Raw genomic sequence first — 57671 nt, forward strand, 5'->3', positions numbered from 1 at the left:
TGCCGACGAACATGACGCCGATGAGGATCAGCTTTGGATACAAGAAAAACCCGGCTGCTACGTGGTTCAAGCTCGGGTTCCGCTTGAAGATTTCGAAGCCGAAATTGGTCGTTCATTGACCAGCCACGAAGATGTGGACGAAGAAGAGATCGACACTTTGGGCGGTTTGGTCTTCATGCTATCCGGGCGCGTCCCGGCGCGTGGTGAGGTGGTATGCCACCCCGAAGGGCCTGAATTCGAAGTTCTTGACGCAGACCCACGCCGCATAAAGCGGTTGCGCGTCATGTTGCCGGATATCGCTGCATGAATCCTGCCCAGGGGTGGCCCTATTGGTTGCGGTTGCTGCTAGCGGCATCCTTGGGAATCGTGGCTGCTTGTGGGCTTGCCCCGTTGGGTTATTGGCCAGCGGCATTGGTGGCGCTGATCCTGCTTACTCCATTGTACTTGAACTCTGAAACATCCCGCCGCGCGGCTTTGCTGGGATGGGTGTTCGCCACCGGGTATTTTGCCCATGCGCTAAACTGGATCATCGAACCATTCATGGTTGACGCAGAACGCCATGCCTGGATGGCACCCTTTGCACTGATCTTCTTGTCAGGCGGGTTGGCATTGTTCTGGGCGCTGGCCTTTGGAGTTGCAAAACGCATCGGTGGATCGCCGATCGTGCAGGGTATGCTACTGGCTTTGACGCTCTCTCTGGCCGAGTTTGCGCGGGGTTACATACTAACAGGGTTTCCTTGGGCGGGTATTGCCCAGATCTGGGTGGATACGCCTTTTTCTCAGCTCCTGTCGCTGGTAGGACCTTATGGCTTGGGCGCGCTGACGCTGATTGCGACTTTGCCACTCGGTGCAGCCATCGCCAGTGATCGGACTCCACGCGGTCTGGGGATGCCAATCTTTGTGCCTGCGGGGTGCGCTGTATTGGCTCTGGCTTACGCCGCGAACCGGCCGTCGGTTGAATACACCGGCCGTATCGTGCGGCTGATACAGCCTAATGCTCCACAGCACCAAAAGTGGGACCCGGAATATGCACCCCTGTTTTTTGCCCGCCAACTTGAATTCACGTTAGCCGAGCCCAGGCCAGATCTGATTGTCTGGCCAGAAACTTCGGTTCCGGCGTGGCTTGGCAGTGCGCAGCCCTATCTTTCAGCAATTGGTGAAGCGGCGCAGGGTACGCCTGTTTTTCTAGGTATTCAGCGTGCTGCCGGACGGCAGATCTATAACTCGATGATCTATTTGAATGGAGATGGTCAACAGGCAGGGCTCTATGACAAACACCACCTGGCCCCATTCGGAGAATATGTGCCCTTTGGTGAATTGATGGCGCGGTTTGGAATTCACGGAATGGCGGCAACCATGGGAAGTGGTTTCAGCGCTGGGCCGGGCGCTGCCCTGATGGATGCAGGAGGGCTTGGGAAAGCTCTGCCGCTGATCTGTTATGAGGCCGTATTCACACAAGATGTTCTGTCCGCGCCGGGCCGGGCAGATTTTCTGTTGCAGATCACTAACGATGCGTGGTTCGGGACTCGCTCCGGTCCGTATCAGCATCTTGCACAGGCACAGATGCGCGCTATCGAGCAGGGTCTGCCGATGTTGCGCTCGGCCAATACCGGTGTTTCTGCGATGATTGACCCTTTGGGGCGAATTACTGACGCGTTGGCGCTTGGGCAGGCCGGGTTTATCGACGCCGAATTGCCGCAGCCCCAAGCCGCGACGATATATTCCCGGATCGGGGACAAACCGGTGTTTTTCCTTCTATTAGCAGCTTGGGCGTTGCTCTGGCGTCATACCAGTAGGTTCAACGGTCAAATACCGATTGACCCTACCTGACTGCGCGCGTATTCGGTCAATTGCCCTTCACAACGGCTTCCTGACGTGATGGGAAAATCTTATTGGAGCACATTTATGTCCCGACAGAATTACACTTTTACTTCGGAGTCCGTATCCGAAGGACACCCTGATAAAGTCTGCGATCGTATTTCCGATGCGGTGCTAGACGCCTTCCTGCGTGAAGAGCCCGAAGCCCGCGTTGCGTGCGAAACTTTTGCCACAACGGACCGTGTGGTCATCGGTGGCGAAGTGGGGCTGTCGGATCAGGACAAGCTCCACGATTACATGGCGCATATCGATGATATTGCGCGCGCCTGCATCAAAGATATCGGATACGAGCAGGACAAGTTTCACCACGAAACCGTCGAGGTAACCAACCTGCTGCACGAACAGTCGGCTCATATTGCGCAGGGTGTCGACGCCGCTGACAATAAGGACGAGGGCGCGGGCGATCAGGGTATCATGTTCGGGTACGCCACGACCGAGACACCCGCACTGATGCCAGCTCCGATCCAGTATTCGCATGCAATCCTTCGCCGACTGGCCGAAGTTCGTAAGAACGGAACCGAGCCCGCACTGGGTCCGGACGCGAAATCGCAGCTGTCGGTCATCTACCGGGATGGCAATCCAGTTGGTGTCAGCTCAATCGTGCTGTCCACTCAGCATCTGGATGAGGCGCTGACCTCGGATGATATCCGCCAGATTGTCGAACCCTATATTCGCAAAACCCTGCCCGATGGCTGGCTGACCGCCGAGACCGAGTGGCATGTGAATCCCACTGGCAAGTTCGTGATCGGCGGCCCCGATGGCGATGCGGGTCTGACCGGGCGCAAGATCATCGTGGACACCTATGGCGGTGCTGCTCCGCACGGGGGCGGTGCGTTCTCTGGCAAGGACCCGACCAAGGTGGACCGCTCGGCTGCGTATGCCGCACGCTACCTTGCCAAGAACGTGGTAGCGGCAGGAATGGCGGAACGCTGCACCATTCAGTTGAGCTATGCGATTGGCGTCTCCAAACCCCTGTCGATCTATGCCGACACACATGGGACAGGCCAGATCGCTGACGCGGTTATCGAGAATGCTGTCGGTCAAGTCATGGACCTGACACCGCGCGGCATTCGCGAGCATCTGCAACTGAACAAGCCGATCTATCAGCGTACTGCAGCCTATGGCCATTTCGGACGCGAACCCGATGCAGATGGCGGATTCAGCTGGGAGCGTACCGATTTGGCCGACGCTCTTAGGCAGGCTGTCTGAGCGACATTCACCTATTCAATAAATACGCCGGAGGTGTGGGGGCCAGCCCCCAACCTCCACCCTTGCCTCAGGCACGAGTCAGCAGTATGGGCACGGGCATGAGCAACCAGACCCCACTGCGCCCCCGCAGGAACTTTTATGGCCGCTTCAAAGGCAAGACCTTGAAGCCCAGCCAAAAGACTTATCTGTCAGAAGATCTGGCCGCCCTGTCTCCAGGTGCGGTAGATTGGGAAACCAACCCAGAACGCACCGCTTTGGACCTAGAGGGCCTGTTCGGTGGCAAGCCTGTCTGGCTCGAAGTCGGATTTGGCGGTGGCGAGCATTTGGTGCATCAGGCGCAAAACAATCCCGGTATTGGCATTATCGGAGCAGAGCCTTACATCAATGGTGTCGCAATGTTGTTGGGCAAAATTCGTCAGGCTGGTGCCGAAAACCTCGCCGTGCACCCCGGCGATGTGCGGGATCTGTTTGATGTGCTGCCCGAGGCCAGCATCTCGCGCGCGTTCCTGCTCTATCCTGATCCGTGGCCGAAAACACGTCATCATCGGCGCAGGTTCGTGACCCCTGAGCATCTGGAACCTCTCGCGCGTGCCTTGAAGCCGGGTTCGATTTTTCGCGTTGCCACCGATATCCCCGACTATGTGCGCCAGACTCTTGAAGAGGTACCGCGTGCCGGTTTTGAGTGGCTCGCCGAGCGCCCCGCCGACTGGCGCGAGCCTTGGGATGACTGGATTTCCACCCGCTACGAACAAAAAGCCCTACGCGAGGGGCGTACCCCGCATTATCTGACCTTCCGACGCAAAGACTGATTGCCGCTGGACCAACCGGCCCCAATTCGCTAATCGGCCTGAGGACCGATAGCGAAAACAGGAGCCCCCATGTCCGGACACGGCACGCCCATCCCGATGACGTCGCATCCATGCGGCCCGCTGACCGGCACGGCAGAGGTGCCTGGCGACAAATCAATCTCGCACCGGTCCCTGATCCTGGGGGCGATGGCTGTTGGCGAAACCAGGATTTCGGGCCTGCTTGAGGGCGAGGATGTGCTGGACACGGCCAAGGCCATGCGGGCCTTCGGGGCCGAAGTTACGGATCACGGAGGCGGCGAATGGTCGGTGCACGGCGTAGGCGTAGGCGGCTTTGCGGAACCCGATCAGGTGATCGATTGCGGGAACTCGGGCACCGGTGTGCGCCTGATTATGGGAGCGATGGCAACCTCTCCGATAACGGCGACCTTTACCGGGGATGCCAGCCTGAACAAACGTCCGATGGCCCGGGTCACCGATCCTCTGGCGCTGTTTGGTACGCAATCTGTCGGTCGTAATGGTGGACGCCTGCCGATGACCATCGTCGGCGCTGCGGACCCCATCCCGGTTCGTTACGAGGTGCCTGTGCCATCGGCTCAGGTGAAATCCGCTGTTCTGCTGGCAGGGCTGAATGCCCCCGGCAAGACCGTGGTAATCGAGAAAGAGGCAACCCGTGATCATTCCGAACGGATGCTGGCCGGGTTCGGCGCAGAAATCACCGTCGAGGATACCGACGAGGGTCGAGTGATTACCCTGACCGGGCGTCCAGAATTGAAGCCGCAGGTCATTGCGGTGCCGCGTGACCCATCTAGCGCAGCCTTCCCGGTATGTGCCGCACTGATTACCCCCGGATCGGATGTTTTGGTGCCAGGCATCGGATTAAACCCCACGCGTGCAGGTTTGTTTACAACGCTACGCGAGATGGGTGCGGATCTGACCTATGAGAACGAGCGCGAAGAGGGTGGTGAGCCCGTTGCAGATCTGCGGGCAAAATACTCGCCGAATATGAAGGGAATTTCCGTCCCACCAGAACGCGCTGCCTCGATGATTGACGAATACCCTGTGCTGTCCGTTGTTGCCGCCAATGCAACCGGCACAATGATGATGGGCGGCGTCAAAGAGTTACGCGTCAAGGAAAGTGACCGGATCGATGCAATGGCGCGTGGCCTGCGCGCAAATGGCGTGACGGTAGACGAGGGTGACGATTGGTGGTCAGTCGAGGGCCTAGGCATTGGTGGTGTTCCCGGCGGCGGCATTTGTGAGAGTTTCCTCGATCACCGCATTGCCATGTCCTTCATGGTGATGGGTATGGGCGCGAAAAAGGCGGTTTCGGTAGATGATGGTGGTCCGATTGCAACTTCGTTCCCGATCTTTGAGCCGTTGATGACGGGTTTGGGTGCCAAGCTGCTTCGCGACAACCGGCCCGTCTGATGCTCGAGCAGCGGTATACGGTTGCGATCGACGGCCCTGCTGCGGCAGGTAAGGGCACGATCTCGAAGGCGGTAGCCGCGCATTTCGGGTTTGCCCATCTGGATACTGGATTGCTTTACCGAGCGGTTGGACGACGCATGCTGCAAGGGGAAGAGCCTGTTACGGCGGCGCAATCTCTAACCGCAGAAGAGTTGGGTCAGGGTGACCTTCGTACGGCCGAGATCGCAAAGGCGGCCTCAAAAGTGGCTGTTATACCCGAGGTTCGCAGCGCACTGGTTGATTTCCAACGTGCCTTTGCGCGACGTGTCGGAGGCGCAGTTCTTGACGGGCGTGATATTGGAACCGTTATTTGTCGGGACGCCGAGGTCAAACTGTTCGTCACGGCCAGTGCCGAAGTGCGCGCGGAACGGCGATATCTGGAGCTTGCAGCCAAAGGCGATGATGTCTCGCGCGAACAGGTGCTGGCAGACGTCAAAGAACGCGATGCCCGTGACGCTGAACGCAGCACTGCACCGATGAAGCCCGCAGTTGATGCTGTGCTGCTGGATACCTCGGACCTGAGTGTCGATGCTGCACTGGCCCGTGCGATCGAAGTCATCGAAATGACCCTGCCTAAAGCATAATCGCCTTCAGGCAGGGCCAATTCCTTACAGCTCGCCTACAGCGATGCTTTTGATGTTGGCCCACTGATCATCAGCGGTTTTTGCTGTCCCCGTGACGTCTTTCAGGAAAGATGCACGGGTGTCTGCGTTCAGGAACAAGAACAGCTTTCCGTCGGCAACCAGATATTGATCCGGGTCGCCGTCAAATTTCTTTCCGACCGAAACACCGAATGAGCAATATCCGCCGTGTTGAGGCAAGTATGCTGCTGGGTTGGCCTCAAACGCTTCAAGGTTTGCAGCACTGGTGAAATAGTAGGACGCGCCGTCATAGGTCGCTGTATGGGTTGCAAAACCCTCGACCGGATTGCCGTCATTCACCAAGGCCACCAGATCTACACCATGTACCGCCAATGGAGCGCCAGCAGCAGAGATACCCTTTGAGACGTTTATTTCATCCGCAGCAAATGCAGGGGCAGTAAGGGCAAGTGTCATCGCAAGGGCCGTAAGGGCAAGAGATTTCATTTGGTTATTCCTTTCCATTTGGTTCCTGGCCGCAACAGTCGTCGGCCGATGGGGTGAAAATAGGAAAGGCTTTTCGGACGTGTAATCGCCGATAGAACGCAAAGTATTGCAGATCGTCCTAACCGATGCATGATGTGTGATAAGTGTTCACAGAGCTTTGTTTGGTTCGTCAGAGCTGAACGTCATATTGTCGTTTCTATATCTATAGGAGGCGCCACATGATCCGAATAGTTCTGTTTCTGGTGTTAACAGCCACAGGCATGGCTGCTCAGGAAGCTGAAACCCCGTCTCCGATCAATGAACCCCCGATGACCTACGAACGTCTGGGTAAAATCCTGTTTGCACTGGATCCCGAGGCGCAACCACACGGGCCTGGTTTTGAGCTGATGATCTCAGAGACGCGTGTATTTGTTGTGACGGATACCAATGCGGATCGTATGCGCGTGATGGTTCCGATCCGATCTGCAGACAGTCTGAGTCAGGCCGACATGCAACGGATGATGCAGGCCAATTTCGATACGGCATTGGATGCGCGATATGCGATCGCGAACGGTAGGGTTTGGGCGGTGTTCTTGCACCCGCTTTTGTCGCTGGAAAGGGATCAATTGATTTCGGGTATCGCGCAAACTGTGAACATCGCACAAACATATGGCACCCTCTATTCCAGCGGAGGAGCACAGTTTGGCGGCGGCGACAGCGGTGAGTTGCAGCAAGAGCTGTTCAAGGAACTGTTAAAAAAGGGCGAGGAAATCTAATTTCCGACTGTACGGCCCAAAGAACGTCTTGCTAAAAGGTTTATGTTATATGATATCGTAACACAGGCTTGAAAGATGGAGTTTCTGTGTGTCTGCGCGTTACGATGTAAAACGAGGTGTGATCCCTGCCAACGCCGGTAGGGCGATCAAAGGCAATTCAGGCCGTAATTTGCGGACTCAGCTCAAACGTCGTAGGCGGCGGGGCTCGCCGATGCAGGCCTATGACGCATTACCGCAAGGCCTTAGGCAGTGGCTGGCGTCTGCCTGTTTGCCATGGAGTCCGGCCTCGGCTCTCAAAATCTGGGACCAAGCTGGGGGTTCGGCAAATCCCATGGCCGCTATTCTGCGGCTTGACGCCATTGAGCGATCCATGTTGCAGCAAGATGCGTTGATCTGGGGCACGCCGGGCAAGCAATCAAGCGCTGATCCCGCCGCATAAGCCAGCGTTTGTTGGCTTTGCACTTGCGCAAGCATTGGAATCCGCCTATACGCGCGCTGTCGATACAAGGGCGGTCAACGTCCGGATGACGTTTCTGAGCAGGGCCGGGTAACCTCGGCCCTTTGTGTTTGTTTGCTCAGGGGCGCACCGGATCACGCCTGAAGACATCATGAAACAAGACCGGCGGAGACAACCGCTCGGCCAGCAAAAACGTACTGTAAAGGAAAACAACGCCACATGGCTAACGCATCCATGGAGGAATTCGAAGCCCTCCTGAATGAAAGCTTCGAAATGGACACACCCGAAGAGGGTTCTGTTGTCAAAGGCAAGGTTCTGGCGATCGAAGCCGGCCAAGCCATCATCGACGTAGGCTACAAAATGGAAGGCCGCGTTGATCTGAAAGAATTCGCAAATCCCGGCGAAGCCCCTGAAATCGCTGTTGGTGACGAGGTCGAAGTTTACCTGCGCGCCGCAGAAAACGCCCGCGGCGAAGCCGTCATCTCGCGCGAGATGGCCCGCCGTGAAGAGGCATGGGATCGTCTGGAAAAAGCATATGCCGACGACCAGCGCGTCGAAGGTGCAATCTTTGGTCGCGTCAAAGGTGGCTTCACCGTCGATCTGGGTGGCGCAGTCGCGTTCCTGCCCGGCTCGCAGGTTGACGTTCGCCCCGTGCGCGACGCTGGCCCGCTGATGGGTCTGAAGCAACCGTTCCAGATCCTGAAAATGGACCGTCGCCGTGGCAACATCGTTGTTTCGCGTCGCGCAATCCTGGAAGAATCGCGTGCCGAACAGCGTGCCGAAGTTATCGGCAACCTGTCCGAAGGTCAGACCGTCGAGGGTGTTGTCAAAAACATCACCGAATACGGTGCATTTGTTGACCTGGGCGGCGTTGACGGCCTGCTGCACGTCACCGACATGGCATGGCGTCGTGTGAACCACCCGTCCGAGATCCTGACGATCGGCGAAACCATCAAGGTTCAGGTCATCAAGATCAACAAAGAGACCCACCGCATCAGCCTGGGCATGAAGCAGCTGCAGGAAGATCCGTGGGATCTGGTTGCTGCCAAGTACCCGCTGGGCTCGGTCCATCAGGGTCGCGTCACCAACATCACCGACTACGGCGCGTTCGTCGAACTGGAAGCTGGTGTCGAAGGTCTGGTGCACGTGTCCGAGATGTCCTGGACCAAGAAAAACGTCCACCCCGGCAAGATCGTTTCGACCAGCCAGGAAGTCGACGTCATGGTTCTGGAAATCGACGGCGCCAAGCGTCGCGTGTCTCTGGGCCTGAAACAGACTCAGCGCAATCCATGGGAAGTGTTTGCAGAAACACACCCCGAGGGCACCGAGGTTGAGGGCGAAGTCAAGAACATCACCGAATTCGGTCTGTTCATTGGCCTCGAAGGCGACATCGACGGCATGGTTCACCTGTCGGACCTGTCCTGGGACGAGCGTGGCGAGGATGCGATCCAGAACTACCGCAAGGGCGACATGGTTTCGGCCGTTGTCTCGGAAGTTGACGTCGAAAAAGAGCGTATCTCGCTGTCGATCAAAGCCCTGGGCGGTGACAAGTTCGCCGAAGCCGTGGGCGGCGTGAAGCGTGGCTCGATCGTAACCGTCGAAGTGACCGCGATTGAAGATGGCGGCATCGAGGTGGAATACGAAGGCATGAAATCCTTCATCCGCCGTTCAGACCTGAGCCGTGACCGCGCCGAACAGCGCCCCGAGCGTTTCTCGGTCGGTGACAAGGTCGACGTCCGCGTCACCAACGTCGACAGCAAGACCCGCCGTCTGGGCCTGTCGATTAAGGCACGCGAAATCGCCGAAGAGAAAGAAGCCGTGGAACAGTACGGTTCTTCCGACTCTGGCGCATCGCTGGGCGATATCCTGGGTGCAGCGCTGAAGTCCGGCGACTGATTCAGGGCGAAAGCCTAACCAAGAATTTCGGCCCCGTGCGCATGCGCGGGGCCGTTTTTGTTGCGAATCAATATGTTCCAATTATCCGGGTTTTTTCCCGTCATGTTCGCTCAATAGGTGTAGAAAACGAGCTTGTGCGCTAATATTCGCGTTAGAATGTGGCAAAATAAGTCCAATCGATGCAGAGTATGCGTTCCCCCAAACCGGGTTTTTTCCTATACTGTCAAATCAGTAGGCCAGACATACCGGACGCCTGGGAGGGTATTACGCATGATCCGTTCAGAACTGATTCAAAAAATCGCCGACGAAAACCCGCATCTTTATCAGCGCGACGTCGAACGGATTGTAAATACGGTTTTTGAAGAAGTGACCGATGCAATGTCGCGCGGTGATCGCGTTGAGCTGCGTGGATTTGGCGCTTTCTCCGTGAAAAAACGCGATGCACGTGTCGGACGGAATCCCCGTACTGGAGAAACCGTACAGGTTGAAGAAAAATGTGTTCCGTTTTTCAAGACCGGCAAGTTGCTAAGGGATCGGTTGAACGGTAAAGCGTAAGTCATGATGCGCTACATTCGTTATGCTTTTCTTGCTGCCTTAGGGATCATATTGGTTTCAATCTCTCTGGCCAATCGTGAGCTGGTTGAATTGAAGCTGATGCCGGATGCACTGGCAGAGTTGCTTGGGTTCAACTTTTCAACCTCGCTCCCTTTGTTCTTGGTTGTCCTTGGTGGCGTTGTGGCCGGTCTGGTCATCGGCTTCCTTTGGGAGTGGCTGCGTGAGCACAAGCACCGTAAAGACGCCACTGTGAAGAAAAGCGAAGTGCGTAAGCTTGAGCGCGAGGTCAAGAAGCTCAAGAAAAAGCAAAATGAAGGACAAGACGACGTTCTTGCCCTGCTGGATGAGGCAAGCTGAGGCCGACTATGTCCGGTGAAATCAGTGTCAAAATATGCGGTCTTACCGCACCTGATCATGTGCGTGCGGCAGTTGAAGCAGGTGCACGGTATCTTGGCTTCAATTTCTTTCCTAAATCGCCGCGTTATGTATCCGCTGAGCAAGCAGCAGAGTTGGTGCAATCTGTACCTGTTGGGGTTGCTAAGGTGGCTTTGGTTGTGAATGCGTCGAACGAGGTTTTGGATCAGATTACCGAAACCGCACCGTTCGATATGCTGCAGTTACACGGTGGTGAAAACGTCGAACGGGTTTCGGAAATCAAATCGCGCTATGGGTTGCCGGTTATGAAGGTCATTGGAGTGGCCGATGCGGAAGACCTCGCTGCGATTGATGCGTTTAGCGACGTCGCCGACCAGATTTTGATCGATGCCAAACCACCAAAAAATGCGGTTCTACCGGGTGGCAATGGCTTGGCGTTCGATTGGCGGCTTTTGGCCGGGCGGAAGTATTGGCGCAAGCCGTGGATGTTGGCGGGTGGTCTAACTCCCGACAACGTGGCGGAGGCCATTCGTACCACGGGAGCCCGGCAAGTGGACGTCGCTTCGGGTGTTGAAAGTGCCCCGGGTATCAAGGATGAGGCCTTGATCAGCGCATTCATCGCCGCCACACGGTGATCTGAACAATTGTCTGCTGCGTATCTCCGGAAAAGGGGAGGAGACAATGCTTGCGGCAATTGGCGGTGTTTCGTTAAGACGATGGTACTACGGGCCGGAACTATTCTGGCGGGCGCGTCAGGCGTTGCTTCAGGCGCGCGGCGATCCATTGTGCCTGGAAGCACAGGTCTTTTTACATCAGGGCATGTTTTTTTCACTCAGTGTTTGGGAAGACATAGAGGCTATGCTGACATTTGCCCAATCGGGCCCGCATCGATGTGTGGTGGATGCGGCTTCGCGCTTGGCCAAAACCTATGAATTCCACCATTTTCCCTGCATTGCTGTCCCTAGCAGGGATCAGGCTTTGAAGGTCTGGGCGCAATGCGTCCAGGATCAGCAATGATGCGTTTTGCCATGGCAAATCCTGCCGCTACCACCTATGAAAGTCGCGTACGACGAGTGGAGACACCCATGGCCAACGATCTTTTTAATTCCTTCATGTCCGGCCCGGATGAGCAGGGCCGTTTCGGCATCTTCGGTGGACGGTTCGTCAGCGAAACGCTGATGCCGCTGATCCTGTCGCTGGAAGAGGAATATAACAAAGCCAAGGATGACCCTACTTTCTGGGCCGAGATGGATGATCTGTGGGCCAACTATGTGGGCCGCCCCTCGCCGCTGTATTACGCGGAACGCCTGACCGAGCATCTGGGCGGGGCCAAAATCTATCTGAAGCGCGATGAACTGAACCACACTGGTGCGCATAAGATTAATAACGTGCTGGGCCAGATCATTCTTGCGCGCCGCATGGGTAAGACCCGGATCATCGCGGAAACCGGGGCAGGGCAGCACGGCGTAGCCACCGCTACCGTCTGTGCCAAGTTCGGCCTGAAATGCATCGTCTATATGGGCGCGCATGACGTACAGCGTCAGGCCCCGAATGTATTCCGTATGCGCCTGCTTGGGGCTGAGGTGATTCCGGTGACAAGCGGTCGGGGTACGCTGAAAGACGCGATGAACGACGCGCTGCGCGACTGGGTGACCAATGTGCGCGACACCTTCTATTGCATCGGCACAGTGGCCGGTCCGCACCCGTACCCGGCGATGGTACGCGATTTCCAGTCGATCATCGGTAAGGAAGCCAAAGAGCAGATGCACAAGGCCGAAGGTCGTCTACCCGACACCATCATCGCAGCCATTGGCGGTGGATCGAATGCGATGGGCCTGTTCTATCCGTTCCTTGATGACAAAGAGGTCAACATCATCGGCGTCGAAGCAGGCGGCAAGGGCGTGAATGAAAAGATGGAACATTGTGCCTCGTTGACCGGCGGTCGCCCCGGCGTGCTGCACGGTAATCGCACTTATCTGTTGCAGGATGACGATGGGCAGATTCTGGAAGGCTATTCCATCTCGGCGGGTCTGGATTATCCGGGGATCGGGCCTGAGCATTCCTGGCTGAACGATATCGGCCGTGCCAACTATGTCTCAATCACCGACAAAGAGGCGCTGGAGGCATTTCAGCTGTGCTGTGCGACCGAGGGCATCATCCCGGCGCTCGAGCCCAGTCATGCGCTGGCGCATGTGATGAAGATCGCACCAGATTTGCCCAAAGATCACCTGATCTGCATGAACATGTGCGGACGCGGCGACAAGGATGTGCAGACGGTTGCGAACTACCTGAACTTCGACATGTCCGACACCGAAGGCCGTACAGCAGACTGATCACCCAAAACAGGCTTTGCGCCTTTGAGGAACTGTGCCAGTTTGCTAATCATGAGCGGCGCGTCCTCAAAGGCTGAACTTAATCGGCTTGACCAAAAATACGATCAGGCAGCCCCCGGCTGGTCGGATAAGATGCGGCTGCTAGGGTATTTTGATGCCTACCTAGGATTTCTGTCGTCAGATCCGCTTGCAGACTTGGGGCGTAATGCGCTGGATATCGGGTGTGGGACGGGTGCTTTCGCCGAAGCACGCACAGTCATCCGGCCCGAAGGTAACATCGCGCTGCTCGAGCCTTCTGCCCGGATGCTGCACTTGGCGCATTCAGCTTTGCAGCGCCGCGGATTCGATGCGACGCTCATTCAATCCCGATTGGACGATTTTCAACCAGAGGCCCGATTTGACTGCCTACTGGCCGCGCACGTTCTGGAACATTGCGTCGACCCTACTGAGGCTCTGCGCCAAATGCGCGATCTTGCCGAACCCGGTGCGACGCTCTGGCTGGTCGTGAGCAAACCACATTGGTGCAATGCCATCATCTGGTTTCAGTGGCGGCACCGGACCTACAGGCCAGAGACGGTGGTGGAAATGTTGTCCCGCTCAGGATGGGATCTGCAAGCTGAACACAGCTTTCCGACCGGGCCTCCATCGCGCACGTCACGTGGATATCGGGCTACCGCGATCTAGGTCTCGTCTTCTGAACGCTGCGCCCGTAGGATATGCAGGGGAACTATATCCAACGCTCTCTGATGGGTGGCTTCAAGGTGGACCAGGGGTGCACAGCCCTCGTCATAGGCTTGCAAGAAACGCGACGCACACAGGCACCAGCTATCGCCGGGTTTGAGACCTGGGAAATCGAATTCAGGTCGAGGCGTGCTCAGGTCATTGCCGACATATTTCGAGTACGCCAAAAACTCAGCGGTCATTACTGCGCAAACCGTGTGGCTGCCCTGGTCTTCCGGGCAGGTGTTGCACACGCCGTCGCGAAAGAACCCGGTCAGAGGATCGCGAGAACAAGGGGCGAGTACGCCTCCCAGAACATTGATGCTGTCTAGCTTTTGCATGGCTGCATCTTACAGGCTTTGCGCAATTTTGCGGAACATTTCGACATTCAGCTCGTTGACGCCGGGATCGCGGAACTTTCGGTCAGCGCCAGTTGTCACGATCAAGACCCCGCGTGGCTGGTCGAAATAGATATACTGGCCATAGATGCCGCGCGCCATGAATTCACCCTCATGCGCCCCAACAGGTATCCACCACTGATAGCCATAACCGATCTCGCCAGGGTCTGTCGGGGCGCTAGGCCAAGTAGATGTGTCGATCCAATCCGCAGGTACAATCTGCCGGCCATCGCGTTCGCCACCCTGCAAAATCAACTGCCCGAACCGTGCAAAATCGCGCGTTGTGAAGTTGAGACCGCCCAAAACAAATGCAACGCCTGCGCCATCGGTGATGTAGTAGCCGTCCCGCTCCAACCCCAGCGGCTCGATCACTTTCTCGGTCAGCAGCTCTGCGACGCTGCGCCCTGTCGCGCCCCGGATAACCATTCCGATTACATGGGTGTCTATGGACACATATTGCCAAGTTTCGCCCGGCGCGACGAAGCTGTCTTGCAATGAGGCTGCAAAATCATCCAACTCACCCCCCAAGGCAACGACGCGCCCCATTCGGTTTATGTCAGAATTGTAGTCCAGATAGTCTTCGTCGAAGGTCACACCGCTGGCCATGTTCAGCACATTGCGGATCGTCGCAGTCTCATATGCGCTTTCCTTGAGATCCGGGGCGTATTGTACAACCGGGTCATCCAGCGATGAAATAGCACCCTCGGCCATCAGAATACCAAACAGGGCCGACAAATAGCTTTTTGCAACTGACCACGAAATCCTCCGGTCATCGGGTCCGGTGCCCAGATAATATTCCTCAAACCGGATCGCTCCGTCTTGCATCACAAGCAAAGAAGTTACCGCGCGATCTTCGATCCACTGGTCAGTTCCATCGGGCAGATCGAGACCGGGGCCATAAGGCAGTTCCCAGGTCGGGCCGTCACCGCGCGGCAAATCGTTGGTCAGAAACGCCTCGTCCATGTGCGAAAAATTATACACGATCTTTTCTTCTGAAAACAAAGAGTTCACGGCCATCAGGCGTTGAATCTCTTCGCGTTTCCAAAAGCCGACCACCAACGCCGCTAACGCCAGAGCAAACACAAGACGTAGCAGCCACTTAAAAGCAGATCTCATCCGTAGTCTCCTATTACACCTGACAGTGGACCCCGGTCAGTTCCATTACGCAATTACTACGTTGCGGAAGCATTACCTGAATTTGTCCAACAGCTTCTGCATGGCTGAACGCTCATCTGGAACAGATGCGGCCTCGACGCTCGTTTTAGGGGGGCTTTCAGGTTTGCCAAACTGCTTCGACGATCTTGGCGGAGCGGTTCGCAAAGCAACAGCATTCATGAACTTGCCGCTTTCGTCATCGGCAAGATAATCCGCACCATCCGAAACCCCGCGCAGGACGCTATCCAGCCAGTCTGCATCGGCTTTGGCAAAATCACTCAGAACATAGGGTGAGACCATTTCTTTACGGCCCGGATGCCCAATGCCCAGCCGCACGCGATCATAGGCCGGGCTGATATGTTCGTGGATCGACCGCAACCCGTTATGTCCCGCATGTCCGCCGCCAGCTTTCACACGTACCTTGCCCGGGGCCAAATCAAGCTCATCATGGAAGACGGTCACATCGGCCGAATCGAGTTTGTAGAACCGCATTGCCTCGCCCACGGACTGGCCCGAACGGTTCATAAATGTCTGAGGTTTGACCAGCAGCACTTTCTGCCCACCCAAGCGACCTTCGGCGATCTCAGCCTGAAACTTAGATTTCCACGGGCCAAAGCCATGGTCTTCGGCGATCCGCTCCAATGCCATAAACCCGATATTGTGCCGGTTACGGGCGTATTTCTGCCCGGGATTTCCTAAGCCGACAAACATTTTCATCGCATCGTCCTTAACAGCGTAATCTCAGCGGTTGATGCCACATCTTACCGTCTCGTTTCCAGCCCAACATCTGCATAAAAAAACGGGGCTACAAACGAGCCCCGTTACACTATTCGGATATGATCCGAACTTATTCTTCAGCTTCGTCCTGGCCGATGACTTCAACTTCATCAGCTGCAACTTCGCCCTCTTCACCCTCTTCATCGTCGCTTGTCGACAGACCGGTGGGTGCCGAAACGTTGGCGATCACGAAGTCACGATCGATGGTTGGTTTGGTGCCAGCAGGCAGATCAACCGAAGAAATGGTAACAACGTCGTTGATTTCCATGCCTGTCAGATCAACGGTGATCTTCTCAGGAATGTCACCCGCGGTGCACAACAGTTCAACTTCCGGACGCACAACGGTCAGAACGCCACCCTTCTTGATGCCGGGGGCCGCTTCTTCGTTGACGAATTCAACAGGTATGAACAGCGCGATCTTTGTGGTCCGACGCAGGCGCATCAGGTCCAGGTGGGTCGGCAGGTCTTTGACCACGTCACGCTGAACGTCGCGGCAGATGACGCGAACGTCTTCGTGGCCTTCAACCTTCAGGTTCCACAGGGTCGACTTGAACCGGCCTGCTTTCAGTCGCTTGAACAGGACGTTGAACGGGATTTGGATCGGCAGCGGGTCTTTGTCGCCACCAAACACGATGCCCGGAACCATGCCGTCGCGGCGTGCTTGACGAGCGGCGCCCTTGCCTGTCCCCGTCCGTTCCAGAGCTACGAGATCAGGAATCTCTCCAGCCATGATAATTCTCCAATGTTAGGGCGGGCATCCTCCAAGGCTGTATGCCCGCGTGAAGCCGCGTCCTTAGCTTGATTCAATTGGTTTGGAAAGGGCTTTTTGTGGCCTGAGGAATTTTGCGAGGCTCTGCCTCGCGCTCCGGGATATATAGGGCCAGATGAAGATGGGATCCACTTCTTCATCTGGCTGCAATTATCTCGGGGGAGACGCCCAAAGGGCGGCGGGGGCAGTGTCCCTCTTTTTTAGTTATTCGAGGATCAGGCCTGCCAGCGGCCGCCGAAGTCTTCCGGGACCAGAAGATTGTGGCGCCCCAGATCAGCCACGTTGCGCTCACCGCAAAGTGCCATCGTTGTATCGAGCTCTTTCTGGATTACCTCCAAAGCCGTCGTCACGCCTTTCTGACCCATCGCACCCAGCCCATAAACAAAGGCGCGGCCTATGAAGGTTCCTTTGGCCCCAAGCGCCAGAGCCTTTAGCACGTCTTGCCCCGAACGAATGCCGCTATCCAGATGCACTTCGACATCATTGCCAACGGCATCCATGATCTCGGGTAGAACCCGGATTGAACTGAGCGCGCCGTCCAGCTGTCGCCCGCCGTGATTTGATACGACGATGGCGTCCGCACCCAGCTTGGCGGCCATCTTTGCGTCTTCGGCGTCCAATATACCCTTGAGGATTACTTTGCCGCCCCACTGTTCCATCAGCTTCTCAACCTTGCCCCAGTCGAGGCTGGGATCGAACTGTTCAGCAGTCCATGTTCCCAGTGAGCGGGTATCGGTGATGCTGTCGACATGACCGACGATGTTACCGAATTCCCGGCGCTTGGCGCCCAGCATTTCGATACCCCAGGCCCATTTTGTCATCAGGTTGGCAATGGTTTTGGGGGTCAGCTTTGGAGGGGCGGAGAGGCCATTCTTCAAGTCCTTGTGTCGCTGACCGAGGATTTGCAGGTCGAGCGTGATCACCAAGGCTGAGCATTTCGCATCCTTCGCGCGCTGGATTAGTCGCCCGACGTAGTCTTGATCCTTCATTGTATAGAGTTGGAACCAGAACGGAGCGGTCGTGTTTTCAGCAACATCTTCGATCGAGTTGATTGACATCGTCGAAAGGGTGAAGGGCACGCCAAAGGCCTCGGCAGCTTTGGCCGCTTTGATCTCACCATCTGCGTGTTGCATGCCTGTGAGACCTACCGGAGCCAGTGCCACCGGCATCGACACATCCTGTCCGATCATCTGCGACGCGGTCGAGCGCCCGGTCATATCTACGGCCACCCGCTGACGCAGGCGGATGTCTTCGAAATCCGAGGTGTTCTCGCGGAATGTTTGTTCCGTCCAACTGCCGCTTTCCGCGTAGTCAAAAAACATGCGTGGAACCCGGCGTTCATAGATCCGTTTGAGATCTTCGATATTGGTAATTGTCGGCATGGATCTGGCTTCCGCAGGATTGGTTAAGTTTCTTTACCAATTTTTCCATCGCCCTGCAATGGCGATCAACTGCGGTTGGTTGCCGCGTGGTTAAAAACGAAAAATACCGCAGCAAGTTGAACGCCTGCTGCAGTGAACACCGATTTGAAATATCATAAGTTATCAGGCGGTGTGCGCGCCGTCAGCAAGTGATTTGACGAAGTCCAACACCTCGGACACTGGTTTTCCAGACCCGATTTGGCTGACTATTGCGGACCCGACAACGGCACCATCTGACACGCTGGCAATGTTGCGTGACTTCTCTGGCGTATTGATCCCGAACCCGACAATGACCGGTAAATCGGTTGCGGCTTTGATCCGTGCAACCTCGGGTCCGACATCGGTCGCCTGCGCCTCAGCAGCGCCGGTGATGCCGGTAATCGACACGTAATAAACAAAGCCAGACGTGTTCTGCAGCACGCGAGGTAGGCGGTTATCGTCGGTTGTCGGTGTTGCCAGCCTGATAAAGTTCAACCCGGCAGCCTGTGCTGGCAGGCAAAGCTCTTCGTCTTCTTCAGGTGGCAGGTCGACGACGATCAGCCCGTCAATTCCGGCAGACTTTGCATCCGTCAGAAAGGTCTCAACTCCTCGACTGTAGATCGGGTTGTAGTATCCCATCAGCACAATCGGCGTGGTATCATCGGTTTCGCGGAAAGCGCGTGCCAGATCAAGCGTGCGCTGCAACGTCATCCCGCCATCCAACGCCCGTTGACCAGCGGCCTGGATGGTGGGGCCATCCGCCATCGGGTCGGTAAAGGGCAGGCCCAGTTCGATCACATCGACGCCCGCGCCGGGCAAACCCTTTACGACCTCCAGCGACGTTTCATAGTCGGGATCCCCGGCCATGACATAAGCTACAAATGCCTTTTTACCCTGTTCTTTCAGAGCGGCGAATTTGGCGTCGATACGGGTCATCGGAAGTCCTTGCACTCGGGTTTGGACCTGATGTGCAGAAACTTTCGCTGAAAATCAATCCCGCTTGGTGGACTAGAGATCAGAACGAGTAATGATACCGCAGCAGTAGTGAGTTCACACCGGGGTTATCGCCCTGCGTACTAGCATTGGATTTGTGCGTGATGGCAACCGACAGTTTGTTCCCACTTTCAAGCGTATAACCAAGACCCAACAGGCTGCGAATCTGAAAACTGCCTCCCAAATCATTCTGATCGCTTCCTTCGCTATAGTAGCCGGGCATGACGCTGCCTTCGATAAACCATCGGTCGGCAAAGCTATATACTCCGATCAATCCGGCACCAATATGCGTGTCGCCGTCTGTATCAACCGAGAGAGCCCCACCCCATGTTGCGCTGAACCGAGTTGCCTCGTGAAACGGGCGATGCTGATACTCAAGCGAAAAAATGGCCTGATCGTCTCCGTCGCTGTGGGAGTAATCTGCGTAGCCAGCGCCGAAAATGATGGATTGTGCCTGCGCAGAAGTCGCCGCCGCCAGCGCGAAGGCCAGAATAACAAGGGGTTTCATCGTACCTACTATGTCCGTCGTTCGTTGGTATTAGTTTTATTGGGGACTGTATGTGCATGAATTCAATGAGGGCAAGAACACAATGTCATGCCAATTTCGTGATGTGGCAGATCAGACTCGGAGGTGGGAGGGAGTGCTACGCCTTGCGCATTGCGCTAGACCTGCCTAGAAGCGGCGCTCGAATGGTATCAGGAGGCCGTCATGGGCTTTAAAATGGGAATCGTGGGTTTGCCGAATGTGGGCAAGTCGACCCTCTTCAATGCGCTGACAAAAACTGCGGCAGCCCAGGCGGCGAATTTCCCATTCTGTACCATCGAACCCAACGTGGGTGATGTTGCTGTTCCTGATGATCGCCTGGACAAATTGGCGGCGATCGCCAGTTCTAAACAGATCATTCCAACGCGCATGACCTTTGTAGATATCGCCGGTCTGGTAAAAGGCGCATCAAAGGGCGAAGGACTTGGCAACCAATTCCTGGCGAATATCCGTGAGACCGATGCGATTGCTCATGTTCTGCGCTGTTTTGAGGATGGTGATGTGACCCATGTGGATGGTCGTGTCGATCCCGTGGCGGATGCGGACACGATCGAAACCGAGCTTATGCTGGCCGATCTGGAAAGCATCGAAAAGCGCCGTGCCAATCTGGTGCGCAAGCTGAAGGGTAACGACAAAGAGGCACAGCAGCAGGATCGCCTTCTGGCCGAGGCACAGGTGATGCTGGAAAACGGCAAGCCCGCGCGATTGGTCGAAGTCTCGGACGAAGACGCCAAGGCCTGGAAGATGTTGCAGCTTCTGACGACTAAGCCGGTGCTCTACGTCTGCAACGTGTCCGAGGAAGAAGCCGCCGAGGGTAATGAGTATTCCGCCAAGGTTGCCGAGATGGCCGCTGCGCAGGGCAATGCCCATGTCATCATCAGCGCTAAGATCGAAGAAGAGATCAGCCTGCTGGAAGACGAGGAAGCGCAGATGTTCCTTGAGGAAATGGGGCTGGAAGAACCCGGCCTCGACCGCCTGATCCGCGCTGGTTACGATCTGCTCAAGCTGGAAACCTATTTCACCGTAGGCCCGAAAGAGGCCCGCGCCTGGACCATCCGCACCGGCACCGCCGCACCACAGGCGGCTGGCGTGATCCACGGCGATTTCGAAAAAGGCTTCATCCGCGCCGAGACCATCGCCTATGATGACTATATCGCCGCCAATGGGGAACAGGGCGCGAAAGAAGCGGGCAAGATGCGAGCCGAGGGTAAAGGTTACATCGTCAAGGACGGCGATGTGATGCACTTCTTATTCAACACTTAAAGGCGGTTTTGGAGTGGTATCACCAAGAGGAAGGAATCTTAGTCAGATCTTTCGCCGATGCCCCTCAAACACTCATATCGTTGTCGCCACAATTGCGAATTAGCGAAGCAATAGATAGGCTCCGACCATAAGCATGGCCACTGCGCCAATTCGCTGAAAATCAATCGACCGAACGTCGGCTTCGAATAGACCAAAATGATCGATGACCATGCCAACTGCAAGCTGGCCGAGGACGACGAGAGTTATCGCTGATGTGGCGCCCAGCTTCGGTATGGTTTGACTGAGGGTCAGATAGAGTATTAGGCCCAATACGCCGCTTCCCAACATGTACCAAGGCAGATGCCGCCATTCACTAATGTTTTCGCCGCCGCGAAATATCAACAGTGCTAGCGAAGCGATTGCTCCTCCCAAGTGAACGATGAGGCTGCCCGCGGCACCACCGATACGGCCCCCCATTGAGCCGGCTATTTGCGCTTGAAGACCGACGGCAATGCCGCCGACGAGCCCGATGAAAATGACGAGTAAAGTTTCAAACATGAAGACCTCATTCAAATGCCTTTGAGCGAGGCTATTGAGCTTTGCTGAGTGGGGCGAGTCCGATTAATAGTTCCTGTGCGAGCGCCGTAAATTCTGTTCTCTATTGAGCAAACCGCATATGTGTGGGGTTCAACTTGCCGTCCAGGAAAGTGTCAAATGATCGAAATCCGCGACCTGCAACTGCTGAGCGCATTGGCGCGGCATCGTCATTTTGCAAAAGCGGCTGAGGAGTGTGGCATTTCCCAGCCTGCGTTCTCAATGCGCATCCGTAATCTCGAGGATCGATTGGGTGTCTCTATTGTCCGGCGCGCCAATCGGTTTCAGGGCCTGACCGAAGAGGGCGAGATGATCGTTCAGCGGGCGCGACGCATTCTCGATGACACCAAGGCTTTGGAACAGCAGGTGTTGGCTGCCAAGGGTGAGATCACCGGCACGCTTATTCTGGGCGTGATCCCTACGGCGATTGCCTTCACCGGGCGTCTGACCAAGCGGTTGCGCGACGCCCACCCGCGTATCGTGACCCGGATCGAGACCATGTCCGCGACCGCGATCCAACACCGGTTGGACGAAGGCAGTCTGGACGCGGGTATTACCTATGGCGACAGCATCGGCACCGACTTGCGGCAGGTGCAGCCGTTGTACGAAGAAACCTACGTCCTGTTGGTTCCTTCGCATATGACCGATGAGACAGGCCCGATCCCATGGGCGCGCGTGGCCGAGTTCCCGCTCAGCCTGTTGGAGCCTCAGATGCAAAACCGGCGAATTCTGGACCGGATATTTGCCGAACAGGGCTTGCACCCGGATATTGTGGCCGAGACCAGTGGGTTCACTGCCTCGATGGTTATGGCGCGCGAGGGGCTGGCTGCCACTGTGATCCCGCGCGTGCTGGTGCGGGCGCTGGGGGATTTGAAAGATACCAAAGTGTTGCCTTTGGTCGACCCGGTGGTCAGCAAGCCGATTTGTTTGGCGACCCTGACTCGCGACCCTGAATTGCCCACGGTCGGCGCACTACGTGATGTGGTGGCGTCTTTACGGTGATAATCTGTCGTTATCGTACGATTGAGATATGCGATTTGACGATATGCTAGTCTGATGAGACACGGAGCCTTAATCGGAGGGCATCATGGCACCATTAGATACCAAGCCATCAGGCGCACCCAAGGGCGTCTGGAAGTCAGGTAAAGGCAAAGGGCGGCACACACCTAAAGGCCGTCAATTCACGGATGAGGCGCAGGCTGAAATCGCGCGTCTGCTGGGCGACCACCCGCGCCGTCGTGACCTGCTGATCGAATTTCTGCATTTGATTCAGGACGAACACGGCCATATCAGCGCCGACCACATTGCCGCCTTGGCGGTTGAGATGCGGATCGGGCAGGCTGAGATTTATGAGACGGCCACCTTCTATGCGCATTTCGACGTGGTGAAGGAAGGCGAGACGCCTCCGCCCGCGCTGACGATCCGGGTATGTGATTCTCTTTCGTGTGAAATGGCCGGTGCCCAGCAACTTCAAAAGGCGCTTGAAGATGGTCTTGACCCGGCAGAGGTCCGCGTTGTTCGCGCACCTTGTATGGGCCGTTGTGACACCGCGCCTGTTCTTGAGATCGGTCACAATCATATCGATCATGCGACCCCTGAAAAAGTACAGGCGGCGATTGCGACCGAAGACACGCATGCGCATCAGCCCGACTACGAAGCCTTTGCCGCTTATGAAGCTAATGGCGGCTACGCCAAGCTGAATGAGCTCCGCGACGGCGGTGACTGGGAGAAGGTGCAGCAAGAGGTTCTGTCCTCGGGCCTGCGTGGTTTGGGTGGCGCTGGCTTCCCATCCGGCAAGAAATGGGGCTTTGTTCGCATGAACGAAGGTCCGCGCTATCTGGCTGTAAACGGGGATGAGGGCGAGCCCGGCACGTTCAAAGACCGCTACTACTTGGAGCGTACACCGCATGTCTTCCTCGAAGGTATGCTGATCGCCGCATGGGCAGTCGAGGCCGAGACGTGCTTTATCTACATGCGTGACGAATACCCGGCGGTTCTGGAAATCCTACGCCGTGAGATTGCCGCGCTGGAACAGGCCGGGATTGTTGAGCCCGGCTATATCGATCTGCGCCGCGGCGCCGGAGCTTATATATGCGGTGAAGAATCCGCGATGATTGAGTCGATCGAAGGTAAAAAGGGCCTGCCGCGTCACCGTCCTCCGTTCGTGGCGCAGGTTGGGGTCTTTAACCGCCCGACCTTGGTGCACAATGTCGAGACCCTCTATTGGGTGACCAAAGTTTGCCGTGAAGGGCCTGAATGCCTTAACAGCACCGAAAAGAATGGTCGCAAGGGTTTGCGTAGCTATTCGGTCTCGGGGCGGGTCGCGAAGCCGGGTGTTTACCTTCTGCCTGCTGGCTCGACCATTTTGGATGTGATCGAAGCTGCTGGTGGTATGGCCGAAGGGCAGACCTTCAAGGCTTATCAGCCAGGTGGTCCATCCTCGGGCCTGTTGCCCGCGTCGATGGATGATATCCCATTGGACTTCGACACGCTGCAACCGCACGGCACATTTATTGGCTCTGCCGCTGTGGTGGTTCTGTCCGATCAGGACACCGCCCGCGATGCGGCGCTGAACATGCTGCGGTTCTTCGAGGATGAGAGCTGTGGCCAGTGTACGCCCTGCCGGGCGGGTTGCGAAAAGGCGGTCAAACTGATGCAGGCCGACAAGTGGGATCAGGACTTGCTCGAGGATCTGTGTCAGGTGATGGGCGATGCCTCGATCTGCGGTCTGGGGCAGGCGGCCCCGAACCCGATCCGCCTTGTCATGAAACACTTCGCCGACGAAATCTGAGGGGAGACAGAGCCATGCTTGATGCAAGCCCGAACAAAACCGTCACCTTCAACCTGAACGGCGAAGATGTCACCGTACCCGAAGGCTGGACCATCTGGGAAGCCGCCAAGGGACAGGGATTTACTATTCCGCACCTGTGCCACAAACCGCAACCCGGTTACAAACCCGACGGCAACTGCCGCGCCTGTATGGTCGAGGTGGAAGGTGAGCGCACGCTGGTTGCCTCCTGCATCCGCCCGGCGGCGGACGGTATGGTCGTGAAAACCGACAGTGATCGGGCCGAGAAATCGCGCGCCATGGTCATGGAGCTGTTGGTCGCGGATCAGCCTGAGGAAGCACACGACACCTCCAGCCACTTCTGGGATATGGCCAAGCTGAACCATGTCAGCGACAGCCGTTTCCCGGCGAAAGAGGCCGAGAAAATCCCGCTGTTGGATGACAGCCACGTTGCGATGCGCGTCAATCTGGACGCTTGCATCAACTGCAACCTCTGCGTCCGGGCCTGCCGCGACGTGCAGGTCAACGACGTGATTGGTATGGCCGGACGTGGCCACACAGCGCAGGTGGTGTTCGACCAGAACGACCCGATGGGTGCTTCGACCTGTGTGGCTTGTGGTGAATGCGTGCAGGCCTGCCCGACCGGTGCCTTGATGCCAGCAACCGTACTGGATGACCAGCAGCGAGGCGACAGCAAGGACTACGACTCAGAAACGGAAAGCGTCTGCCCGTTCTGCGGCGTGGGCTGTAAGGTTTCGCTCAAGGTCAAAGACGGCAAGGTCAAGTATGTCGAAGGTATCAACGGTCCAGCAAACGAAGGCCGTCTGTGCGTCAAAGGCCGCTTCGGATTCGACTACATCCACCATCCGCATCGCCTGACCAAGCCGCTGATCCGTCGTGAAGATGCGCCTGAGAAGGGCCTGAATGTCGATCCCGGCAACCTATCAACTCATTTCCGCGAAGCGACTTGGGAAGAGGCGATGGATCTGGCCGCCACCAAGTTGAAAGCCCTGCGCGAGGAAGACCCGCGCAGCGTTGCGGGCTTTGGTTCGGCCAAGTGCACCAATGAAGAGGCGTATCTGTTCCAGAAGTTCATCCGTCAGGGTTTCCGCCACAACAATGTCGACCACTGCACCCGCCTGTGCCATGCGTCGTCGGTTGCGGCCCTGATCGAAAACGTCGGCTCCGGCGCCGTTACTGCGACCTTCAACGAGATCGAAAACGCGGATGTGGCGATCATCATCGGGGCCAACCCGATCGAGAATCACCCCGTAGCCGCGACTTACTTCAAGCAGTTCACCAAACGCGGTGGCAAGTTGATCGTGATGGACCCGCGCGGCGTCGGCATGCGCAAGTTTGCAGATGAGATGCTGCAATTCCGTCCGGGAGCGGATGTCTCGATGCTCAACGCGATCATGAATGTGATTGTGGAAGAGGAGCTCTATGACAGCCAGTACATCCACCGCTGGACCGAGAACTGGGAAGCCGAGAAAGAGCATCTGCGCCAGTTCACGCCCGAAGCGATGTCGCCGATCTGTGGTATTGAACCGGATCAACTGCGCCGAGTGGCGCGCACCTTTGCACAAGCCAAGGCCGGTCTGATTTTCTGGGGTATGGGTGTCAGCCAGCACATCCACGGAACCGATAATTCGCGCTGCTTGATCTCGCTGGCCTTGATGACCGGTAACGTTGGCAAGCCGGGCGCGGGTCTTCACCCGTTGCGGGGTCAGAACAATGTTCAGGGCGCCTCAGATGCGGGTCTGATCCCGATGTTCCTGCCGGATTATCAGTCAGTCACCGATGACAGCATCCGGGCTAAGTTCAACAATGTTTGGAACGATGAACGCGACTTCTCGAACGAGAAGGGCCTGACGGTCACCGAGATCATCGATCAGGCTTACGCAGGCAACATCAAGGGCATGTACATTCAGGGTGAAAACCCTGCCATGTCTGACCCGGATGTAGGCCACGCGCGTGAGGCTCTGGCCAATCTGGAGCTGATGATCGTGCAGGATATCTTCCTGACCGAAACGGCGAACTATGCCGACATCATCCTGCCCGCCTCGGCGCTCTATGAGAAGAACGGCACCGTGTCCAACACCAACCGTCAGGTACAACGTGTGCGTCCTGCTGTGACGCCTCCGGGTGAGGCGCGCGAGGATTGGAAAATCACTGTCGAGCTTGCGCAGCGCATAGGTCTGAACTGGGAGTACACGGACGTGTCCCAGGTCTTTGCCGAGATGAAGCTGACCATGGCCTCGCTCGACAATATCACTTGGGAAAGGTTGGAGACCGAGACCATCACCTATCCCTCGCTCAGCGAAACCGATCCGGGACAGGCCATCGTGTTCGGTGACGGGTTCCCGCGCGCAGATGGTCGGGCCCGGTTCACCCCGGCCAGCGTCATTCCGCCGGATGAGGCGCCGGATGACGAGTACCCGATGATCGCCACCACGGGCCGGCAGCTGGAACACTGGCACACCGGGTCGATGACCCGCCGGGCCACTGTTTTGGACGCCGTAGAACCTGAAGCGAACTGCTCGATGAACCCGCGTACGTTGAAACTGATGGGGATTGAGCCGGGCGAGATGATCCGTCTGACTACTCGCCGCGGTTCGATTGAAATCATGGTGCGAGCCGACCGAGCGATTGCCGAGGATATGGTGTTTATACCATTCGCCTATGTCGAGGCGGCGGCGAATATCCTGACCAACTCGGCCATCGACCCATACGGCAAGATCCCCGAGTTTAAATTCTCGGCCATTCGTGTCGAAAAGATCGAAGACGCCATCGCGGCGGAATAAACTTCACGTACTATTAGAAAGGGCGGCTCATTTGAGGTCGCCCTTTTTTGTGATCAGTAATCCCGTTCGAAGAATATACCCAACCCCGTCTCACCCCGGCCATCCACCGTACCACGCACTGTAAAGCTGTCGGTGACGTCCAGGTTCAAATTCACTTCGGTATCGCCTTCGGTATTGACGGTGAAGTCGGTATAGAGGTTGTCGCTTAGATATGCGCCTGCCCCTAGGCTGCCACCGCCGCCTTCCGTTGCGCCAAGGTCTACAGTGTCAAGCCCCGTAGCCTCGCGCACGCCCTTGGTTGCATCCCCACCCGCGCCGCTGAGCTGGGCCAGTGAAGCCGCCATCTGCGCGATCACAAAAGGCGACAACTCCGAAAAACGGTTGCCGAACAGCAGCATGGCCAGTGCTTCTTCGGTCGGGCGTTCGGGGTCTGAGAACACGTCCACTTCGGGCGAATCCAGAGGACCTGCGATCTCAATGGTGGCTGTACCGTCCGAGGTGCTGGTCGAAGATTCAAACTCGATATAGGGGGTCAGGTCGCCTTGCAGTGTCACCAGACCCTTGGTCAGCGCAAGACGACGGCCCAGAATGTCGATGTTACCCCGGATCAATTCGATCTGACCCGATGGGACGACGGATGTGGTGGTTCCGCCAATCTGAATGCGCCCTCCCAATTCGGCGTTGACACCTCGGCCTCGAACAAACACGGCTTTGGGGGCAAGCAGGCCGATGTCCAATGACATGCGCGAGTTGCTTTTGGCTTTGTCTTCGGTTTCGACCAGATTGGCACGTTCCCGCGTCACAAAACCGGCACGGCTTTCGTTAATATGGTCGATTGTTGGGATTGGTGCTGCGCCAACTGCGCCTGCCGCTGCGGCAAGGTTTATGTTGGTTTCGCCAAAGTTTATCTGACCGGCCAGAGCACTGTTTCCAGCCAATGCCCCGGTCAGGGCAATCTGGCCGTTCAATGTGGTCTCATACAAAAGCCTGTCTGTCAGAACGAGATTATTGAGCTTCGTGGTGATCTGAGTGTTGAAGGGCGAGGTCAGATTGATCGGGCCATTGACGGTGAAGCCTCCTCCTGCCCGCAGGCCACCCTGCAGTGCAACAGTTGCACGGCTTTGCGCGATGTTGATCGTTCCGCCGATATCGGTGATCGTTTGCCCCACATCTGGCAGCGCCATTGATGCGCCGGATGTTGAAATCGTTCCGCTGAGCGCATCCAGTGCAGGCGCCCCTTTCAGGGCTAGATCGAACCGAGCTTTACCCGCCAGGCTATTGGGTGAAATAAACGCATTGGCGATACCTATGTTGATACCGCCTTGCATCTTCAAGTCTGCCTCGCCGCTACTTTCATCAAAGGTACCCGCGACCGTAGTGTTGATCTCGGCGGGGCCGTCGGCTTTGGCGTCGATAATCCACTTGCCTGCATCACGGCGAGCATTTCCATTGGCAGACAGGGTTCCAGGGAAATCGGGGATCAGACGTTCGAGCCGATTGATCTTGGCTTCAAAATCAAAGTCGGCTGAACCATTGGTGTCAACGGTTCCCGACAAGTCGGCATAAGAGCTCTCAGGTCCTTGCAAGCGGGCGTTGCCCTCAAGGCCAGACCCGGTCGGGGCGACATTGCCATCAAGTTTTAGCGGGCCGGACAGAGTAGGCGAGACCCGACCCACATTGTCCAGCATGGCCGAGAAATTCAGGCCTCCTGCTTCACGGTCCAATCGTCCCGATGCATCTGCAGTCAGCGCTGTTCCGTTCAGATTGAACGTGCGGATGTTAAGACCTTGATCGTCGTTTGCGGCATCCACGTTTAGCGTTGTTCTGCCCTGAACAAGCGCATCAATCACGTTTATACCTGTTCCAAGATCATCCGCGCTGAGGTTGCCAATGATCTCAAAAGTCTTGCTACCTTGCGCGGCTCTGCCTGTGACATCAGCATTGATTGATCCCGTCAGGTCGCGCCCGACGAGGCCTGAGAACACTGACAAATCCGGTGCCGCTACCTTGGCACTGCCGTCTACGGCAATGTCGCCGATAGGATCATTAATCGTAGCACCGACCTCGGCGGTCAACGCGGCGCTTTTGATTGTAGCATTTCGGACGACGACCTGATCGCCGGAATGTGCGCCGTCCAGATTGATCGATACCCGGCCTCTCAACAGCGGATCGAACTCAATCATCCCTGTTTCGATATTTGTACCGATTACGCTGGCCTGGCCGTCAAACTCCAGTGTTTGTACGGTGCCGTTGCCATCCAGCCGGGCCTGCACCGCACCGGAGAGATCACGCTTAGCGAGGCCAGAGAATACCTTCAGATCGGGGGCGTTGACGTTGGCCTGCCCATCGATCGTCATGTTGCCATTAAGGGTCGTGACCGTACCGCTGGCCTGAGCAGTCAGTGCATCACCACTGATCGAAAGCTCCCGTATGGACACGCCATGGGTTCCGCGTTTGGCATCTAACACAATGTCGGTTTCACCGGTGATCATTGGGTCGATATCGTCGCGGCCAGTAACCAAATCGCGCCCGTTTACTGTTAGCTTGCCATCAAAGCTGCGTTCCAGCGGTGAGCCTTTGCCTTCGACTTTGATCGAAGCTTCGCCACCTAGCTGCAGCTGTGCGAGGTTCGAAAACCTCGATAGGTCGGTGGCCTGCAGCAGTGCCGCGCCATCAACCTGCAACCCTGTCTCAAGCCCGCTGATCACGGCATCGGTTTCAAGGGTATAGTCGCTGCCAACCAGTTCGAAACCGGTCAGTTGTAAGGACTGGTCACTGCCATAATCGAACCGTCCATCCAGCGTGATCTGATCCCCAACGGCAGCTTTCAGCGCTGGATCAGTCAAATCGATGCCATTAAGCACAGCCTGGACGTCTCCATCCATCGATAAGCCGCTGGACTGATCCAAGGTGCCCTGCCCAGTAATTCTGGCGTGATCAATATTCAGATTGGGGGTCTCAACGTTGTCAGTTGTCAGGCTCAGATCCCAATAGTTACCGTTTTTGGAGTTGTACAAGGCCGAAATCTGCGCCGCGCCAATGGACGTGTCGCCGCCACTGACGGGCAGAACAACTTTGTCGCCTTCTGGTGGCGTGATGCGGCCTTGAAGGGCAACCAGTTGCAAAGCACCGCCCGAGGCAAGGCTCACCTCGCTTTTCAGTTCCAATGCTTCTGAGGTGATCTCAATGTCCGAGATGTCCAGCGCGCCATCGGAATGGGTGCGCCCGTCCACGAAAAGCCTCGTGTCTGTGCCAAAAAACGTGTCCATCTCTTGGGCCAGGAACGGAGTCAGGTCGCCGCCGACATCGGCAGTAAATGCAATCCCATCGGATGCAGTGCCATTCTCTTCGGCTGTCCGCAGTCGAACTTGGCCAGATACGCGAAGCTGTTGATCGCTGCTCAGCCCGATATCGGCGTTGAAATCTGATACCGGCCCCGAACCTTTTGCGGTAAGTTTTAGCGGCGGGGCATCGGGGATGGACAGGGCCGTTGCGATCAACCCGCCCGAGGCTTCGGCGACGGTGAGGTCCAGGTCGATCTGGCTGTTATCGTTCTGGAATCCGGCTTTGAGATCAATCGTATCACCCGCTCGATCCAGCCGGTCGATATCCAGCGTTGTATCCAGCGTTCCGTCCGCCAGCGAGAGGTTACCATTCACGGCAAGATCAGCCGCAACGCCGATCAATGGCTCACCCAAAGACAAGTCATCGACCCGAAGCTCGCCAATTTCAATGGAAACCGGAAGCTCGGGCAGTTGAAAGGGTTGGGTCTCAGCTGAAGGCGGCGGTGTGTCCTTAGTCGTCGTGCCCGGGGCACGGGCGATGTTAATCTCTTGCGCCGACAATGTATTGACTGAGAATCGACCCCGCAGCAACGCCAGCCGGTTCCAATCCAGCTCAGCATTTTTGATGGTCAGCCAGACACCTTCGTCATCGGCGACGGTAATTTCCTGAATCGTCGCTCGTGAACTCAGCGCGCCTTCCAGACCAATCACCCGCACATTTTGATCGCCACCTGACAGGGTGTCCTGCAGGAACTGCTCGATCATGCTGCCGCCTTCGTCCTGCGCGGTCGCTGCGAAGGGTACGATGATCACTGCTGAACTCAGCAACAGAGGATATATAAAGCGACGCATCAGAAGGCCTGCCCGATCCCGATGTAGAACTGCAGCCCATCGCCCGTGTCACCCTGAACTGGGACGGCGAGGTCAAAGCGCAACGGCCCGAAACCGCCCAGATCATAGCGAATACCTAGCCCGGCGCCAGAATGCTCTTCCGCGCCGCTGCCGATGAACGAGGACGTGTCGACGACGCCATAGTCATAGAAGCCGACCAACGAGATTGTGTCGGTGACTTTGCCACGAACTTCAGCTGACAGTCCCAGAAAGGACTTACCGCCGGCAACACCGTCCCCGACTGGGATGCCGAGGCTTTCATAGGGCTGACCGCGTACCGTTCCCGCGCCGCCCGAGAAGAACAGGAAATCCGGCGTCACACCGTCTGGCGGCGGGCCAAGGACTGATCCAAGTTGAACGCGCCCGGCGAGCACCAACCGGCCGCCTGTGCCTATGTCGTTATAGTAACGCCCGTCAAAAAACATCCTCAGGCCAGTGTCAGAACCAGAGAACCCGACAAAGGGCATTACCTGCGAATCCAGATAGTAGCCACGCGTGGCGCTGACCTTGCTATCCCGTTCATCCCATTCAGACCGGAAAGGCAGGATGAAGTACTGGAACTTGCGGCCATCGCCATAGGCGTCATCCGCGTCTGACCATTGGAAACCGGCTGAGGCTTCGGCATAAAGACGGTTCGAAAAAGTGCGGCGGGCACCGTAGGCAAGCGAAGCGATAGTGACGTTATAATTCTCGGTATTTCGCCGTTCCAGCAGCGCGCTCCAGAATGTATTGTCGTCTGGGCCGAGCCGGTCTGGTTGATCCAGACGCAGGCCAATGCGCCCGTCGATATCCTCGGCGCCGCCAATGTTGCGGATCGCAGCCTCGAACCTTAGCCGCTCTGCCCGCCGGAACACATTTCGATGGGTCCACGTGGCAGTTAAATCCAGCCCATCGCGCGAGGCGATCTCGGCCCCGAATGTCAGCCGACGGGGGGGGAGGTCTTCGAATGTGGCATCGAAATCCAAAGTGCCGTCCGGGTTGGGCTCATCATGTTCCTTAATAGAAACCGTGCTGAATGTGCCGGTGCGCCGCAGTCGGGTTCCAACCTTTTGTACCTGTTCTGGGGAATAAACTTCACCCGAGGGGAAGCCTGCAATTTTTTCGATCGACCGATGGCGAACGTTAGTGTCGCCTTGGATGTTCATTTTGCCGAACCGAAGCCTTGGTCCCGGTGCCAGATCAATTGTGGCATCCAGTCGTGCCTGCGCATGTCGCGCGATTACTCTTTGGTCCGACACCCCTGCCTTTGCGTGGCCCGTATCGCGCCAACCTTGGACCCCTGCGGATGCCGCTTGTTGGATTGCTCCGGTGGTGGCCGTTTTGCCTGTGGCAAATTCCTCGGGTAGCACGGTTTCTGGTGCCAATGGTTGAACGACAGCAGTGCCAAATTTGAACTTCGGCCCTGAAGTCACCAATATCGTTGCACGTTTGAACTGGGTAGGAACATTCAAAGAGTTGATATTTGCAGCTTCCTGCCCGTCCAACTTTATGCTGACGACGGGGCTGAAATACCCTTCGTCATACATGATTTGAACGATGGTGCGGTAGTCGGACAGAGCAGCCGACAGGATTTCCAACGACGTATCCAGTCCACGCGATTCTGAGGTGAAAACCGATGAGGTCTCTTCCAGCCGGTCAATCAGATCTTTAGATGCGCCGGGAGCGGAGAGGGTGGTTTCCAGCGCCGATGCAAGATTGGGAGACAATGCCAAAAGAGCGCAAAAAAGCCAGCTTCTCAGAACGCTGCGCGGTCTGCTCCCTATCATTGTCTGGCTCCAACTGCCCCAAGTCGAAATCACTATGGCCGCGAAACAATAGAAATGCGGCTTGTTGAATTCATTTAGAGCATTTGGCGACGCAAAGGGGAAGAACTAAACCAAACTCAGTTGCTATTATTGGCTCGACCGTGTCCCAATTTTTCACAGATCGGCATTTCGGAACCACCTAATGATCGCGTCGCGATCTTCGGGCTCCATGAAAGTGACGTTTGCAGGGGGCATTGCGTGGGTGACGCCTGATTGCAGATATATCTGCTGCGCGTTCTGCGCGATGTCGGCCTCGGTTTCGAGCAACACACCTTTGGGTGCCCACAGGATGCCTTCCCAGACAGGCTCACGCGCGTGGCACATGGAACAGCGCCCCAAAACAATGTCGTGCGCTTCTTCAAAGCCATCCGCCGCTGCAAATTTCTGTTCATATGGTGTAAGCTGATGCGCTTCGGCCTCTTCCAACGGGTCGTGCATAGAAGCGGTCGACAGCCACATGATGGCCATGAACAGCAGTGCAGTCACCAGCCAGGTCCAGGTTGGATTTCCGGCGCGCGCATGGCGGGTGTTGAAATAGTGGCGAATGGTGACGCCCATCAAAAAGACCAACGCGGCGATGATCCAATTGTACTCGGTGGCAAAGGCCAGCGGGTAGTGGTTCGACAGCATCAGGAACACAACGGGCAAGGTTAGATAGTTGTTGTGGGTAGAACGCAGTTTGGCGATTTTGCCGTACTTGGGATCAGGCGTACGTCCGTTTTTGAGGTCATCCACAACAATGCGCTGGTTCGGCATAATTATGAAGAACACATTCGCCGTCATGATTGTGGCCGTGAAAGCCCCTAGATGCAGCATCATCGCACGGCCGGTGAAGATTTGGTTATAACCCCAGCCCATGGCCACCAGCAGGACAAACAACAGAACCATCAGCAGCGTCGGGCGTTCACCGAGACCAGACTTGCACAGAAAATCATAGACCAGCCAGCCAATGGTCAGCGACGCAGCCGAGATCAGGATGCCCTGCCACAGCGCCAGATCAGCTTTATGCGCATCGATCAGATAAAGCTCGCCGCCAACCCAGTAGACGATCATTAATAGCGCGGCGCCGCTCAGCCAAGTCGCGTAGCTTTCCCATTTGAACCAGGTCAGGTGGTCAGGCATGCGCTCCGGCGCGACAAGATATTTCTGGATGTGATAAAAGCCACCGCCATGGACTTGCCATTCCTCGCCGTCCGCCGGGCCGGGAATATCGCGGTTCAGGCCAAGGTCCAGCGCGATGAAATAGAAGGATGATCCGATCCAGGCGATCGCAGTGATGACGTGCAGCCAGCGCACGCCAAAACCAATCCAATCCCAGAACACGGCGAAGTCGTACATTGATGAGGTCTCCGATAAGTTATCGCCACACTAGGCAAACGGGCTTTTCTTCGGTATTCCCGTATATTGTCAAACTGTATCAAAAAAAACGATAAGATGTCCTATCTCGATAACATTCGAACCTTTGTACGGGTTTATGATCTAGGCAGTATGTCAGCCGCCGGGCGCGATATGCGAATCTCACCTGCGGTGACGTCAGCGCGGATTTCGCAGTTAGAAGATCACCTCGGGGTTCGTCTGTTCCAGCGAACCACACGCAACTTGACTCCAACTGAGCAAGGGCGTGCATTTTACCCCGGTGCAGTCGCAGTTCTGGATGCGGTGGATGAGGCAGAAGCGCAAGTCACACATCTGACCGAAGCGCCGCGCGGGTCGCTGTTCGTCGCAGCGCCCCTGGGTGTCGGACGCCGTCTTCTGGCACCTCATGTGCCTGATTTTCTGTCAGAATACCCTGAGATTGATGTGCGTCTAAGGCTGACAGACCGCTCTGTCGACCTAACCACCGAAGGGTTGGATCTGGCCTTTTTCATCGGTCAGCCCGAAGACAGCACATTGCGCATCCGCAAGATCGCGGATTGCCAGCGCGTGCTATGCGCGGCCCCTGATTACGTCAGCCGTTGTGGGATGCCCGAATCTGGAACGGATCTGATTTCAGGCAAACATGAGTGTTTGAATCTACGCTTCCCCGGAGCGGCAGAGTTTCAGTGGATGCTGGAAACGCTCGATGGCCCGAAACGGTTCGCTGTTTCAGGTCGCTATGAGTGCGACGATGGCGATGTTTTAACCGATTGGGCGTTGTCGGGGCAGGGAATTGCTATGAAACCTGTCTTTGAGGTGTCCGAACATCTGAAGGCAGGACGATTGATCCCGGTGGCGACGCAAACGCCACCGGTGCCGGTTCAAATGGCTTGCTTATATACCCATCGCCGCCACCAAGATCCCAAGGCACGGCTGTTTATGGATTTCATGATTGATCGTATCGGCAAGGTGGTCCGCAGCGCCGAAATCTAGGTCTAGCTGCCCCGATAGGTCGAATACCCATATGGGGATAGAAGCAGCGGTACATGGTAATGGGCATCCGGGTCGGACATACCAAAGCGGATAGGTACCTGATCCAGAAACAGAGGATCATCGCCGTCCTGACCCGTCGCGCGTAGGTAATCGCCAGCAAAGAAAATCAGTTCATACGTGCCGGTTTTGAAGTCGTCCTGCGGTAGGATCGGACTGTTGGTGCGACCATCCTCGTTGGTTTCCATCTCAGCCAGTTTGCGATGAGAATCTCCCGACACTTCGTAAAGAGAGATTTTCAACCCCTCAGCGGGGCAGCCGCGTGCCGTGTCCAGAACATGGGTCGTCAGATAGCCAGCCAAGGGTCTCTCCTATGTGTTTCTTTTGGTGTGCCACAGTCTGGGCCAAACAGCAAAATGGTTGAAATGCCGAAAGAACTGGAAACAGTGTTCGGATTGATTTGATAATCAATGGACCGTTTCTGCGGTAAAGCTGTCAAAACACCTAATCGGACTGGAAGACCCTATGCAGCCGCCTCGTTACCCCCGCGATATGATCGGATATGGAGCCAACCCGCCTGACGCCGCATGGCCCGGCGGGGCGAAACTGGCTGTACAGATCGTGCTGAACTACGAAGAGGGTGGTGAAAACTGTGTTCTGCATGGGGATGCTGCGTCTGAGGCGTTCTTGTCCGAGATAGTCGGGGCGGCGCAATGGCCGGGCCAGCGTCACTGGAACATGGAATCGATCTATGAATACGGCGCGCGGGCAGGATTCTGGCGCCTGCATCGGTTGATGAAAGATCTGCCGATCACTGTCTACGGTGTGGCGACGGCTTTGGCGCGCTCGCCAGATCAGGTGGCCGCAATGAAATCGTCAGGGTGGGAGATTGCCAGCCACGGGCTGAAATGGGTCGAGCACAAGGACATGCCCGAGGATGAAGAGCGGGCTCAGGTTGCAGAAGCTATCCGCTTGCATACCGAAGTTGTGGGGGATCGCCCGCGTGGCTGGTACACCGGGCGCTGTTCGGACAACACTGTGCGTCTGGTCGCCGAAGAGGGTGGTTTTGCCTATGTCGCGGACACCTATGCGGATGATCTTCCATACTGGATGCAGACCAGTGGCCGGGATCAGTTGATTGTTCCCTACACGCTGGATTGCAACGATATGCGCTTTGCCACACCGCAGGGGTTCAACGCCGGGGATCAGTTCTATTCTTATCTGAAAGACAGCTTCGATGCGCTTTATGCAGAAGGCGAAGCTGGCGCACCCAAGATGCTGTCGATTGGTCTTCATTGTCGCTTGATCGGGCGTCCGGGACGCGTCATGGCGCTGAAACGGTTTCTGGATTACGCGCTCGGGTTCTCGGATGTGTGGTTTGCAACGCGATTGCAGATTGCGGAACATTGGGCTGAAACGCACCCGCTGGCTGAGCGCCCAAAACCCTCACAGATGGGCCGCGACGAATTTGTCTCCGCTTACGGAGGTATCTTCGAGCATTCCGCATGGATCGCCGAGCGTGCGTTTGGTCTGGAACTGGGCGCGGCACATGACACGGCGGGTGGATTGCACAATGCTTTGACCCGCATGTTCCGGTCCGCCTCGGACGAGGAACGGCTGGGTGTTTTAACGGCCCACCCCGATCTTGCTGGTAAACTGGCGCAGGCCAAGCGGCTGACACAGGAAAGCACGTCTGAGCAGGCTTCGGCCGGTCTCGATGCGCTGACGGATGACGAACGCGCCACCTTTACCGAATTAAATCAGCGCTACACCGAAAAATTTGGTTTTCCGTTCATTATCGCCGTTAGGGACCACAACAAGGCCTCGATCCTGGGCGCATTTGAGCGGCGGATCGAACAGGATCGCGAAACCGAGTTTGCTGAAGCATGCCGACAGGTCGAACGGATCGCCGAATTCCGTCTGCGCGATGTGCTGCCCTCATGACCCAGATTGTCGCTGAAACGATCTCGACAGCAGCGTTCGCGCCATTTGGCGATCTGATTGATATCTCAGGTGAGCCTGACAAGATGATCAATCAGGGCCAATGCGGCCGTTATCACGACCGGGCTGAACTGGATTTCGGTAACGCGCGTGCCGGTATTAGCCTGTTTAACGCCAACCCGCGCGAATTGCCCTACCGGCTGGAAATGGTCGAGCGTCATCCCGATGGCAGCCAGGCCTTTATTCCGATGACTCACCAGCCTTTTCTGGTGATTGTCGCACCGGATGAGGGCGGAAAACCCGGGCAACCAAGGGCTTTCATCACGCTCCCCGGACAAGCTGTGAACTATCACCGAGGCACTTGGCACGGGGTTCTAACTCCTCTGCACGGGCCCGGCCTGTTCGCGGTCGTCGATAGGATCGGGGACGGTCCAAATCTAGAAGAATACTGGTTCAGCACTCCGTACGAGGTGGTCGACCGCTGAATCCAAATACGAAGCCGCCAAAGAAGCGGTAAGAACCCCATTGGATCTTAGGGAGGACAATGAGATCATGGCCGAAACTTCGATAGGGACCCCCGAACAACTTCGGGACCCGAACTATACGCCCGCCTTACACAAGGCGATACCGCTGGGCATTCAGCATGTGCTGGCGATGTTTGTTTCAAACGTTACACCGGCCATCATCGTGGCCGGAGCCGCCGGGTTTGGATTTGGATCCAATTCCCCCGATTTTCCTGAGCTGCTCTACCTGATCCAAATGTCGATGCTGTTCGCGGGTCTGGCAACCTTGTTGCAGACTGTGACGCTGGGCCCAGTTGGCGCGGCACTGCCGATTGTTCAGGGAACAAGCTTTGCCTTTCTGCCCATCATGATCCCGCTTGTCGCTGGTAAGGGTGTGGATGCTTTGGCAGCACTGTTCGGTGGCGTCCTGATCGGTGGTCTTTTTCACGCCTTTCTAGGCCTGTTCATTGGCAAGATACGTTTTGCGCTTCCGCCGCTGGTGACCGGGCTTGTCGTGACAATGATCGGTTTGGCGCTGGTCAAGGTTGGCATTCAATATTCTGCTGGTGGCGTGCCTGCGATTGGTACTCCGGAATACGGATCGCTGCTCAACTGGTCGGCGGCGTTGGTCGTGGTTGTCGTGACGCTGGGCCTCAAGTTCTTTGCGCGTGGTATGCTGTCAGTGTCTGCCGTACTCGTCGGATTGGCGGTTGGCTACGTCTATGCGCTGATGGTCGGCATGGTGACGTTCGAAGCCATCGGCAACAGCTGGTCGCGGGCCTCGGCATTCGCACTTCCAGTCCCGTTCAAATATGGCTTTGAGTTCTCATTGGCGGCCATTATCGGATTCTGTCTGATGTCTTTCGTCTCGGCCATTGAGACCGTCGGTGACGTATCGGGGATCACCAAGGGTGGTGCAGGTCGCGAGGCGACAGACAAAGAGATCGAAGGTGCAACATATGCCGATGGTTTTGGAACTGCGCTCGCCGGTATGTTCGGCGGGTTTCCGAATACATCGTTCAGCCAGAATGTCGGCTTGATTGCGATGACAGGCGTCATGAGCCGTCATGTGGTGACCTGCGGGGCCTTGTTCCTGATCCTGTGTGGTCTCGTGCCGAAGGTCGGAGCGATCATTCGCACAGTACCCATCGAAGTGCTGGGTGGCGGCGTGATCGTCATGTTCGGCATGGTGGTTGCGGCAGGCATCTCGATGCTGTCGGACGTGGATTGGAATCGCCGCAACATGGTGATCTTTGCGATCTCGCTGTCGATTGGTCTTGGGTTGCAGCTGGAACCTGGTGCGGTCCAGCACCTGCCGGATACGCTTCGCATTCTGATGACAAGCGGCCTGCTGCCAGCGGCTCTGATCGCCATCGTGCTGAACCTGGTCCTGCCTGAAGAGCTGGCAGAAGAATCGACCGAGGAAGTTTCTGGCGGAATGGCCGGTCACGGCTCTGGCAGCCTGCCTCACGAATGAGGCCTATGAACAATCCCGCAGCGCGACGCAGCGCTGCGGGTCACCCCGCTTCGGCCATCAAGCGTGCGACATCCAGCATGCGGGCCGAAAACCCCCATTCATTGTCATACCAACCAAAGACCCTGATTTGGTTCTCTCCGATCATACGCGTCTCGGGCCCGGCCAAAACGAGTGATTCAGGACGGGAGCGCAAATCAGATGATACCAAGGGCAGATCGGTCCAGCCCAGTACGGCAGAAGCTGCGACCGCGTTGCGAAACGCTTGGTCGAACTGATCCGCGCTCTTGCCCCGTTCAAGGGTGGCGACAAGATCGACAGCAGATACGCTGGCCGTGGGAACACGCACCGCAGCCCCTGAAATGCGACCGGCAAGATTTGGCAGCACAACATCGATCAGATGTGTGGCGCTTGAGGTCGTGGGCACCATCGACAACGCACCAGCGCGCGAACGAGCCAGATCCCCGCGTGGCGCATCGACCATAGGCTGGCTGTTTGTATAGCAGTGGATCGTGGTCATGTGCCCGGACACAAGCCCGCCGATTTCATCAATCAGTTTGACGAGCGGTGCCAGCCCATTCGTGGTGCATGACGCATTCGACACGATCCGTGCGTTGCCCAATTGATCTTCGTTTGCACCCAGTACAACCGTGACCTCGGCAGCAGGTGAGGGGCCGGAAATCAGCACTTTGCCCGCCCCGGCAGTCAATCCCCGGCTGGCAACATCCGATGTGCGCGCGATGCCGGTGCAATCGAGCATGACATCGACGCCGGACAGATCGACCTTTGCCAAATCTGCGCTGTGGGACATTGGAACAATCCGGCCATCGATGTTCAATGCTCCACCTTCGGCTGCCACCGAACCTGGATAAGGTCCGAATGTGCTGTCGTACTTGAACAGATATGCGCAGGTTTCGAGCGGTGCGATATCGTTGATCAGCACCAGCTCGATATCCGAATGCTGCGACGGGCCTAGGACCTGTCGCAGGATGGTGCGGCCGATACGGCCGAATCCGTTGATCGCAAGTTTCATGCGCAAGCTATGGCAGGCAGATCATGCGATCTCAATCAAAGTATTGTACCAATTTCAGTTGCAGCTGACCTGTGAAAAGAACTGGCCCGAGATGTTCTGATACATGCTGGAATAGATCGCCTTGCATCCGGTCGCCTGCTGTATCGCAGCCATCGCCTGAATGGTGCGCAGACGTGGCGGGGGGCCAAAGGGGTTCAGATTGTTGTTGTCCCGCGTGGCCCGATAGACCACAGGCGCGTCCGAGACCTGCGTCACCGCCCAGGTACGGCTCATGACGAAAACGGACTTGGTTTCTTCCTTGGCTGCGACCGGCTCGGCGTTGAACGCCGAAAGGCCAAGGGTGGCAACCAGTGCAATCATCGTACCGCGCAGTAACATTGAACAATCTCCAGTGCTGAAAACTTACGTAATTTCATCAGATTCCAGCGATTCTGTGAACCCCTATACCGGACATTAACGCTATGGTCGTCTATCGCGAGGGAACCGAGAGAGGCATATGCCGATTTACATCTTTATATAGCAGATATCGGAACCGACCCGGACCACCCGCATAGCAGGCTTGGGGGCAGAAAGCGCGCAGCCACATATAATCTCCGGCCTCGACCTCGACCCAATCCTGATTGAGTCGATAAACCGCCTTGCCCTCCAGCACGTAAAGGCCGTGTTCCATCACATGGGTTTCTGCAAATGGGATTACGCCACCGGGCTCGAAATTGACGATGTTGACATGCATATCATGCCGCAGGTCATGCGGATCGGTAAAACGCGTGGTAGACCAACGCCCTTTGGTGCCGGGCATCTCGACGGGCGCCACATCGCATTCGTTGGTGATGATCGGATCAGGGGCTGGCAGGCCGGGCACGGCCTGATAGGCTTTGCGAACCCAATGGAACCGGGCAACGGAATCGGCGCGATTGTGTAGGGCCCAGTCACTTCCAGGTGGGATATAAGCATATCCTCCGGTCTCAAGTATGTGCTCCGCTTGGTTCAACGTCAGGGTTACAGAGCCTTCGACTACAAAAATCACACCTTGTGCGTTTGGGTCTGTTTCCGGAGTATCACTGCCGCCACTGGGCTGAACCTCCATGATGTATTGCGAGAATGTCTCTGCAAACCCACTCAGAGGCCGCGAAAGAACCCACAGGCGTGTCCCTTCCCAGAAAGGAAGAAAGCTGGTGACGATGTCGCGCATCGTGCCTTTCGGGATAACCGCATAGGCGTCGGTGAACATGGCGCGGTCAGTCAATAACTGCTCTTGCCCCGGGTGACCGCCTGTAGGTGCATAGTATTTTGGATGTGTCATCAAATGCCTCTGGTTCGTCTTGGGATAATATGAGGCGAACGGGCTGAGGGACCTAGCACCCGCCTTGCAATAGGTTTGTTCGGGATAATTTGAAGGTGACCAAGTTGGGCTTGGCCACACACGCACAGAGGTATATCTATGAGCGTGAAAGTTGTTCAGATCGGCGAGGCCCCATAATGAAAGCCTTCTTTTATTCAGCGCTCGTTACCGTTCTATTACTGGGTTCGAGTGGAATCGCTCAGGCCAAACCGATTTCCCGAATCATCGCGGAAATGGGGTTGAGCCCCGCGGATTTCGAAGTGCTAAGCGCCACCTCGAATGCGTTGTTGTCCTCAGGTTCGCCCTCGGTTGGGCAAGAGAGGGCTTGGCTTAATCAAGATACAGGCTCAAAAGGGACGATCCGGGTTCACAGCGTTCAGAATAATTGCGTAATACTCCAGCATATTGTGCAGCCCGAAGGCGCGGAACAGGCTCGGGATATCAGAACACGCCGTTGCAGAACTGCCGATGGTAACTGGATACTGGCACCTTAAAGGCTGTCACTGGGTCGGCGTCTGACCTCATGTATCTACGCCCGATCCAATCGAGAATTTCTGCCGCGACCTCAGGCACCTCACTGTGATGCAGTGTATGGTATCGTTTTATCTGAATGACGTTCCGTCACCCAACTGGACAGTGTCATAGGTGCTGAGCCATCCTCGGACCCAAGCGTCGGGTGCGCGCGGTGCTGTAGAGAGGACTATACATGACCATGACATTCGGACTGCGCGATGAAAATCGCGCCTTGTTGCAACGTGTTGCTGATATGATCCGGGATGAGGTCATGCCGCTTGAACAGGAGTATCATACGGAGATCAACAAAGGCGATCGCTGGCAATACACCGAGCGTCAGGCCGAAATCCTCGAAGGTCTAAAGGACAAGGCCAAAGCGGCAGGGCTGTGGAACTTCTGGCTGACGGACAGTGATAAGGGCTTTGGCCTCAGTACAGTTGAGTACGCCTATTTTGCCGAAGAAATGGGTAAGACCCCTTTGGGGGCTGAAGTATTTAACTGCTCAGCACCTGATACCGGGAATATGGAGGTCTTTGAGCGCTACGGCTCGGACGCGATGAAGGAACAGTGGCTGAAGCCGTTGCTCGATGGCCAGATCAGGTCGGCCTATCTGATGACCGAACCGGATGTGGCGTCGTCGGATGCAACGAATATCTCGATGTCCTGTGTGCGGGACGGTGCTGACTACATTCTGAATGGTGAGAAATGGTGGTCTTCCGGGGCAGGTGATCCGCGCTGCAAGGTCTATATCGTGATGGTCAAAACGGGCGGAGATGATCTGCAGAAGCACCAGCGCCAGTCGATGATCGTGGTGCCAGCAGGCACGCCTGGCATCGAGATATTGCGGCCGATGGAAGTCTACGGCCACGACGATGCACCTCATGGTCACATGCATATCCGTTTCACAGATGTACGGGTTCCAGCTGAGAACATCCTGCTGGGCGAGGGGCGCGGGTTCGAGATCGCGCAGGGTCGTCTGGGGCCGGGTCGCATTCATCATTGCATGCGCGCCATCGGTCAGGCCGAAGCCGCATTGGAACAGATGTGCAAGCGGTCACTGCAACGCCAAGCATTCGGGAAGAAGCTGGCGCAACTGGGCGCCAATTACGACATCATTGCCGAATGTCGGATGGAGATCGAAATGGCCCGACTGCTGTGCCTAAAGGCGGCATGGTACATGGATCAGGGCGATGCGCGGGCGGCGGCCCCTTGGATCAGCCAGATCAAGGTCGTGGCGCCCAAAATAGCGCTGAAGGTGATCGACGAAGCTGTGCAGATGTTTGGCGCGCAAGGGATCAGCCAGGATACACCTTTGGCCAACGCGTGGACCCATGTACGCACCTTGCGTTTGGCGGATGGACCCGACGCGGTGCATCGTCGCCAGGTCGCCCGTGCCGAACTAAAGAAATACACGCAAGAAAAAGTCTGAGGCAGAAGCAACCGCGATGATATCGGATGTGTTGGGGCAGGCGTATTTTCATCAGAATACGCAAGGTGAGTTTGTCGGCAATGATCCCGCGCGCGGGCCTTGGTCAGCAGATCACTGTCATGCGGGGCCAGTCAGTGGCCTGATTGTGCGAGCGGCCGAGACCGAGGTCGGACCAGATAAGATGTTGACCCGTCTCACGGTCAATTTGCTGCGCCCGCTGCCTTTGACCGGTTTGCGGGTCGCGGCGGAGACCACGCGCCACACAAAAACGCTGGCGACCACACGCGTCACCGTTCATGACCTAGATGATACGCTTTGTGCAACGGCAACTACCATGCATGTGGTGCGCAGGGACCTTGGGTCTGTTCCCAATGTCGACCTGCCTGCACCGCGATTGGAAGATGTCGTCGATGGCCCATTTCCAATCGGTGAAATGCGGCATGATCTGCCTGGTTTTGCCCATCACTCAGAAATTGGCTATCCAGCCGGCGGCAATCAGGGCGCTGGTCCCAAAATCGTGTGGATGCGCACGCCCACCTTGGTTGATGGCGAAGATCCCTCGCCGATACAGGCGCTCTGCCCGCTCGCGGATTGTGGTAATGGCATATCATGGAATGCGCCCACGACCGAGATGGGATTCATGAACACCGATCTGACGATACAAGTCCATCGAGAGCCCACCTCAGACTGGCTGGCCTCCGATTCGATTTCGCACTGGCAGCCGTCGGGGATTGGTATGTCGCAGTCGGTTTTGTTTGACACGCAGGGACCTGTGGGAACGGCGCTACAGACTCTGGTTCTGTTTCCGCCCAATTAACTCGGCTGGAATCAGCGATACTCTGGGGAACCGGATTGCCGATGCCTGCCCCGCACCCTATCTTTACGCTATGCGTTGGATTGCGACCCTTCTAACCTGCTGTCTGCCATTTCCGGTTTTGGCCCACCCGCACGTCTTTATCGACACGGGACTGGAGTTCGTCGTCGATGACGCAGGCAACCTGACCCATGTGCGTGTGACCTGGGCCTATGATGAATTCTATTCGCTGCTGGTGCTGGAAGACATGAGATTGGATCAGGACGGCGATGGCGTGCTGACCGAAGAGGAAGAAAAATTTCTAAGCGGCTTCGATGCGCAATGGGTTGAAGGGTACAATGGCGATTTGGTCATTCGTATGGGCGAGACCGTGATCCCCCTGTCTGGCCCGCTAGAGCCACAAGCGACGACTGAAGATGCACGTATCGTGACCACGCATTTGCGCTCGGTAGAAGGCACGCCCGTTCCGGCAAGTGACCTGTCGATCAAAGCCTTTGATGAGAGCTTTTACACCGCCTACGAGGTGACCCGGCCTGTGACGGTTTCGGGTCCTGTCATCTGTCAGATTGATCGGAGCGATCCGGACATTGACGCAGAACTGGCGCAGATGCAGGCGTTTTTACGGACACTCGATGCCGACTATGACCTCGAGGAGAATGACATCCCTCTGGTTGGTGAGAAATTCGCAACTGAGATCAGACTTTCATGTCCAAATACCTGATCGTTCCCGTCGTCATCGCTTGCGGGTTGCTCCTTTGGTTCTGGGGCAGCGGTGGCTTTGACCATCTGGCTGCATGGGCGGCTGGTGAGCAGCGGGAGTTCCAGAACCAGATCGCCCGCGCCTTGCGCGCGGCCCGGGCCGAGCAGCCCGAAGCTATCGCGACGCTACTGACCGTCTGTTTCGCCTATGGTTTTTTCCACGCCATTGGACCAGGTCATGGCAAGGTTTTAATCGGAGGGTACGGGTTGGGCCGTCGTGTCGCGTTTTGGCGACTATCCGCGATCAGTGTTTTGTCTAGTCTGGGTCAAGCAGTCACGGCAATCGTGTTGGTTTATGCGGGTGTTCTCGTGTTCCAGATGTCGCGCGAGACGTTGGTAGGCACGACCGAACAGGTCATGGCGCCGATCAGCTATGGCATGATTGCGGTAATCGGCTTGTGGTTGATCTTTCGCGCGCTGCGCAGCTTTGTACGGCATCGCAAAAGCCAGACATCGCATACGCACGACCACCATCACCGTGCGCATGATCATGACCACCATCATCACGACCACGAAGTTTGCGCTGACTGCGGCCACCGCCACGGCCCGACTGCCGATGAGGTCGCTCAGGTGGGCAGCCTGCGCGAGGCGTTGATCCTGATCGCTGGCATAGCCGCGCGCCCCTGTACCGGCGCGTTGTTCGTGCTGATCCTGACATGGCAGATGGGTATCGCAATGGTCGGCATCGCGGGCGCATTCGCCATGGCTTTAGGCACCGCAACTGTCACCACTTTGGTCGGTTGGACGTCTTTTGGGTTGCGTGGCGGTTTATTGGCCTCTGCCTCGGCCACGCGCTTTGCATCGGTGCTGGCTCCGACCATCGAACTGGTGGCGGGTCTTATCATCGCCGTGATTGCTAGTGGGTTGCTGTTGCGGGCTTTGTAGACTTAGTCGAAAACCGGCTCTGGATACCCGACCCTTGCCAGATACAATCCTTGCGGCGGGCAAACCGGGCCACAGGCCGCTCGGTCAACCGCCTCAAGCGCATCGCGAACGTCCTCAGGCGTCCATGCCCTAGCTCCCACACGCTCCAACGTGCCAACAAAGCTACGTACCTGATTGTGCAGGAACGATCGGGCGCGAACATGGAAGTGGATTTCGGGGCCAGAGAAGCCCTGCACCCGTTCCACCCGCAACTCATCCAGTGTTTTGACCGGGCTGGCGGCCTGGCAGATGGAGGATCGGAAGGTGGTGAAGTCATGCCGCCCGATCAGCAAATCCGCCCCGGCCTGCATCGCCGCGACGTCCAGAGAATGATTGATCTGCCAGACCTGCCCCTTGTCATGGGTAGCGGGCGCGCGGCGCATCAGGATGCGGAACAGATATTGCCGCTCAAGCGCCGAGAACCGCGCATGCCAGTCATCATCCACCCGTGCGGCTTTCACGATGGCAACGGGCTGCGGCTTGAGGTGATAATTCAACGCCTCAGCCAGGCGGAACGGGTCCCAGTCCTTAACCAGATCGCAATGCGCCACTTGCCCCAGCGCGTGCACACCCGCATCCGTACGACCGGCGGCTGCGATGGTGTGGTCACCGGGTTCGATCCGCGAAAGCGCTAGTTCGATCGCGCCCTGAACCGACGGCAGTTCTTTCTGCCGTTGCCATCCGGCGAACGGTTCCCCTTGGTATTCGACTTGCAGCGCGTATCTGGGCATGGGGCGCTGGTATCGCGCCTTGGTCGGTCGGGCAAGGGGGCGAAAGCTCTGGCAAGTGCGGTAACCGCTACCTATCTTGGCACAAACGATAATTGCGGGGCGACGGCTTGGTCATCTCATCATTGGCAGACAGTTTGGTACGCAGCGTCGAATCCGTGGGCGACCGCGTGTCCGAAACGTTCTTTGAGCCGGTCATACGGCTGGGCGTCACGGGATTGGCGCGGTCTGGTAAAACTGTATTTATCACATCGCTGGTGGCCAACCTCCTGGACCGCGGCCGTATGACCGGGTTGGTGGCGCAGCAAGAGGGGCGGATCACCGCCAGCTATCTGCAACCCCAACCCGACGATACCGTGCCCCGATTCGATTTCGAATCCCATCTGTCAGCGCTCACGGGGCCTACGCCGCACTGGCCGGAAAGCACAAGGGCGGTGTCTGAGCTGCGCCTGTCCTTCAAAGTCCAGCCCGCAGGTCTACTTTCAGGGCTGCAAGGGCCGCGAACATTGCATCTGGACATTGTGGATTATCCCGGTGAATGGCTGCTGGATCTGGCCCTGCTAGACAAATCCTACGAGGACTGGTCGCGTGGCACGTTGGAGCACATATCCAACCGTCCACAAGCAGAGGCGTTTCTGGCCAAGGCCAGAGCGGCCGACCCAACCGCGCCACATGATGAGCCGCAGGCGCAGGACCTTGCTCGCAGCTTCACAGACTATCTAAATGCCGCGCGTGAGGCCGGGTTCTACGACTGCACCCCCGGTCGGTTCCTTCTGCCGGGAGATCTCGCAGGCTCTCCTGTGCTGACCTTCGCGCCTTTGCCGGTGTCTGAAGCATCACGCCGAAGGACGTTGCACCGCGAGATGGAACGGCGCTACGAGGCTTACAAGGTACAAGTGGTCAAACCCTTCTTCCGCGATCACTTTGCCCGGATCGACCGGCAGATCGTTCTGGTCGATGCGCTGGGCGCGATCCACAAAGGCCCGCAAGCGGTTGAAGATATGCGCCGCGCCATGGCCGATATCCTGTCGGCCTTCCGCCCCGGTCGCAATGCGTGGCTGAACAAACTGCTGCTTGGCAAGCGGGTCGAGCGTATCCTGTTTGCGGCCACCAAAGCGGACCATCTGCACCATCTGCAGCACCCACGTCTGACCGCGATTATCGAGGCGTTGACTCGTGAGGCGCGCGACCGCGCCAGCTTCGCCGGTGCCGAGACAGCGGCGTTGTCGCTGGCATCGCTTCGCGCCACCACTGAAGAGGTGCGTAACCATAACGGCGTTGAACTTCATTGTGTGCGCGGCACTCTGTTGGACAGAGGCAAGCAGGCGGCGTTTTATCCCGGCGATTTGCCAGAGGACCCAGCCCATCTGCTTGGCCCCGCGCGAAACGGGGCCGAAGGTTGGTTGGGCGAGGATTATGGCTATATGGCTTTCGCGCCGACGCATCTGACCCTGAATCCCGGAGACGGCCCACCGCATATTCGGTTGGACCGAGCCGCGCAGTTTCTGATTGGAGACAGGCTGTGAACGCGATCCTCCGCCCAGCACGCAGTACCGATGCCGGAACCACAGGCGCAATTCTGCACGGGTTTGCACGGGAAAATGACTGGATGCCAGAGCTACATTCCGAAGCAGAAACCATCGCATTTTGCGGCAAAATGATCGATTTGGGCTGGGTCACGGTGGCCGAGGTGCTAGGCCAGGTCACCGGATTTCTGGCGTTGGACGGGGAAGAAGTGCAGTCGCTCTATTTGACAGCACCGGCGCGTGGGCAGGGGATCGGACAGCAATTGCTTGATCTTGCGAAGACGCAGCGCCCCGATCTCAATCTATATGCGTTTCAGGCCAATCACCGCGCCTGCCGGTTCTACGAACGCAACGGGTTTGTCGAGGTCGCGCGCAGCGACGGGTCCGAGAATGACGAAAACCTGCCAGATATCAAATATGTCTGGACACGTGAGGAGGAGGTCGATGTCTAAGGGCCCCGTGCTGATTGAACTGGAAGACGACACCCCGGCCGCCGATGTTTCAACTGCACCTCCCGTACCTGATATTGCACCTCCTCAGGGGCAGGCGATGCAGGCCGCCGTTCGGTTTGCAGCCCGAAAACCATCGGCCTTGGCGCGCTGGTTTTGGGGTTTGGCGCTTGCAGTCGTAGGCGCGGTGGTCTCGGTTGCGGCGTGGGATTTTGCCATGTCGCTGCTGGAACGCGCCCCAATTCTGGGGTGGATCGTCACGGGCCTGATCGCCGCGCTTTTGCTGGTCGTGCTGGTTATCGCACTACGTGAACTGGCCGCGATTAGTCGCCTTTCTCGCGTGGACGGGTTACGCCGCGCTGCCGATGCTGCGTTAGCAGACGAGGACTTGTCGCAAGCCCGCGCCGTCAGCACACGGCTGATTGTGTTCTACAACGGGCGTGATGAAACCCGCTGGGGCCGCGACCGTTTGACCGAACGCATGGGAGAGCAATTCGATGCCGCCACCCTGCTGAGCTTGGCCGAAGACGAACTTTTGGCCCCGCTGGACGCCGCTGCCAGTCGCGAGGTCGAGGCCGCAGCCCGGCAGGTCGCTACCGTGACTGCTCTGGTGCCACTTGCGCTGGCTGATGTCGCAACAGCGCTGGCAAGCTCAATGCGCATGATCCGACGCATCGCCGAGATTTACGGCGGTCGGGCAGGCTTTCTTGGCAGTTGGCGCCTGACCCGTGCTGTATTTGTGCATTTGGTTGCGACCGGTGCCGTAGCTGTCGGGGATGATTTACTGGAGCCGATCCTGGGCGGCTCAGTCCTCAGCAAACTGTCGCGTCGGTTCGGCGAGGGCTTGGTCAATGGTGCGTTAACAGCTCGCGTTGGCGTCGCCGCGATGGAGGTGTGCCGACCTCTGCCCTTCTCAAAACGCCACAAACCCTCGACGCGGGGCATGATCAAACGCGCACTTAGCGGGCTGTTTTCCAAGAGTTGATCTGGCGCAAGGCTACAATAGCATGGATCCGTCATAAAAAAGTCGGAGCACGCCATGACCGATCACGGCCACAGTCAGCAAGAGATTACCGAACGGATCAATGCCCCGTCTGGACGTGGTGTGTTGCGTGATGTGGTCTATGGCGGCATCGATGGATCGGTCACCACGTTCGCCATCGTCGCCGGTGTCGCGGGGGCGGGGCTATCGCCATTTGTCATCGTAGCGCTCGGGTTGGCCAATGTGCTGGCGGATGGGTTCTCGATGGCGGCAGGCAACTATTCTGGCACCAAGGCTGAGATCGACAACATCCATCGCATCCGCGCCATCGAGGAACAGCATATCAGGCTTTATCCGGACGGAGAGCGCAAGGAAGTACGCGAAATCCTTACGCAAAAAGGTCTGTCGGGCCGCGTGTTGGACGAGGCCACAGATGAGATCACCTCAAACCACGACAATTGGATTAACCTGATGATCGAGGGCGAATACGGGTTAGGCAGCGTCGACCCGCACCCGATGAAAGCCGCAATGGCGACGTTCTTTGCCTTTCTGGTCGCGGGTATGATTCCACTGCTGCCATTCCTTTTCTCGATTGAAGGTGCGTTTACCGTTTCGGCCTGGATGACGGCAGGTGTATTCTTTGCCATCGGAGCCATGAAAAGCCGCTGGTCCCTTGCGCCTTGGTGGCGATCCGGAGCCGAAACACTTCTGATCGGTGGTCTGGCCGCTGGGATCGCATTCTTGGTCGGTTCCCTGTTCCATCCCTGATCGTTGCCGTTGTCGCAGACGGCTCAATCAAGCTGGTCGCAGCGGTTTGATCCGCTAGGGTGATGAAAACACGTGTGGGTCATCCTGTGGCAGTGAAGTTCGAAGAAAAAACAGTATTGGTGCTGGGCGCCTATGGTTTCATCGGCGCGGCTGTTGTTCGGGCGCTGCATGCGGATGGTCTCGCGGTCAAGGGCCTTATACGCAGCCGAAAGACAGCGGGACGTGTCTTGCCCGATGTTGATCTGGTGTCGGGCGACCTGCGAGATTTTAGATCAGCCGGGGACTGGAGGCCACTCCTCACAGATGTCGATGTTGTGGTGAATTGCGCTGGGGCTCTGCAGGATGGGGGACAAGACGATCTGCGCGCCGTGCATTACACGGCGATTGCATCGTTGGGACAGGCTTGTGCTGAGGAAGGCGTTTCAATCGTCCAGGTCTCGGCAATCGGGGCCAACACCGATGCCTCGACCGAGTTCATGCGCACCAAGGCGGACGGGGATGCAGCCCTACGCGCAAGTGGCGCGATTTTGTGGTGCTTCAAGCCCGGGTTGGTGATCGGGCAGAGCGATTATGGCGGCACGGCGCTGTTGCGGATGCTGGCGGCAGTGCCTTTCGTACAGCCGGTCGCCTATCCTGAAACTCCAGTGCAAGGTGTCGGGATGCGTGACCTGTGTGCCGCCGTCTTGTCTGCCATTCAAGGCGATCTGCCGCCAGGTAGCTACGATCTGGTGGAAGATACGCCGCAACCGCTGTCGCGGGTTTTGTCAGTGACACGACACTGGCTTGGCTTTTCGCCAGCACACTTAACCATCACGATGCCGCCACCGATAACGAAAGTAGTCGCGGCTGTGGCAGATCTGCTTGGGCACCTTGGGTGGCGATCACCTCTGCGGAGTACGGCGATGATGGTAATGGCTCAAGGGGTGACAGGCGACCCTGAGCCATATCGCCGTGCCACGGGCCGCTCTCTGGCCGGATTAGAGGAGATTTATGGCGGGCTGGCTTGCGCGAGAGAACACAGGCTGACAGCTCGGATGACGTTGCAGATGCCGGTCGTTATTGCTGTGCTCTGCCTCTTCTGGGTTCTATCTGGTGTGTTCGGACTAACGGGTCTTTCTCAGGCAGCCGAAGTCCTTACGAGGAATGGTTGGTCAGGCGCCATCGCAAATGCAAGCGTAGTGTTCTGGTCATTGATTGACATAATGCTGGGGCTGGCAATTCTGTGGCGCCCTTGGGCGGCCCGCGTTTGTTTGGCTCAAGCCGCGATCGCCATGTTTTATTTGATCGCCGCAACGTTGATGGCACCAGAACTTTGGCTAGATCCGCTGGGACCATTGGTCAAAATCGCGCCCGCATTGATGCTGTCATTGGTTGCTCGACCCATGTTGGAGAGCCGCTAATGGACCCGGACCTGTTTCTGCGCTGGCTGCATGTGATCGGAGCGTGTGTTCTGTTGGGAACAGGCGCGGGCATCGCCTTTTTCATGCTGATGGCGCATCGAACAGCAGACGCGAGGATTATCGCCCATACCGCAGGTATCGTGGTGTTGGCAGACATGATTTTCACAGCAACCGCGGTCGTACTACAGCCTGTGACGGGCGCACTGTTGGCATGGCGCTTAGGCTGGTCTCTGACAGAGGATTGGATCGTGGCGTCTGTGCTGCTTTATATTCTGACCGGCCTGTTCTGGTTGCCTGTGGTTTGGATACAAATCAGGCTGCGGGATTATGCAAGACTGGCCAATCACGATGGGACTGCTTTGCCGGTTGCATATTTCCGATTGTTCCGCCTTTGGTTCGCCTGCGGCGTTCCGGCCTTTGTTGCTGTGCTGACAATCGTCTGGTTGATGCTGGCGCGCCCCGACTTGGCGCTGTTTTAGGCAGGCTTGCAAAGCAACATACGGTAATCATGTGGATTTCCTTACTATAAACCTGCCGATCACCGCGATACGTTTGATGTATCCTACCTCGGAGGTTTCGGTTGGAATCCTTGCTTGTTCTCATTGGCCTGATCGTTCTGGCCATTCCTGTTTCGATCATCGTATTGCTGGTTGGCCAGTCGCGGTTGCGCAAACGGGTAGAACAGCTTGAGCAGCAACTTGCAGGGCAAATGCCAGAAAGCACTGCTGAGGCACCCAAAACGTCCCGATCAGAACCCACAACCGCGCAAGCTAAGCCTGCGCCTTGGGCAGCGGCAAAAGCTTCAACCACCACCGACGAAGGTCTAACGGAGACACCGCTAGCTCCCGAGATTAAAGATCCTCAAGCCAGTATCGTATTTCGCGAAGAAAAAATCGCAGCGCTGGGCGCGTGGTTGCGCGAGAACTGGTTCTACGCGGTATCGGCGCTTTCACTGGCGTTGGCGGGGATCTTTCTGGTTCAGTATGGGGTCGAAAACGGGTTGTTGCCCCCCACCGCGCGGGTCGCTGCGGCGCTGGTCTTTGGCTTGCTGCTGATCGGCGCGGGTGAGGTGATCCGCCGTCGGTTCGGCGATGATGAGGAGGCCTCAACCGCTTATCTCCCATCGGTATTTTCAGGCGCAGGGCTGGTTACCCTGTTCGGCGGCATTCTGGCGGCACGCCAGCTTTATGATCTGATCGGGCCCGAGGCGGCGTTGGCCGGGTTGATTGTCATCGCGCTGTTCGGGCTCGTGTTGGGTTGGTTCCATGGGCCGCTATTGGCGGCTGTTGGTCTGATCGGAGCTTTTGCCGCCCCCTTTGCCGTGGGTGGTTCCTCGGATGATCCTAGCTGGCTCTACGGTTACTTTTTCATAGTCGCCGTATTGGGTCTGGGAATTGATACAGTCAGGCGTTGGGCGTGGATTTCGGTGTTGACCCTTATTGGCGCCTATGGGGCCGCGTTTCTGCTGGTACTGTCTTCGCCGTCGACCGAGCCCGGGTATCTAACCTGCGTCACGGCACTGGCGATCATTGCGATTGCGATACCCATACGGCGTATCTGGCCAAACCACTCTGGTGCGATGGTGACCGAGATTATCCGACGCCGGAAAGGAGGACCATGGCCCGAGTTTCCAACTCGGATTGCCTTTGGTGCGGTACTTGTTTCCTCAGTAATTTTGTCGCTGCATTGGCCAGATTCAGGTGGTGAATTCTGGTTGGGCGTCGCGCTGTTCACAGGCTTGGTATTGGCGCTGATGCTCTGGGCAAAGGATGCACGGGCATTACAGGATGTGACCGCATTCCCAGCACTGGGACTAATCTGGTTTGTCTTGGTGCACGGGTTGGATGGAGGCGCAGTATGGCTTCGCTTTGTGGATACTTATGCGGAAACAGCCGAGGCAGATTATCCTTGGAGCGTCACGCAATTGGTGGCCTTAGGCGCTTTGGTCACTTTGATTGCAGCTTGGCGATCCTTGCACGCGGGGCGCTATGCCGTGGTCTGGGCCGGAGGGGCGGCGATATTCGCTCCGGCCCTGGCGATCGCGCTTGAGGTCGGATGGCAGCCTGCTGAGGTATTAGGAGCCTACCCATGGGCGCTACATGCCATCGCTTTGGGCGCGATGATGGTAGTTCTGGCCGAACGGTTCGCGCGGGTCGATGGTGAAAACCGGATGCGCCCAGCCTTGGCGACTCTGTCCGCGCTTTCTTGTCTCAGCTTTGCCTGCATTATTGTGCTCAGTTCGGCTGCTTTAACCGTGGCGCTTGTCGCCATGATCGTTGTGGCCGCCGCGTTGGACAGACGATTTGAACTGCCTCCGATGAGCTGGTTCATCTGGGCAGGCGTATTCACCGTCACAGTCCGACTGGTGTTGGACCCAGGGCTTGTTTGGGCCGAAGGCGCTCCTTTGCTCGAAATGACGTTGGTCTATTCGGCTGCGGTTGTCGGGTTCATTGTGGGCTGGACGTTACTGAAGCCCCTAGACCGCCCGATTGCTTCATTGCTCCTTGAAAGCGCGGCCTGGGCGACAGCGGGGATACTGCTATCGCTGCTGTTGCTGCGCTGGCTGGAAAGTTTCGGCGAAGGCGGTGCCACCAACAGCCACTGGGGGCTGGGATTGCTTGCGGTCATCTGGCTGCTGCTGGCTTTCGCACAGGTGCAACGGTTCAAGTTGGGCGGTAAGTTAAACTATCTGCGCTACGCCTTGGCTGCTTTCTTCGGTGCGCATGGTGTGTATCGCCTGGGTCAGGCGTTGTCAGAAGCCAACCCGCTGCTCAACCCGTTTGCGGATCCGGTACTAGGCCCACTGGTTTTGAACACGCTCGCCGTGGCTTATTTGTTGCCCGCGCTGGCAATTGGTTTCTCGGCCTGGCGTGTCGATACACAGCCCGTTCTGCTGAAACAGATCAGCTATGGAGCAGCCACAGTTCTGGCAACTGTTTGGCTGGGATTAGCGATCCGGCATGTCTGGCAGGGCGCGGGCGGTATGTATGAAGGCAACGGCGTCACTCAGCCCGAGCTTTATACTTATACAATCACGTTGTTGGTGGTCGGAGCGGCGTTGTTTTATCAATCACTGGCCCGCCACTCTGATTTGATGCGCAAGGCTGGCTTGGCTGTTATCGGGTTGGCGGTGGCGAAGGTATTTCTGATCGATATCGCTGGATTGGGGGGGCTGATCCGCGTCTTTTCTCTGCTTGCGTTAGGGCTCGCTCTGGCAGGGCTGGCATGGCTCAATCGCTGGGCCAAGCTGCGCCATTCGCCTCAGGATGCGGAACCTCTGGACCATTGAGGGCGGGCGTCCTATAAGCGCGGCCATGTTTGACCGTCTGGCCATCATTATTCGAATTATATCCCCGGCGCTCTGATATCGCGAGACGCCGGGCAAAGGTGCTTGAGATATCGCACTGACCGCTTCGATCCATACACGACAAGATCATCCTGAGGACGCCCCAAATGTGCGCCGACACACCCCAAACACCTGACTACAAAGACACGCTGAATCTGCCCAAGACCGAATTCCCGATGCGAGCTGGCCTGCCCAAGCGCGAGCCTGCATGGCTGGAGCGCTGGGAAAAGATCGGTGTCTATGACCGCCTGCGCGAGAAAGAGGGCCGTAAACCCTTTACCCTGCACGATGGCCCCCCCTATGCGAATGGGCATCTGCATATCGGTCACGCGCTGAACAAGACCATCAAGGACATGATCGTGCGGTCGCATCAGATGATGGGCTTCGACTCGCGTTATGTGCCCGGCTGGGACTGCCACGGCTTACCGATCGAATGGAAGATCGAGGAACAGTACCGCAAGAAGGGCAAGAACAAAGACGAGGTGAACATCGTCGATTTCCGTCAGGAATGCCGCAAGTTCGCCGAGGGCTGGATCGACGTCCAACGTGAAGAGTTCAAGCGTCTGGGCATCACCGGCAACTGGCCCGATCCCTACATCACCATGGACTATCACGCCGAAGCCGTGATCGCCGACGAGTTCATGAAGTTTCTGATGAATGGCACGCTTTATCAGGGTTCGAAACCCGTCATGTGGTCGCCCATCGAAAAAACCGCGCTGGCCGAGGCCGAGGTCGAGTATCACGACAAGGAAAGCTTCACCATCTGGGTGAAATTCAAGGTTGTGAACACCGGCGATGTGACGTTGGACAACGCCTATGTGGTGATCTGGACGACGACCCCGTGGACCATGCCGTCGAACAAGGCTGTGGTTTATGGTGAAGACATTTCGTACGGCCTCTACGAAATCACCGGCCGCCCCGAGGAGTGCTGGGCGCGGATCGGCGACCGCTATCTGTTGGCCGATGATCGTGCAGCGGATGTTTTTGCACGTGCGCGGCTGGATGACTCCATGTACCGTCGTCTGTGTGATGTGACGCAGGAAGATCTGGCCAAGATCCAGCTGGCACACCCGCTGGCCGGGGCCGAGGGCGGCAATGGCGAATGGGACGATATCCGTGACTTCCGCGCTGCTGAGTTTGTGACCGATACGGAAGGTACCGGTTTTGTCCATTGCGCGCCCTCGCACGGTATGGAGGAATTCGAGCTATATCGTAATCTGGGCATGCTGGAACAGGTCATCACCTATAACGTAATGGACGATGGCTCTTTCCGCTCTGATCTACCGTTCTTCGGCGGCAAATACATTCTGTCCCGCAAGGGCGGTGAGGGTGATGCGAATAAAGCCGTCATCGACAAGCTAGCTGAGGTCGGCGGGCTGCTGGCGCGCGGCAAGATCAAGCACAGCTATCCGCATTCATGGCGCTCAAAGGCTCCGATCATCTATCGCAACACGCCGCAGTGGTTTGCATCGGTTGACCGCAAGCTGGAGGACGGCATGGGCGAGATGGGCGACACCATCCGCGAACGCGCCCTGCGGTCTATCGATGAGTTGGTCAAGTGGACCCCACAAACGGGCCGCAACCGCCTGTATTCGATGATCGAGGCGCGCCCGGACTGGGTACTGTCACGCCAACGCGCGTGGGGTGTGCCGCTGACCTGCTTCACTAAGAAGGGGGCTTTGCCCACCGACGCGGATTACCTGTTGCGCAACGCAGATCTGAACGCCCGTATCAAGGTAGCGTTCGAGAAAGACGGCGCAGATGTCTGGTACACGGACGGGTTCAAAGAAAAGATTCTCGACGGAATCGTCAACCCGGACGAGTACGACCAGGTGTTCGACGTGCTGGACGTATGGTTCGATTCGGGCTCGACCCACGCCTTCGTTCTGCGTGATCGTGAGGACGGGACCGAGGACGGTATTGCTGACGTTTATATGGAAGGTACTGACCAGCACCGCGGCTGGTTCCATTCTTCGATGCTGCAGGCATGTGGCACCAAGGGCCGTGCGCCCTATCGCAATGTGGTGACCCACGGTTTCACCTTGGATGCCAAGGGCAACAAGATGTCCAAATCGCTGGGCAACACCATCGTGCCGGAAGAGGTCGTAAAGCAATACGGCGCCGATATCCTGCGTCTGTGGGTGGCCCAGACCGACTACACCGCCGATCAGCGGATCGGGCCGGAAATCCTGAAAGGCACCGCCGACAGCTATCGCCGCCTGCGCAACACCATGCGCTTCATGTTGGGCTCGCTTGCCGATTTCACCGAAGCCGACCGCGTCGCGCCAGAGGATATGCCACGTCTGGAGCGCTGGGTACTGAGCCGTCTGGCTGATCTGGATGAGCAGGTGCGCAAGGGTTATGCCTCGTTTGATTTTCAGGGCGTGTTCAGCGCCGTGTTCACCTTTGCC

Annotated in this window: 52 protein-coding genes and 1 riboswitch (2 of these 53 cut by a window edge); of the genes, 35 read left to right on the plus strand and 17 right to left on the minus strand. The window is 57.1% G+C overall.

The window, feature by feature from the left end; genetic code table 11:
• The 6 genes from ACRZ91_RS17040 to ACRZ91_RS17065 all read left to right on the plus strand — a co-directional run.
• Positions 1 to 307: the 3' portion of a hemolysin family protein gene (locus ACRZ91_RS17040; protein ID WP_010438005.1), read on the plus strand. 578 nt of this gene lie to the left of the window's left edge; 307 of the gene's 885 nt are visible here — the last part of the coding sequence; its start codon lies off the left edge, out of view; the stop codon is at positions 305 to 307.
• On the plus strand, positions 304 to 1830 hold the full coding sequence (lnt, locus tag ACRZ91_RS17045) for an apolipoprotein N-acyltransferase (RefSeq protein ID WP_480907301.1): 1527 nt from the start codon (positions 304 to 306) through the stop codon (positions 1828 to 1830). Before ACRZ91_RS17040 ends, lnt begins: the two co-directional genes overlap by 4 nt.
• A gap of 21 nt (positions 1831 to 1851) precedes the next feature.
• Positions 1852 to 1900, plus strand: a riboswitch (SAM-SAH riboswitch).
• Between the two features lie 5 nt (positions 1901 to 1905).
• Complete coding sequence (gene metK, locus ACRZ91_RS17050; RefSeq protein ID WP_480907302.1) at positions 1906 to 3087, plus strand: methionine adenosyltransferase; 1182 nt, start codon at positions 1906 to 1908, stop codon at positions 3085 to 3087.
• Between the two features lie 98 nt (positions 3088 to 3185).
• Complete coding sequence (gene trmB, locus ACRZ91_RS17055) at positions 3186 to 3896, plus strand: tRNA (guanine(46)-N(7))-methyltransferase TrmB (protein ID WP_480907304.1); 711 nt, start codon at positions 3186 to 3188, stop codon at positions 3894 to 3896.
• A 69-nt stretch (positions 3897 to 3965) separates the two neighbouring features.
• Positions 3966 to 5324: a 3-phosphoshikimate 1-carboxyvinyltransferase gene (aroA, locus tag ACRZ91_RS17060; RefSeq protein ID WP_010438017.1), complete on the plus strand. Its 1359-nt coding sequence runs from the start codon at positions 3966 to 3968 to the stop codon at positions 5322 to 5324.
• A complete protein-coding gene (locus tag ACRZ91_RS17065; RefSeq protein WP_480907306.1) occupies positions 5324 to 5947 on the plus strand; it encodes a (d)CMP kinase in 624 nt (207 codons plus the stop codon). The genes aroA and ACRZ91_RS17065 overlap by 1 nt, the downstream gene beginning before the upstream one ends.
• 24 nt (positions 5948 to 5971) lie before the next feature.
• Here the strand turns inward: ACRZ91_RS17065 and ACRZ91_RS17070 are convergent, their stop codons facing one another.
• Positions 5972 to 6448 carry a YHS domain-containing (seleno)protein gene (locus ACRZ91_RS17070; RefSeq protein ID WP_170774915.1) on the minus strand — a complete coding sequence of 159 codons (477 nt, stop codon included), beginning with the start codon at positions 6446 to 6448 and terminating at the stop codon, positions 5972 to 5974.
• A 218-nt stretch (positions 6449 to 6666) separates the two neighbouring features.
• On the opposite strand from ACRZ91_RS17070, the gene ACRZ91_RS17075 reads away from it, so the two are divergent.
• The 9 genes from ACRZ91_RS17075 (at position 6667) to ACRZ91_RS17115 (ending at position 13503) form a co-directional block, all read left to right on the plus strand.
• Positions 6667 to 7203, plus strand: coding sequence for a hypothetical protein (locus tag ACRZ91_RS17075; protein ID WP_480907308.1), 537 nt, complete (start codon positions 6667 to 6669; stop codon positions 7201 to 7203).
• Positions 7204 to 7321: 118 nt separating this feature from the next.
• Positions 7322 to 7642 (plus strand): DUF6525 family protein, encoded by a 321-nt coding sequence (locus ACRZ91_RS17080; protein ID WP_480423331.1) that lies wholly within the window; start codon positions 7322 to 7324, stop codon positions 7640 to 7642.
• Between the two features lie 237 nt (positions 7643 to 7879).
• Positions 7880 to 9556 carry a 30S ribosomal protein S1 gene (gene rpsA, locus ACRZ91_RS17085; RefSeq protein WP_010438032.1) on the plus strand — a complete coding sequence of 559 codons (1677 nt, stop codon included), beginning with the start codon at positions 7880 to 7882 and terminating at the stop codon, positions 9554 to 9556.
• Between the two features lie 270 nt (positions 9557 to 9826).
• Positions 9827 to 10111: an integration host factor subunit beta gene (gene ihfB / locus ACRZ91_RS17090; RefSeq protein ID WP_008758048.1), complete on the plus strand. Its 285-nt coding sequence runs from the start codon at positions 9827 to 9829 to the stop codon at positions 10109 to 10111.
• Between the two features lie 6 nt (positions 10112 to 10117).
• Positions 10118 to 10468, plus strand: a complete 351-nt coding sequence (locus tag ACRZ91_RS17095) for a LapA family protein (RefSeq protein ID WP_170477764.1) — start codon at positions 10118 to 10120, stop codon at positions 10466 to 10468.
• 8 nt (positions 10469 to 10476) lie between these two features.
• Positions 10477 to 11121 carry a phosphoribosylanthranilate isomerase gene (locus ACRZ91_RS17100; protein WP_480907310.1) on the plus strand — a complete coding sequence of 215 codons (645 nt, stop codon included), beginning with the start codon at positions 10477 to 10479 and terminating at the stop codon, positions 11119 to 11121.
• A 46-nt stretch (positions 11122 to 11167) separates the two neighbouring features.
• Positions 11168 to 11503, plus strand: a complete 336-nt coding sequence (locus tag ACRZ91_RS17105; RefSeq protein WP_170774910.1) for a hypothetical protein — start codon at positions 11168 to 11170, stop codon at positions 11501 to 11503.
• A gap of 68 nt (positions 11504 to 11571) precedes the next feature.
• On the plus strand, positions 11572 to 12819 hold the full coding sequence (gene trpB / locus ACRZ91_RS17110) for a tryptophan synthase subunit beta (protein WP_170477504.1): 1248 nt from the start codon (positions 11572 to 11574) through the stop codon (positions 12817 to 12819).
• A gap of 51 nt (positions 12820 to 12870) precedes the next feature.
• Complete coding sequence (locus ACRZ91_RS17115) at positions 12871 to 13503, plus strand: class I SAM-dependent methyltransferase (RefSeq protein ID WP_480907313.1); 633 nt, start codon at positions 12871 to 12873, stop codon at positions 13501 to 13503.
• Here the strand turns inward: ACRZ91_RS17115 and ACRZ91_RS17120 are convergent.
• The 7 genes from ACRZ91_RS17120 to ACRZ91_RS17150 form a co-directional block, all read right to left on the minus strand.
• A complete protein-coding gene (locus ACRZ91_RS17120) occupies positions 13500 to 13880 on the minus strand; it encodes a DUF2237 family protein (protein ID WP_319545210.1) in 381 nt (126 codons plus the stop codon). The two genes, ACRZ91_RS17115 and ACRZ91_RS17120, sit on opposite strands and share 4 nt — an antisense overlap.
• A 9-nt stretch (positions 13881 to 13889) precedes the next feature.
• On the minus strand, positions 13890 to 15053 hold the full coding sequence (locus tag ACRZ91_RS17125; protein WP_480907315.1) for a serine hydrolase domain-containing protein: 1164 nt from the start codon (positions 15051 to 15053) through the stop codon (positions 13890 to 13892).
• Positions 15054 to 15125: 72 nt separating this feature from the next.
• Entirely contained in the window at positions 15126 to 15809 is a 684-nt protein-coding gene (gene pth, locus ACRZ91_RS17130) for an aminoacyl-tRNA hydrolase (protein ID WP_480907317.1), read from the minus strand.
• A gap of 130 nt (positions 15810 to 15939) precedes the next feature.
• Complete coding sequence (locus ACRZ91_RS17135; RefSeq protein ID WP_010438055.1) at positions 15940 to 16599, minus strand: 50S ribosomal protein L25/general stress protein Ctc; 660 nt, start codon at positions 16597 to 16599, stop codon at positions 15940 to 15942.
• 254 nt (positions 16600 to 16853) lie between these two features.
• Positions 16854 to 18020, minus strand: coding sequence for an alpha-hydroxy acid oxidase (locus ACRZ91_RS17140; protein ID WP_170477489.1), 1167 nt, complete (start codon positions 18018 to 18020; stop codon positions 16854 to 16856).
• A gap of 162 nt (positions 18021 to 18182) precedes the next feature.
• Positions 18183 to 18974, minus strand: a complete 792-nt coding sequence (gene trpA / locus ACRZ91_RS17145) for a tryptophan synthase subunit alpha (protein ID WP_170477486.1) — start codon at positions 18972 to 18974, stop codon at positions 18183 to 18185.
• Between the two features lie 79 nt (positions 18975 to 19053).
• Positions 19054 to 19539 (minus strand): acyloxyacyl hydrolase, encoded by a 486-nt coding sequence (locus ACRZ91_RS17150; protein ID WP_010438061.1) that lies wholly within the window; start codon positions 19537 to 19539, stop codon positions 19054 to 19056.
• A gap of 201 nt (positions 19540 to 19740) precedes the next feature.
• On the opposite strand from ACRZ91_RS17150, the gene ychF reads away from it, so the two are divergent.
• Positions 19741 to 20838 (plus strand): redox-regulated ATPase YchF, encoded by a 1098-nt coding sequence (gene ychF / locus ACRZ91_RS17155; protein ID WP_319545205.1) that lies wholly within the window; start codon positions 19741 to 19743, stop codon positions 20836 to 20838.
• A 99-nt stretch (positions 20839 to 20937) separates the two neighbouring features.
• Here ychF and ACRZ91_RS17160 read toward each other — a convergent pair whose 3' ends face one another.
• On the minus strand, positions 20938 to 21375 hold the full coding sequence (locus ACRZ91_RS17160) for a DMT family transporter (protein WP_480907320.1): 438 nt from the start codon (positions 21373 to 21375) through the stop codon (positions 20938 to 20940).
• A gap of 156 nt (positions 21376 to 21531) precedes the next feature.
• Between ACRZ91_RS17160 and ACRZ91_RS17165 the strand changes: the two genes are divergently transcribed.
• The 3 genes from ACRZ91_RS17165 to fdhF all read left to right on the plus strand — a co-directional run bounded on the left by ACRZ91_RS17165 (position 21532) and on the right by fdhF (position 27003).
• Positions 21532 to 22413 carry a LysR family transcriptional regulator gene (locus tag ACRZ91_RS17165; protein ID WP_010438067.1) on the plus strand — a complete coding sequence of 294 codons (882 nt, stop codon included), beginning with the start codon at positions 21532 to 21534 and terminating at the stop codon, positions 22411 to 22413.
• A gap of 85 nt (positions 22414 to 22498) precedes the next feature.
• Positions 22499 to 24202 carry an NAD(P)H-dependent oxidoreductase subunit E gene (locus ACRZ91_RS17170; RefSeq protein WP_480907323.1) on the plus strand — a complete coding sequence of 568 codons (1704 nt, stop codon included), beginning with the start codon at positions 22499 to 22501 and terminating at the stop codon, positions 24200 to 24202.
• Positions 24203 to 24216: 14 nt separating this feature from the next.
• Positions 24217 to 27003 carry a formate dehydrogenase subunit alpha gene (gene fdhF / locus ACRZ91_RS17175; RefSeq protein WP_480907325.1) on the plus strand — a complete coding sequence of 929 codons (2787 nt, stop codon included), beginning with the start codon at positions 24217 to 24219 and terminating at the stop codon, positions 27001 to 27003.
• A gap of 53 nt (positions 27004 to 27056) precedes the next feature.
• On the opposite strand, the gene ACRZ91_RS17180 is transcribed toward fdhF, so the two are convergent.
• From ACRZ91_RS17180 to ACRZ91_RS17190, 3 genes are all read right to left on the minus strand, one after another.
• Positions 27057 to 31139, minus strand: coding sequence for a translocation/assembly module TamB domain-containing protein (locus ACRZ91_RS17180; protein WP_480907327.1), 4083 nt, complete (start codon positions 31137 to 31139; stop codon positions 27057 to 27059).
• Positions 31139 to 32944 (minus strand): autotransporter assembly complex protein TamA, encoded by a 1806-nt coding sequence (locus ACRZ91_RS17185; RefSeq protein WP_480907328.1) that lies wholly within the window; start codon positions 32942 to 32944, stop codon positions 31139 to 31141. Before ACRZ91_RS17185 ends, ACRZ91_RS17180 begins: the two co-directional genes overlap by 1 nt.
• 153 nt (positions 32945 to 33097) lie before the next feature.
• Complete coding sequence (locus ACRZ91_RS17190; protein ID WP_480907329.1) at positions 33098 to 34321, minus strand: urate hydroxylase PuuD; 1224 nt, start codon at positions 34319 to 34321, stop codon at positions 33098 to 33100.
• A 96-nt stretch (positions 34322 to 34417) separates the two neighbouring features.
• On the opposite strand from ACRZ91_RS17190, the gene ACRZ91_RS17195 reads away from it, so the two are divergent.
• Positions 34418 to 35332 (plus strand): LysR family transcriptional regulator, encoded by a 915-nt coding sequence (locus ACRZ91_RS17195; RefSeq protein WP_480456778.1) that lies wholly within the window; start codon positions 34418 to 34420, stop codon positions 35330 to 35332.
• Between the two features lie 2 nt (positions 35333 to 35334).
• On the opposite strand, the gene uraH is transcribed toward ACRZ91_RS17195, so the two are convergent.
• Complete coding sequence (uraH, locus tag ACRZ91_RS17200) at positions 35335 to 35691, minus strand: hydroxyisourate hydrolase (protein ID WP_170774878.1); 357 nt, start codon at positions 35689 to 35691, stop codon at positions 35335 to 35337.
• Between the two features lie 163 nt (positions 35692 to 35854).
• Here uraH and puuE point away from each other — a divergent pair, with 163 nt between their 5' ends.
• From puuE to ACRZ91_RS17215, 3 genes are all read left to right on the plus strand, one after another.
• Positions 35855 to 37273 carry an allantoinase PuuE gene (puuE, locus tag ACRZ91_RS17205; RefSeq protein ID WP_480907332.1) on the plus strand — a complete coding sequence of 473 codons (1419 nt, stop codon included), beginning with the start codon at positions 35855 to 35857 and terminating at the stop codon, positions 37271 to 37273.
• Entirely contained in the window at positions 37270 to 37755 is a 486-nt protein-coding gene (locus ACRZ91_RS17210) for an ureidoglycolate lyase (protein ID WP_480907334.1), read from the plus strand. Before puuE ends, ACRZ91_RS17210 begins: the two co-directional genes overlap by 4 nt.
• Before the next feature lie 67 nt (positions 37756 to 37822).
• Entirely contained in the window at positions 37823 to 39250 is a 1428-nt protein-coding gene (locus ACRZ91_RS17215) for a nucleobase:cation symporter-2 family protein (RefSeq protein WP_170774872.1), read from the plus strand.
• A 40-nt stretch (positions 39251 to 39290) separates the two neighbouring features.
• Here ACRZ91_RS17215 and ACRZ91_RS17220 read toward each other — a convergent pair whose 3' ends face one another.
• The 3 genes from ACRZ91_RS17220 to ACRZ91_RS17230 all read right to left on the minus strand — a co-directional run bounded on the left by ACRZ91_RS17220 (position 39291) and on the right by ACRZ91_RS17230 (position 41583).
• Positions 39291 to 40280 carry a glyceraldehyde 3-phosphate dehydrogenase NAD-binding domain-containing protein gene (locus ACRZ91_RS17220; protein WP_170774870.1) on the minus strand — a complete coding sequence of 330 codons (990 nt, stop codon included), beginning with the start codon at positions 40278 to 40280 and terminating at the stop codon, positions 39291 to 39293.
• Positions 40281 to 40334: 54 nt separating this feature from the next.
• Positions 40335 to 40658, minus strand: coding sequence for a hypothetical protein (locus ACRZ91_RS17225; protein WP_010438086.1), 324 nt, complete (start codon positions 40656 to 40658; stop codon positions 40335 to 40337).
• Between the two features lie 91 nt (positions 40659 to 40749).
• Positions 40750 to 41583, minus strand: a complete 834-nt coding sequence (locus tag ACRZ91_RS17230; protein ID WP_480907336.1) for a bifunctional allantoicase/(S)-ureidoglycine aminohydrolase — start codon at positions 41581 to 41583, stop codon at positions 40750 to 40752.
• A 745-nt stretch (positions 41584 to 42328) separates the two neighbouring features.
• Here ACRZ91_RS17230 and ACRZ91_RS17235 point away from each other — a divergent pair.
• From ACRZ91_RS17235 to ACRZ91_RS17250, 4 genes are all read left to right on the plus strand, one after another.
• Positions 42329 to 43564: an acyl-CoA dehydrogenase family protein gene (locus ACRZ91_RS17235; RefSeq protein WP_480907338.1), complete on the plus strand. Its 1236-nt coding sequence runs from the start codon at positions 42329 to 42331 to the stop codon at positions 43562 to 43564.
• A 16-nt stretch (positions 43565 to 43580) separates the two neighbouring features.
• Positions 43581 to 44381, plus strand: a complete 801-nt coding sequence (locus tag ACRZ91_RS17240) for a thioesterase family protein (RefSeq protein WP_480907340.1) — start codon at positions 43581 to 43583, stop codon at positions 44379 to 44381.
• Positions 44382 to 44451: 70 nt separating this feature from the next.
• Entirely contained in the window at positions 44452 to 45099 is a 648-nt protein-coding gene (locus ACRZ91_RS17245; protein WP_480456767.1) for a DUF1007 family protein, read from the plus strand.
• Positions 45084 to 46022 (plus strand): nickel/cobalt transporter, encoded by a 939-nt coding sequence (locus ACRZ91_RS17250; RefSeq protein WP_480907342.1) that lies wholly within the window; start codon positions 45084 to 45086, stop codon positions 46020 to 46022. The genes ACRZ91_RS17245 and ACRZ91_RS17250 overlap by 16 nt, the downstream gene beginning before the upstream one ends.
• A gap of 2 nt (positions 46023 to 46024) precedes the next feature.
• Here ACRZ91_RS17250 and truA read toward each other — a convergent pair whose 3' ends face one another.
• Complete coding sequence (gene truA, locus ACRZ91_RS17255) at positions 46025 to 46792, minus strand: tRNA pseudouridine(38-40) synthase TruA (RefSeq protein WP_480907344.1); 768 nt, start codon at positions 46790 to 46792, stop codon at positions 46025 to 46027.
• A 107-nt stretch (positions 46793 to 46899) separates the two neighbouring features.
• On the opposite strand from truA, the gene ACRZ91_RS17260 reads away from it, so the two are divergent.
• The 8 genes from ACRZ91_RS17260 to ileS form a co-directional block, all read left to right on the plus strand.
• Positions 46900 to 48315: a YcjX family GTP-binding protein gene (locus ACRZ91_RS17260; RefSeq protein ID WP_480907346.1), complete on the plus strand. Its 1416-nt coding sequence runs from the start codon at positions 46900 to 46902 to the stop codon at positions 48313 to 48315.
• Complete coding sequence (locus tag ACRZ91_RS17265; protein WP_480907348.1) at positions 48312 to 48767, plus strand: N-acetyltransferase family protein; 456 nt, start codon at positions 48312 to 48314, stop codon at positions 48765 to 48767. Before ACRZ91_RS17260 ends, ACRZ91_RS17265 begins: the two co-directional genes overlap by 4 nt.
• Positions 48760 to 49749 carry a YcjF family protein gene (locus ACRZ91_RS17270; RefSeq protein WP_480907350.1) on the plus strand — a complete coding sequence of 330 codons (990 nt, stop codon included), beginning with the start codon at positions 48760 to 48762 and terminating at the stop codon, positions 49747 to 49749. The genes ACRZ91_RS17265 and ACRZ91_RS17270 overlap by 8 nt, the downstream gene beginning before the upstream one ends.
• Before the next feature lie 54 nt (positions 49750 to 49803).
• A complete protein-coding gene (locus tag ACRZ91_RS17275) occupies positions 49804 to 50514 on the plus strand; it encodes a VIT1/CCC1 transporter family protein (RefSeq protein WP_480907352.1) in 711 nt (236 codons plus the stop codon).
• A 62-nt stretch (positions 50515 to 50576) separates the two neighbouring features.
• A complete protein-coding gene (locus ACRZ91_RS17280) occupies positions 50577 to 51914 on the plus strand; it encodes an SDR family oxidoreductase (protein ID WP_480907353.1) in 1338 nt (445 codons plus the stop codon).
• Positions 51914 to 52393: a DUF2269 family protein gene (locus tag ACRZ91_RS17285; RefSeq protein ID WP_319545183.1), complete on the plus strand. Its 480-nt coding sequence runs from the start codon at positions 51914 to 51916 to the stop codon at positions 52391 to 52393. Before ACRZ91_RS17280 ends, ACRZ91_RS17285 begins: the two co-directional genes overlap by 1 nt.
• Before the next feature lie 101 nt (positions 52394 to 52494).
• On the plus strand, positions 52495 to 55203 hold the full coding sequence (locus ACRZ91_RS17290; RefSeq protein ID WP_480907355.1) for a DUF2339 domain-containing protein: 2709 nt from the start codon (positions 52495 to 52497) through the stop codon (positions 55201 to 55203).
• Positions 55204 to 55367: 164 nt separating this feature from the next.
• Positions 55368 to 57671, plus strand: the 5' portion of a protein-coding gene (ileS, locus tag ACRZ91_RS17295; protein ID WP_480907357.1) for an isoleucine--tRNA ligase. It continues 615 nt past the right edge of the window; the window shows 2304 of its 2919 coding nt (coding positions 1-2304); the start codon lies at positions 55368 to 55370; its stop codon lies beyond the right edge, outside the window.

Source organism: Ruegeria sp. O11 (assembly GCF_056535285.1).

Excerpts from the sequence above, each read along its gene's own strand:
- ACRZ91_RS17070 (WP_170774915.1), bottom strand. The coding sequence starts at position 6,448 with ATGAAATCTCTTGCCCTTACGGCCCTTGCGATGACACTTGCCCTTACT.
- ACRZ91_RS17100 (WP_480907310.1), top strand. The coding sequence starts at position 10,477 with ATGTCCGGTGAAATCAGTGTCAAAATATGCGGTCTTACCGCACCTGAT.
- ACRZ91_RS17245 (WP_480456767.1), top strand. The coding sequence starts at position 44,452 with ATGCGTTGGATTGCGACCCTTCTAACCTGCTGTCTGCCATTTCCGGTT.
- ACRZ91_RS17190 (WP_480907329.1), bottom strand. The coding sequence starts at position 34,321 with ATGTACGACTTCGCCGTGTTCTGGGATTGGATTGGTTTTGGCGTGCGC.
- trmB (WP_480907304.1), top strand. The coding sequence starts at position 3,186 with ATGAGCAACCAGACCCCACTGCGCCCCCGCAGGAACTTTTATGGCCGC.
- ACRZ91_RS17270 (WP_480907350.1), top strand. The coding sequence starts at position 48,760 with ATGTCTAAGGGCCCCGTGCTGATTGAACTGGAAGACGACACCCCGGCC.
- trpA (WP_170477486.1), bottom strand. The coding sequence starts at position 18,974 with ATGACCCGTATCGACGCCAAATTCGCCGCTCTGAAAGAACAGGGTAAA.
- ACRZ91_RS17120 (WP_319545210.1), bottom strand. The coding sequence starts at position 13,880 with ATGCAAAAGCTAGACAGCATCAATGTTCTGGGAGGCGTACTCGCCCCT.
- ACRZ91_RS17180 (WP_480907327.1), bottom strand. The coding sequence starts at position 31,139 with ATGCGTCGCTTTATATATCCTCTGTTGCTGAGTTCAGCAGTGATCATC.
- ACRZ91_RS17280 (WP_480907353.1), top strand. The coding sequence starts at position 50,577 with ATGAAAACACGTGTGGGTCATCCTGTGGCAGTGAAGTTCGAAGAAAAA.
- ACRZ91_RS17185 (WP_480907328.1), bottom strand. The coding sequence starts at position 32,944 with ATGATAGGGAGCAGACCGCGCAGCGTTCTGAGAAGCTGGCTTTTTTGC.
- ACRZ91_RS17230 (WP_480907336.1), bottom strand. The coding sequence starts at position 41,583 with ATGACACATCCAAAATACTATGCACCTACAGGCGGTCACCCGGGGCAA.
- ACRZ91_RS17220 (WP_170774870.1), bottom strand. The coding sequence starts at position 40,280 with ATGAAACTTGCGATCAACGGATTCGGCCGTATCGGCCGCACCATCCTG.
- fdhF (WP_480907325.1), top strand. The coding sequence starts at position 24,217 with ATGCTTGATGCAAGCCCGAACAAAACCGTCACCTTCAACCTGAACGGC.
- ACRZ91_RS17240 (WP_480907340.1), top strand. The coding sequence starts at position 43,581 with ATGATATCGGATGTGTTGGGGCAGGCGTATTTTCATCAGAATACGCAA.
- truA (WP_480907344.1), bottom strand. The coding sequence starts at position 46,792 with ATGCCCAGATACGCGCTGCAAGTCGAATACCAAGGGGAACCGTTCGCC.
- rpsA (WP_010438032.1), top strand. The coding sequence starts at position 7,880 with ATGGCTAACGCATCCATGGAGGAATTCGAAGCCCTCCTGAATGAAAGC.
- metK (WP_480907302.1), top strand. The coding sequence starts at position 1,906 with ATGTCCCGACAGAATTACACTTTTACTTCGGAGTCCGTATCCGAAGGA.
- ACRZ91_RS17115 (WP_480907313.1), top strand. The coding sequence starts at position 12,871 with ATGAGCGGCGCGTCCTCAAAGGCTGAACTTAATCGGCTTGACCAAAAA.
- ACRZ91_RS17160 (WP_480907320.1), bottom strand. The coding sequence starts at position 21,375 with ATGTTTGAAACTTTACTCGTCATTTTCATCGGGCTCGTCGGCGGCATT.
- ACRZ91_RS17170 (WP_480907323.1), top strand. The coding sequence starts at position 22,499 with ATGGCACCATTAGATACCAAGCCATCAGGCGCACCCAAGGGCGTCTGG.
- ACRZ91_RS17250 (WP_480907342.1), top strand. The coding sequence starts at position 45,084 with ATGTCCAAATACCTGATCGTTCCCGTCGTCATCGCTTGCGGGTTGCTC.
- ACRZ91_RS17235 (WP_480907338.1), top strand. The coding sequence starts at position 42,329 with ATGACCATGACATTCGGACTGCGCGATGAAAATCGCGCCTTGTTGCAA.
- pth (WP_480907317.1), bottom strand. The coding sequence starts at position 15,809 with ATGAAAATGTTTGTCGGCTTAGGAAATCCCGGGCAGAAATACGCCCGT.
- ACRZ91_RS17210 (WP_480907334.1), top strand. The coding sequence starts at position 37,270 with ATGACCCAGATTGTCGCTGAAACGATCTCGACAGCAGCGTTCGCGCCA.
- ACRZ91_RS17165 (WP_010438067.1), top strand. The coding sequence starts at position 21,532 with ATGATCGAAATCCGCGACCTGCAACTGCTGAGCGCATTGGCGCGGCAT.
- ACRZ91_RS17140 (WP_170477489.1), bottom strand. The coding sequence starts at position 18,020 with ATGCCGACAATTACCAATATCGAAGATCTCAAACGGATCTATGAACGC.
- ACRZ91_RS17150 (WP_010438061.1), bottom strand. The coding sequence starts at position 19,539 with ATGAAACCCCTTGTTATTCTGGCCTTCGCGCTGGCGGCGGCGACTTCT.
- trpB (WP_170477504.1), top strand. The coding sequence starts at position 11,572 with ATGGCCAACGATCTTTTTAATTCCTTCATGTCCGGCCCGGATGAGCAG.
- ACRZ91_RS17195 (WP_480456778.1), top strand. The coding sequence starts at position 34,418 with ATGTCCTATCTCGATAACATTCGAACCTTTGTACGGGTTTATGATCTA.
- ACRZ91_RS17275 (WP_480907352.1), top strand. The coding sequence starts at position 49,804 with ATGACCGATCACGGCCACAGTCAGCAAGAGATTACCGAACGGATCAAT.
- ACRZ91_RS17135 (WP_010438055.1), bottom strand. The coding sequence starts at position 16,599 with ATGGCTGGAGAGATTCCTGATCTCGTAGCTCTGGAACGGACGGGGACA.
- ACRZ91_RS17215 (WP_170774872.1), top strand. The coding sequence starts at position 37,823 with ATGGCCGAAACTTCGATAGGGACCCCCGAACAACTTCGGGACCCGAAC.
- ACRZ91_RS17125 (WP_480907315.1), bottom strand. The coding sequence starts at position 15,053 with ATGAGATCTGCTTTTAAGTGGCTGCTACGTCTTGTGTTTGCTCTGGCG.
- ACRZ91_RS17075 (WP_480907308.1), top strand. The coding sequence starts at position 6,667 with ATGATCCGAATAGTTCTGTTTCTGGTGTTAACAGCCACAGGCATGGCT.
- aroA (WP_010438017.1), top strand. The coding sequence starts at position 3,966 with ATGTCCGGACACGGCACGCCCATCCCGATGACGTCGCATCCATGCGGC.
- ACRZ91_RS17065 (WP_480907306.1), top strand. The coding sequence starts at position 5,324 with ATGCTCGAGCAGCGGTATACGGTTGCGATCGACGGCCCTGCTGCGGCA.
- ACRZ91_RS17095 (WP_170477764.1), top strand. The coding sequence starts at position 10,118 with ATGCGCTACATTCGTTATGCTTTTCTTGCTGCCTTAGGGATCATATTG.
- ACRZ91_RS17285 (WP_319545183.1), top strand. The coding sequence starts at position 51,914 with ATGGACCCGGACCTGTTTCTGCGCTGGCTGCATGTGATCGGAGCGTGT.
- ihfB (WP_008758048.1), top strand. The coding sequence starts at position 9,827 with ATGATCCGTTCAGAACTGATTCAAAAAATCGCCGACGAAAACCCGCAT.
- puuE (WP_480907332.1), top strand. The coding sequence starts at position 35,855 with ATGCAGCCGCCTCGTTACCCCCGCGATATGATCGGATATGGAGCCAAC.
- ACRZ91_RS17105 (WP_170774910.1), top strand. The coding sequence starts at position 11,168 with ATGCTTGCGGCAATTGGCGGTGTTTCGTTAAGACGATGGTACTACGGG.
- ychF (WP_319545205.1), top strand. The coding sequence starts at position 19,741 with ATGGGCTTTAAAATGGGAATCGTGGGTTTGCCGAATGTGGGCAAGTCG.
- lnt (WP_480907301.1), top strand. The coding sequence starts at position 304 with ATGAATCCTGCCCAGGGGTGGCCCTATTGGTTGCGGTTGCTGCTAGCG.
- ACRZ91_RS17225 (WP_010438086.1), bottom strand. The coding sequence starts at position 40,658 with ATGTTACTGCGCGGTACGATGATTGCACTGGTTGCCACCCTTGGCCTT.